At 63.1% G+C, this 57,154-nt stretch carries 52 protein-coding genes, 1 other RNA gene and 1 riboswitch (1 of these 54 running past the window's edge); of the genes, 31 read left to right on the plus strand and 22 right to left on the minus strand.

The genetic code is table 11. The features are described from left to right. Positions 1-322, minus strand: the start of a protein-coding gene (locus P9250_RS21690) for an ABC transporter substrate-binding protein (protein ID WP_250491905.1). 839 nt of this gene lie to the left of the window's left edge; only the first 322 of its 1,161 coding nucleotides appear in the window; it begins with the start codon at positions 320-322; its stop codon lies beyond the left edge, outside the window. Between the two features lie 63 nt (positions 323-385). Then, on the minus strand, positions 386-1,327 hold the full coding sequence (locus P9250_RS21695) for a CysB family HTH-type transcriptional regulator (protein ID WP_250463500.1): 942 nt from the start codon (positions 1,325-1,327) through the stop codon (positions 386-388). Positions 1,328-1,581: 254 nt separating this feature from the next. On the opposite strand from P9250_RS21695, the gene P9250_RS21700 reads away from it, so the two are divergent. From P9250_RS21700 to cobA, 6 genes are all read left to right on the plus strand, one after another. Continuing rightward, entirely contained in the window at positions 1,582-3,258 is a 1,677-nt protein-coding gene (locus P9250_RS21700; protein ID WP_250463503.1) for a nitrite/sulfite reductase, read from the plus strand. A gap of 27 nt (positions 3,259-3,285) precedes the next feature. Beyond that, positions 3,286-3,825, plus strand: coding sequence for a DUF934 domain-containing protein (locus P9250_RS21705; RefSeq protein WP_310395103.1), 540 nt, complete (start codon positions 3,286-3,288; stop codon positions 3,823-3,825). Between the two features lie 3 nt (positions 3,826-3,828). Then, positions 3,829-4,551 (plus strand): phosphoadenylyl-sulfate reductase, encoded by a 723-nt coding sequence (locus tag P9250_RS21710; protein ID WP_310395105.1) that lies wholly within the window; start codon positions 3,829-3,831, stop codon positions 4,549-4,551. 105 nt (positions 4,552-4,656) lie between these two features. Further along, positions 4,657-5,619 carry a sulfate adenylyltransferase subunit CysD gene (cysD, locus tag P9250_RS21715; protein WP_244827248.1) on the plus strand — a complete coding sequence of 321 codons (963 nt, stop codon included), beginning with the start codon at positions 4,657-4,659 and terminating at the stop codon, positions 5,617-5,619. A 26-nt stretch (positions 5,620-5,645) separates the two neighbouring features. After that, positions 5,646-6,971: a sulfate adenylyltransferase subunit 1 gene (locus tag P9250_RS21720; protein ID WP_244827249.1), complete on the plus strand. Its 1,326-nt coding sequence runs from the start codon at positions 5,646-5,648 to the stop codon at positions 6,969-6,971. Positions 6,972-6,981: 10 nt separating this feature from the next. Next, entirely contained in the window at positions 6,982-7,740 is a 759-nt protein-coding gene (gene cobA / locus P9250_RS21725) for a uroporphyrinogen-III C-methyltransferase (RefSeq protein WP_310395109.1), read from the plus strand. An 84-nt stretch (positions 7,741-7,824) separates the two neighbouring features. On the opposite strand, the gene P9250_RS21730 is transcribed toward cobA, so the two are convergent. Genes P9250_RS21730 through lptF form a run of 3 tightly spaced genes read right to left on the minus strand, consistent with a single transcriptional unit; the run spans position 7,825 to position 10,460 of the window. Further along, complete coding sequence (locus P9250_RS21730; RefSeq protein WP_310396834.1) at positions 7,825-8,190, minus strand: CbiX/SirB N-terminal domain-containing protein; 366 nt, start codon at positions 8,188-8,190, stop codon at positions 7,825-7,827. Between the two features lie 19 nt (positions 8,191-8,209). Continuing rightward, a complete protein-coding gene (gene lptG / locus P9250_RS21735; RefSeq protein ID WP_244827252.1) occupies positions 8,210-9,358 on the minus strand; it encodes an LPS export ABC transporter permease LptG in 1,149 nt (382 codons plus the stop codon). Between the two features lie 4 nt (positions 9,359-9,362). Beyond that, positions 9,363-10,460, minus strand: a complete 1,098-nt coding sequence (gene lptF / locus P9250_RS21740; RefSeq protein ID WP_244827253.1) for an LPS export ABC transporter permease LptF — start codon at positions 10,458-10,460, stop codon at positions 9,363-9,365. Between the two features lie 197 nt (positions 10,461-10,657). On the opposite strand from lptF, the gene P9250_RS21745 reads away from it, so the two are divergent. The 3 genes from P9250_RS21745 to P9250_RS21755 all read left to right on the plus strand — a co-directional run bounded on the left by P9250_RS21745 (position 10,658) and on the right by P9250_RS21755 (position 13,035). Further along, positions 10,658-12,193 (plus strand): leucyl aminopeptidase, encoded by a 1,536-nt coding sequence (locus P9250_RS21745; RefSeq protein ID WP_309841733.1) that lies wholly within the window; start codon positions 10,658-10,660, stop codon positions 12,191-12,193. A 10-nt stretch (positions 12,194-12,203) separates the two neighbouring features. Then, on the plus strand, positions 12,204-12,620 hold the full coding sequence (locus P9250_RS21750) for a DNA polymerase III subunit chi (protein ID WP_244827255.1): 417 nt from the start codon (positions 12,204-12,206) through the stop codon (positions 12,618-12,620). Positions 12,621-12,696: 76 nt separating this feature from the next. Next, on the plus strand, positions 12,697-13,035 hold the full coding sequence (locus P9250_RS21755; protein ID WP_310395112.1) for a DUF2486 family protein: 339 nt from the start codon (positions 12,697-12,699) through the stop codon (positions 13,033-13,035). 100 nt (positions 13,036-13,135) lie between these two features. On the opposite strand, the gene ilvD is transcribed toward P9250_RS21755, so the two are convergent. Beyond that, complete coding sequence (gene ilvD / locus P9250_RS21760; RefSeq protein WP_250508658.1) at positions 13,136-14,809, minus strand: dihydroxy-acid dehydratase; 1,674 nt, start codon at positions 14,807-14,809, stop codon at positions 13,136-13,138. 112 nt (positions 14,810-14,921) lie between these two features. On the opposite strand from ilvD, the gene P9250_RS21765 reads away from it, so the two are divergent. Next, the gene (locus P9250_RS21765) at positions 14,922-15,857 is read left to right on the plus strand and encodes a LysR family transcriptional regulator (protein WP_310395114.1); all 936 of its coding nucleotides are present in this window, start codon (positions 14,922-14,924) and stop codon (positions 15,855-15,857) included. A gap of 37 nt (positions 15,858-15,894) precedes the next feature. Beyond that, the gene (gene lgt, locus P9250_RS21770; protein WP_310396836.1) at positions 15,895-16,791 is read left to right on the plus strand and encodes a prolipoprotein diacylglyceryl transferase; all 897 of its coding nucleotides are present in this window, start codon (positions 15,895-15,897) and stop codon (positions 16,789-16,791) included. A 27-nt stretch (positions 16,792-16,818) separates the two neighbouring features. On the opposite strand, the gene P9250_RS21775 is transcribed toward lgt, so the two are convergent. The 5 genes from P9250_RS21775 to P9250_RS21795 form a co-directional block, all read right to left on the minus strand. Then, positions 16,819-17,550 (minus strand): SIMPL domain-containing protein, encoded by a 732-nt coding sequence (locus P9250_RS21775; RefSeq protein ID WP_244827260.1) that lies wholly within the window; start codon positions 17,548-17,550, stop codon positions 16,819-16,821. Positions 17,551-17,643: 93 nt separating this feature from the next. Continuing rightward, a complete protein-coding gene (locus P9250_RS21780) occupies positions 17,644-18,102 on the minus strand; it encodes an EVE domain-containing protein (RefSeq protein WP_250491911.1) in 459 nt (152 codons plus the stop codon). 77 nt (positions 18,103-18,179) lie between these two features. Then, positions 18,180-18,362: non-coding RNA, 6S RNA (ssrS, locus tag P9250_RS21785), on the minus strand. Positions 18,363-18,484: 122 nt separating this feature from the next. Next, positions 18,485-18,799, minus strand: coding sequence for a cell division protein ZapA (locus tag P9250_RS21790; RefSeq protein ID WP_244827262.1), 315 nt, complete (start codon positions 18,797-18,799; stop codon positions 18,485-18,487). Next, on the minus strand, positions 18,796-19,182 hold the full coding sequence (locus tag P9250_RS21795; RefSeq protein WP_310395116.1) for an ATPase: 387 nt from the start codon (positions 19,180-19,182) through the stop codon (positions 18,796-18,798). Before P9250_RS21795 ends, P9250_RS21790 begins: the two co-directional genes overlap by 4 nt. A gap of 236 nt (positions 19,183-19,418) precedes the next feature. Next, positions 19,419-19,744: riboswitch (cobalamin riboswitch) on the plus strand. 85 nt (positions 19,745-19,829) lie between these two features. On the opposite strand from P9250_RS21795, the gene P9250_RS21800 reads away from it, so the two are divergent. From P9250_RS21800 to P9250_RS21825, 6 genes are all read left to right on the plus strand, one after another. Next, complete coding sequence (locus P9250_RS21800; RefSeq protein ID WP_310395118.1) at positions 19,830-21,707, plus strand: TonB-dependent receptor domain-containing protein; 1,878 nt, start codon at positions 19,830-19,832, stop codon at positions 21,705-21,707. Positions 21,708-21,733: 26 nt separating this feature from the next. Then, positions 21,734-22,732, plus strand: a complete 999-nt coding sequence (locus tag P9250_RS21805; protein ID WP_250508746.1) for an iron ABC transporter permease — start codon at positions 21,734-21,736, stop codon at positions 22,730-22,732. Beyond that, positions 22,729-23,511 (plus strand): ABC transporter ATP-binding protein, encoded by a 783-nt coding sequence (locus P9250_RS21810; protein WP_310395120.1) that lies wholly within the window; start codon positions 22,729-22,731, stop codon positions 23,509-23,511. The genes P9250_RS21805 and P9250_RS21810 overlap by 4 nt, the downstream gene beginning before the upstream one ends. Positions 23,512-23,521: 10 nt before the next feature. Continuing rightward, positions 23,522-24,574, plus strand: coding sequence for a nicotinate-nucleotide--dimethylbenzimidazole phosphoribosyltransferase (gene cobT / locus P9250_RS21815; RefSeq protein ID WP_310395122.1), 1,053 nt, complete (start codon positions 23,522-23,524; stop codon positions 24,572-24,574). An 88-nt stretch (positions 24,575-24,662) separates the two neighbouring features. Beyond that, complete coding sequence (locus P9250_RS21820) at positions 24,663-25,424, plus strand: adenosylcobinamide-GDP ribazoletransferase (protein ID WP_310396839.1); 762 nt, start codon at positions 24,663-24,665, stop codon at positions 25,422-25,424. Further along, positions 25,409-25,984 carry a histidine phosphatase family protein gene (locus P9250_RS21825; RefSeq protein WP_310395124.1) on the plus strand — a complete coding sequence of 192 codons (576 nt, stop codon included), beginning with the start codon at positions 25,409-25,411 and terminating at the stop codon, positions 25,982-25,984. The genes P9250_RS21820 and P9250_RS21825 overlap by 16 nt, the downstream gene beginning before the upstream one ends. Before the next feature lie 17 nt (positions 25,985-26,001). On the opposite strand, the gene P9250_RS21830 is transcribed toward P9250_RS21825, so the two are convergent. The 4 genes from P9250_RS21830 to cobU all read right to left on the minus strand — a co-directional run bounded on the left by P9250_RS21830 (position 26,002) and on the right by cobU (position 29,676). After that, complete coding sequence (locus P9250_RS21830) at positions 26,002-26,868, minus strand: cobalamin-binding protein (protein WP_310395126.1); 867 nt, start codon at positions 26,866-26,868, stop codon at positions 26,002-26,004. 235 nt (positions 26,869-27,103) lie between these two features. Next, on the minus strand, positions 27,104-28,108 hold the full coding sequence (gene cobD / locus P9250_RS21835; protein ID WP_310395128.1) for a threonine-phosphate decarboxylase CobD: 1,005 nt from the start codon (positions 28,106-28,108) through the stop codon (positions 27,104-27,106). Positions 28,109-28,161: 53 nt separating this feature from the next. After that, positions 28,162-29,103 carry an adenosylcobinamide-phosphate synthase CbiB gene (gene cbiB / locus P9250_RS21840; RefSeq protein ID WP_310395130.1) on the minus strand — a complete coding sequence of 314 codons (942 nt, stop codon included), beginning with the start codon at positions 29,101-29,103 and terminating at the stop codon, positions 28,162-28,164. Positions 29,104-29,109: 6 nt separating this feature from the next. Beyond that, on the minus strand, positions 29,110-29,676 hold the full coding sequence (gene cobU / locus P9250_RS21845; RefSeq protein ID WP_250463546.1) for a bifunctional adenosylcobinamide kinase/adenosylcobinamide-phosphate guanylyltransferase: 567 nt from the start codon (positions 29,674-29,676) through the stop codon (positions 29,110-29,112). Positions 29,677-29,731: 55 nt separating this feature from the next. Between cobU and P9250_RS21850 the strand changes: the two genes are divergently transcribed. The 3 genes from P9250_RS21850 to P9250_RS21860 all read left to right on the plus strand — a co-directional run bounded on the left by P9250_RS21850 (position 29,732) and on the right by P9250_RS21860 (position 34,552). Then, entirely contained in the window at positions 29,732-31,204 is a 1,473-nt protein-coding gene (locus P9250_RS21850; protein ID WP_310395132.1) for a cobyric acid synthase, read from the plus strand. Between the two features lie 125 nt (positions 31,205-31,329). Next, positions 31,330-32,103 carry a hypothetical protein gene (locus P9250_RS21855; protein WP_310395134.1) on the plus strand — a complete coding sequence of 258 codons (774 nt, stop codon included), beginning with the start codon at positions 31,330-31,332 and terminating at the stop codon, positions 32,101-32,103. Positions 32,104-32,341: 238 nt separating this feature from the next. Next, positions 32,342-34,552 (plus strand): TonB-dependent siderophore receptor, encoded by a 2,211-nt coding sequence (locus tag P9250_RS21860; RefSeq protein ID WP_310395136.1) that lies wholly within the window; start codon positions 32,342-32,344, stop codon positions 34,550-34,552. A 48-nt stretch (positions 34,553-34,600) separates the two neighbouring features. On the opposite strand, the gene P9250_RS21865 is transcribed toward P9250_RS21860, so the two are convergent. Further along, positions 34,601-35,017: a PaaI family thioesterase gene (locus P9250_RS21865; RefSeq protein ID WP_244827275.1), complete on the minus strand. Its 417-nt coding sequence runs from the start codon at positions 35,015-35,017 to the stop codon at positions 34,601-34,603. 192 nt (positions 35,018-35,209) lie between these two features. Here P9250_RS21865 and P9250_RS21870 point away from each other — a divergent pair, with 192 nt between their 5' ends. Further along, a complete protein-coding gene (locus P9250_RS21870) occupies positions 35,210-35,836 on the plus strand; it encodes a ParA family protein (protein WP_244827276.1) in 627 nt (208 codons plus the stop codon). 51 nt (positions 35,837-35,887) lie between these two features. Here the strand turns inward: P9250_RS21870 and panD are convergent, their stop codons facing one another. The 4 genes from panD to P9250_RS21890 form a co-directional block, all read right to left on the minus strand. Continuing rightward, on the minus strand, positions 35,888-36,274 hold the full coding sequence (gene panD / locus P9250_RS21875) for an aspartate 1-decarboxylase (RefSeq protein WP_244827277.1): 387 nt from the start codon (positions 36,272-36,274) through the stop codon (positions 35,888-35,890). A 21-nt stretch (positions 36,275-36,295) separates the two neighbouring features. Next, positions 36,296-37,129, minus strand: a complete 834-nt coding sequence (panC, locus tag P9250_RS21880; RefSeq protein ID WP_310395139.1) for a pantoate--beta-alanine ligase — start codon at positions 37,127-37,129, stop codon at positions 36,296-36,298. 66 nt (positions 37,130-37,195) lie between these two features. Next, positions 37,196-37,981 (minus strand): ScpA family protein, encoded by a 786-nt coding sequence (locus P9250_RS21885; protein ID WP_244827977.1) that lies wholly within the window; start codon positions 37,979-37,981, stop codon positions 37,196-37,198. A 116-nt stretch (positions 37,982-38,097) separates the two neighbouring features. Continuing rightward, positions 38,098-38,286: a DUF3460 family protein gene (locus P9250_RS21890; protein WP_244827978.1), complete on the minus strand. Its 189-nt coding sequence runs from the start codon at positions 38,284-38,286 to the stop codon at positions 38,098-38,100. A gap of 487 nt (positions 38,287-38,773) precedes the next feature. Between P9250_RS21890 and P9250_RS21895 the strand changes: the two genes are divergently transcribed. The 7 genes from P9250_RS21895 (at position 38,774) to P9250_RS21925 (ending at position 51,102) form a co-directional block, all read left to right on the plus strand. Beyond that, positions 38,774-40,516 carry an autotransporter assembly complex protein TamA gene (locus P9250_RS21895; protein ID WP_409014971.1) on the plus strand — a complete coding sequence of 581 codons (1,743 nt, stop codon included), beginning with the start codon at positions 38,774-38,776 and terminating at the stop codon, positions 40,514-40,516. A gap of 15 nt (positions 40,517-40,531) precedes the next feature. Continuing rightward, on the plus strand, positions 40,532-44,722 hold the full coding sequence (locus P9250_RS21900) for a translocation/assembly module TamB domain-containing protein (protein WP_310395142.1): 4,191 nt from the start codon (positions 40,532-40,534) through the stop codon (positions 44,720-44,722). A 355-nt stretch (positions 44,723-45,077) separates the two neighbouring features. Next, a complete protein-coding gene (locus tag P9250_RS21905) occupies positions 45,078-45,626 on the plus strand; it encodes a fimbrial protein (protein WP_310395144.1) in 549 nt (182 codons plus the stop codon). Positions 45,627-45,725: 99 nt separating this feature from the next. Then, positions 45,726-46,469, plus strand: a complete 744-nt coding sequence (locus P9250_RS21910; protein WP_310395146.1) for a fimbria/pilus periplasmic chaperone — start codon at positions 45,726-45,728, stop codon at positions 46,467-46,469. Positions 46,470-46,685: 216 nt separating this feature from the next. After that, complete coding sequence (locus P9250_RS21915; RefSeq protein ID WP_310395148.1) at positions 46,686-49,382, plus strand: fimbria/pilus outer membrane usher protein; 2,697 nt, start codon at positions 46,686-46,688, stop codon at positions 49,380-49,382. A gap of 73 nt (positions 49,383-49,455) precedes the next feature. Beyond that, positions 49,456-49,992, plus strand: coding sequence for a fimbrial protein (locus P9250_RS21920; protein ID WP_310395150.1), 537 nt, complete (start codon positions 49,456-49,458; stop codon positions 49,990-49,992). 39 nt (positions 49,993-50,031) lie between these two features. After that, positions 50,032-51,102 carry a fimbrial protein gene (locus tag P9250_RS21925; RefSeq protein ID WP_250463572.1) on the plus strand — a complete coding sequence of 357 codons (1,071 nt, stop codon included), beginning with the start codon at positions 50,032-50,034 and terminating at the stop codon, positions 51,100-51,102. A gap of 102 nt (positions 51,103-51,204) precedes the next feature. On the opposite strand, the gene metG is transcribed toward P9250_RS21925, so the two are convergent. Then, positions 51,205-53,361 carry a methionine--tRNA ligase gene (gene metG / locus P9250_RS21930; protein ID WP_310395153.1) on the minus strand — a complete coding sequence of 719 codons (2,157 nt, stop codon included), beginning with the start codon at positions 53,359-53,361 and terminating at the stop codon, positions 51,205-51,207. 327 nt (positions 53,362-53,688) lie between these two features. Beyond that, positions 53,689-54,345, minus strand: a complete 657-nt coding sequence (locus tag P9250_RS21935; protein WP_244827286.1) for an OmpA family protein — start codon at positions 54,343-54,345, stop codon at positions 53,689-53,691. A gap of 266 nt (positions 54,346-54,611) precedes the next feature. On the opposite strand from P9250_RS21935, the gene apbC reads away from it, so the two are divergent. The 3 genes from apbC to dcd all read left to right on the plus strand — a co-directional run bounded on the left by apbC (position 54,612) and on the right by dcd (position 57,122). Next, a complete protein-coding gene (gene apbC / locus P9250_RS21940; RefSeq protein WP_244827287.1) occupies positions 54,612-55,700 on the plus strand; it encodes an iron-sulfur cluster carrier protein ApbC in 1,089 nt (362 codons plus the stop codon). Positions 55,701-55,820: 120 nt separating this feature from the next. After that, entirely contained in the window at positions 55,821-56,360 is a 540-nt protein-coding gene (locus tag P9250_RS21945) for a superoxide dismutase family protein (protein WP_310395155.1), read from the plus strand. Positions 56,361-56,552: 192 nt separating this feature from the next. Then, positions 56,553-57,122 carry a dCTP deaminase gene (gene dcd / locus P9250_RS21950; protein ID WP_086972352.1) on the plus strand — a complete coding sequence of 190 codons (570 nt, stop codon included), beginning with the start codon at positions 56,553-56,555 and terminating at the stop codon, positions 57,120-57,122. Positions 57,123-57,154: the final 32 nt, after the last annotated feature.

Below are 57,154 nucleotides of genomic sequence, written 5' to 3' on the forward strand. Positions count from 1 at the left end.
CGGGATCGAGCGCCGCGAGCGCGGCCGGCGTGATGTTCGGGCCGACGATCACATCGACACGATCCTCGGTGATGAGCTTGCGGATGTTGCGCACGGCCGCGCCCGGGTCCGAACCGTCATCGAGGATGATGTACTCCGCGTTCTGCCCGGCGATGGTTTTCGGCCACATCAACATCGCGTTCTTGCTGGTGATGCCGATGGTCGCGGCGGGGCCCGTGCTCGACAGGTCCACGCCTACTTTCAGTTGCGCGTGCGCGGCAGCGGCCAGCGCGGACAGGGCAACGCCGGCCATGAGCCGGCGCGTGAACATCGACAACTTCATCGAAAAGCTCTCCAGGAGGGTGATGGGTTCTTCTGCGTCTCTATTACTCAAGACGAGTGGCGATCAGAGTTCGTAGCTTTCGTGGTCGCCCGAAAGCGCCTGCTCGATCAGCTTGCGATTCATCGACGGCGACAACAGTTCGACGAGCGTATACACATAGCTGCGCAAGTACGCGCCCTGTTTGAGCGCAAGCCGCGTCACGTTCGTGCCGAACAAGTGGCCAACCGGCATCGCGCGCAAATGCTTGTCGCGCTCCGGATTGAACGCGATGTCCGCCATGATTCCCACGCCGAGCCCGAGTTCGACATAAGTCTTGATGACATCGGCGTCGATGGCTTCGAGCACGATATCCGGCGTGAGATTGCGCAACGCAAACGCCTGATTGATCTTGCTGCGGCCGGCAAACGCCGCTTCATAAGTGATGAGCGGGTACTGCACCAGATCGTCGAGCGTGAGAAGCTTGCGTTCCAGCAGCGGATGATCGGCCGGCATGACGGCCAGATGCTGCCACTGGAAGCAGGGCAGCGAAATCAGTTCTTTATAGTTGGCGATGGCTTCCGTCGCGATAGCCACATCCGCCTGATCGTGGATGACCATTTCCGCGACTTGCGTCGGGCTGCCTTGCAGAATCGAAAGATGCACCTTGGGAAAGCGCTTCTTGAATTCCGCGATAGCCGAGGGCAGCGAGTAGCGCGCCTGAGTGTGCGTGGCGGCAATGACGAGATTGCCCTGATCTTGCGCCGCGTAGTCCTTGCCGACGCGTTTCAGGCTTTCCACTTCCTGCAGAATCTTTTCGACCGATGCGAGAATGATGCGCCCCGGCTCGGTCAGCGATCTGACACGCTTTCCGTGGCGTGTGAAAATCTCGACGCCGAGTTCATCCTCGAGCTCGATGATCGCTTTTGACACGCCCGGCTGCGAGGTAAATAAAGCCTTTGCGGCCTCGGTCAGGTTGAAGTTCTGCCGCACGGCCTCGCGGACGAAGCGGAACTGGTGCAGATTCATGTAGTGCCTTCGTTTTTTGCCCTTTCGTTATTACCTGAGGGCATATCAAAGTAAGTTTTAAGTCGTTTGCAATATATAGCAGGTTTATTACTATCAGTCCAATTTTTCCAATATCCATATCTGTTTTTGTCATTAGCTAATGAATTAAGCGTCGGAACGGCGCTCGCGGTGACGAATCAATATGGAATGGCTGAATTCTCAACGCGCCGCGTAACCTAGGACGCAGGCGTTCGAACTAAAACTTGGGGCCCCGAATGTACCAATACGATCAGATCGACCAGCGCATCGTCGACGAACGTGTCGCGCAATACGCCGACCAGGTTCGCCGTCGCTTGTCGGGCGAGTTGAGCGAAGAGGAATTCCGTCCGCTGCGTCTGCAGAACGGCCTGTACATGCAGCGTCACGCCTACATGCACCGCATCGCGATTCCGTACGGCAATCTGCGCAGCGACCAGATGCGCATGCTCGCCACCATCGCGCGCGAGCACGATCGTGGGTACGGCCACTTTTCCACGCGCACCAACATCCAGTTCAATTGGGTCGAGTTGGAAGAGACGCCCGAGATTCTGCGCAAGCTGGCATCGGTGCAAATGCACGCCATTCAGACGTCGGGTAACTGCATCCGCAACATCACGGCGGATCAGTTTGCGGGCGTGGCGCCGGATGAACTCGTCGATCCGCGTCCGTGGGCCGAGATTCTGCGTCAATGGTCGACGTTCCACCCCGAGTTCGCATGGCTGCCGCGCAAGTTCAAGATCGCGGTGTGCGGTTCGGAAGAAGATCGCGCGGCCACGCAGGTGCACGATCTGGGCGTCTATCTGAAGAAGAACGAAGCGGGCGAAGTCGTCGCAAGCATTCTCGCGGGCGGCGGGCTCGGCCGCACGCCGATCGTCGGAGCGGTCATCAAGGAAGACTTGCCCTGGCAGCATCTCATTACGTATTGCGAAGCCGTGCTGCGCGTGTACAACCGCTATGGCCGCCGCGACAATATGTATAAGGCGCGTATCAAGATTCTCGTGAAGGCGCTGTCGCCGGAGAAGTTCGCGAAGCAGGTCGAGGAAGAGTGGCAGCATCTGAAGGACGGCCCTTCGACCATCACGGCGGAAGAAGTCGCACGCGTGTCGCAGTACTTCGCGCCGCCTGCCTACGAAAAGCTGCCGGATACCGACGCCTCGTATGAAAAGCATCTGATCGACAGCAAGCCGTTCGCGCGCTGGGTCGAGCGCAATGTGCGTCCGCATAAGGTGTCGGGCTACGCGTCCGTCACGCTGTCGCTCAAGCCCACCGGCATTGCGCCGGGCGACGCCACCGACCAGCAGATGGACGATGTCGCCGCTATCGCCGATGAATTCTCCTTCGGTGAGATTCGCGTATCGCACGAGCAGAATCTGATTCTCGCCAACGTCAGGAAGCACGATCTGTACGCCGTGTGGGAACGCGCCAAGGCGGTGGGTTTCGCGACCTCGAACGTCGGTTTGCTGACCGATATCATCGCGTGCCCGGGCGGCGATTTCTGCTCGCTCGCGAATGCGAAGTCCATTCCCATCGCGCAAGCCATTCAAGAGCGCTTCAGCAACGCCGACTACGTGTACGACCTGGGCGACCTGTCGCTCAACATCTCGGGCTGCATCAACGCGTGCGGTCACCACCACGTCGGCAACATCGGCGTGCTGGGCGTCGATAAGGACGGCTCGGAGTGGTATCAGGTGACGCTCGGCGGCGAGCAAAGCTCGGGCGCGACCGGCGCGCATCTCGGCAAGGTCATCGGCCCGTCGTTCTCGGCGCATGAAATGCCGGATGTCGTGTCGAGCGTGATCGACACCTTCGTCGACAACCGCATGGAAGGCGAGCGTTTCATCGAGACGTATAACCGCATCGGCATGACGCCGTTCAAGGAGCGCGTGTACGCATCGCGCCAGGCGCACGCTTAAACGTCGACGAGACCGAGGACTTTGCAGATGGCTTTGATTATCAAGAACCGCTCCGTCGTCAATGACGATTTCACCGTGGTCCGTCCCGCCGAAGATGGCGCGCTGCCCGCAGTCGATGCGCTGCCCGCCGGCAAGTTGCTCGTGCCGTTCGCGTTGTGGAAGGAGCATCGTGCGGCGCTCGTTGCGGCGCATTCGAAGGACGAACTCGGCGTGTGGCTCGCGCCCGACGACGAACCCGCCGATCTCGTCGCCGATTTCGGCGACATCGCCGTGATCGCCGTCGATTTTCCCGTGTTCCGCGATGGCCGCGGCTTCTCCATCGGCCGCTTACTGCGCGAGCGCTATCAGTGGACGGGTGAGTTGCGCGCAATCGGGGACGTGCTGCGCGATCAGTTGCTGTTCCACGCGCGCTGCGGCTTCGACGCATTCGCTGTGCGCGAAGACAAGGACATCAATGACGCGCTCAACGCGTTCAACGAGTTCACGGAGCGCTATCAAGGCGCGACCGACGATCTCGAACCGCTGTTTCGCCGTCGCAGCGCGGTTCTCGCGACGCTTGGAGCCTGAGGCATGACTCCCGAATTGCAAGCCAAGGTTGCACGCCTTGACGCGCTGCTCGATTCGATCGCAGCGCGCCATGAGCGCGTCAAGCTAGCCAGCAGCCTCGCCGCCGAAGACATGGTGCTCACGCACGCCATTCTGTCGCGCGAGGTGAATATCGGCATCTTTTCGCTGAACACGGGCCGTCTGCACGAAGAAACGCTCGGCATGCTGGACACGGTCAAGGCGCGTTATGGCTACGACATCGAGCAGTTTCATCCGCGCCAAGATGCCGTCGATGCCTACGTCCGCGATCACGGCCTCAACGCGTTCTACGAGAGCATTGATTTACGCAAAAGCTGCTGCCATATCCGCAAGGTGGAGCCGCTCAATCGCGCGCTGTCGGATGTGTCGGCGTGGGTGACGGGGCAGCGCCGCGAGCAGTCGGTGACGCGCACCGAACTCTACGAGGAAGAGCACGACGCGCCGCGCGGCATCGCCAAGTTCAATCCGCTCGCGGACTGGACCGAAAGCGATGTCTGGGACTACTTGAAGGCCTTCGACGTGCCGGTGAATCCGCTGCATGCGCGCGGTTATCCGAGCATAGGCTGCGAGCCATGCACGCGCGCCGTGCGCCCCGGCGAAGATAGCCGCGCCGGCCGCTGGTGGTGGGAATCGCGCGATACGAAAGAATGCGGCCTGCACATCACGAACATCAAGATCGTCGAAGAAGCACCGAGTTCGGCTATCTGAATCATCGAGGTGCTCAGAGAGAAGCGCCCGGTACGAACACTGTCACTGAACGCGGCGTCAAAGCGCCACAAACGCATGACGCAGCCAATAAAAGGATCGACGCATATGAGCACCACGCTCGACTCTACCGTCACCGCCCCGATTACCAATCAGGCGACCCGGATGGACCATCTCGACTGGCTCGAAGCCGAGTCGATCCACATCCTGCGCGAACTCGTCGCGGAGTGCAGCAAGCCCGCGCTTCTGTTCTCGGGCGGCAAGGACTCGGTCGTCGTGCTGCATCTGGCGCTTAAGGCATTCGGTCTCGGCGCGGGCCGCAAGACCGTGCTGCCGTTTCCGCTCGTCCATATCGACACCGGCCATAACTTCGGCGAAGTGATCGAGTTTCGTGACCGGCGCGCGGCTGAAATCGGCGCGGAACTGGTCGTCGGCCACGTCGAGGATTCGATCAAGAAGGGCACCGTGCGTCTGCGTCGCGAAACCGATTCGCGCAACGCCGCGCAAGCGGTGACACTGCTCGAAACCATCGAGCAATACGGCTATACGGCGCTGATCGGCGGCGCGCGCCGCGACGAAGAGAAGGCGCGTGCGAAGGAACGTATTTTTTCGTTCCGCGACGAATTCGGCCAGTGGGACCCGAAGGCGCAGCGTCCGGAACTCTGGAGCATCTATAACGCGCGTCTGCATCCGGGCGAACACTTGCGCGTGTTCCCCATCTCCAACTGGACCGAACTCGACGTGTGGCAATACATTGCGCGCGAGAAACTCGATCTGCCGTCCATCTATTACGCGCATGAGCGCGAGATCGTGCGCCGCAACGGCCTGCTCGTTCCCGTGACGCCGCTCACTCCGGTGCGCGACGGCGAAACCGCCGAGATGGCGCAAGTGCGCTTCCGGACGGTCGGCGACATCAGCTGCACGTGCCCGGTTTCGAGCGATGCCGACGACGTCGAAAAGATCATCGCCGAAACGGCCGTGACGGAAATCACCGAACGCGGCGCCACGCGCATGGACGATCAGGCTTCCGAAGCCGCGATGGAACAGCGCAAGAAGCAAGGTTATTTCTGAAGCCACGCCCCCAAGGAACGAACGAAATGAGCATCTATCAAGCTGAAGACCTGGGCGTGTTGCGCTTCATCACGGCGGGCAGTGTCGACGACGGCAAGAGCACGCTGATCGGCCGCCTGCTGTACGACAGCAAGGCCGTGCTGTCGGACCAGTTGTCCGCCATCTCGCGCGCCAAGAACAAGCGCACCGTGGGCGATGAGATCGACTTGTCGTTGCTGACCGACGGCCTCGAAGCCGAGCGCGAGCAGGGCATTACCATCGACGTTGCGTATCGTTATTTCGCGACCGCGAAGCGCAAGTTCATCATCGCGGATACGCCGGGTCACGAGCAGTACACGCGCAATATGGTGACGGGCGCATCGACGGCGCATGCGGCGATCATTCTCGTCGATGCGACGCGCGTCACCTTCGACAACGGCGACGCTCAACTCCTGCCGCAGACCAAGCGCCATAGCGCGATCGTCAAGTTGCTCGACTTGCAGCACGTGATTGTCGCGATCAACAAGATGGATCTGGTCGAGTACAGCGAAGCGCGCTTCAACGAAATTCGCGATGCGTACGTCGTGCTCGCGCGTCAGCTTGGAATCGCGGATGTGCGCTTCGTGCCGGTGTCGGCGTTGAAGGGCGACAACATCGTGTCCGCGAGCGAGCGCATGCCGTGGTATGCGGGCGAGCCGCTGCTCGACTTGCTCGAATCGCTGCCGGTCGCGCAGCCCGTCGATCAGGCGCTGCGTTTCCCGGTGCAATGGGTCGCGCGTCAGGACGGCTCTCAAGCCGACGATTTCCGCGGCTACATGGGCCGCGTCGAAGCGGGCGAAGTGCGTCTTGGTGACGCCATCACCGTGCTGCCGGCGAATCGCCAGGCGACGGTCGCCGAGATCATCGCGCCGGTGCCGGGCGGCGTTGCGCCGGTGGATCGCGCGTTTGCCGGCCAGACGGTGACCATTCGTCTCGCCGAGGATGTCGATGTCTCGCGTGGCGATACCTTCGTGCCGCGCGCGGAGAGCGAAGCGCAGACGGTCGAACCCGCGAAGAAGCTCGAAGCGGATCTGTGCTGGTTCGACGAAGAGCCGCTTTCGCAGCAGCGCAAGTATTTGTTGAAGCAGACGACGAACACCGTGTTCGCGCGGATCGGCGCGGTGAAGGAAGTGCTGGATGTGCATACGCTGTCGCATTCGGTCGATCGCAATACGCTCGCCATGAACGATATCGGCCGCGTGGCGTTGACCTTGCAGAAGCCGCTCGTCGCGGACTTGTACGAGACGCATCAGGGCACGGGCGCGTTCGTCTTGATCGACGAGGCGACGCATCACACGGTCGCAGCCGGTATGATTCGCGCAATCTCAGCCTGAGTGCATGCAAATGGGTAAGGTCTATCTGATCGGAGCAGGGCCGGGCGCGGCGGATCTCATCACCGTGCGCGGCATGCGTTTGCTCGAACAGGCCGACGTGGTGCTGCACGACGCGCTCGTCGAACCTGCGATGCTCGACTACGCGCCGAACGCACGCAAGATCGCGGTCGGCAAGCGTTGCGGGCAGCGTTCCACGGCGCAGCATTTCATCAGCAAGCAGATCGTCGATGCCGCTTTGGAACACGGTCTCGTCGTGCGTCTAAAGGGCGGCGATCCGATGCTTTTCGGCCGCGCGGATGAAGAGATGCGCGCGCTGGAGGCGGCGGGTATCGACTATGAAGTGGTACCGGGAATCACGGCGGCGCTCGCCAGCGCGGCGACGCTCAAGCGCTCGCTGACCTTGCGAGGCGTGGCGCGCAGTGTCGCGCTGGCGACGCATAGTCGCGCCGCCGACAGCGACGATATCCGCGAGCAGGCGCAGGCGGATTCGCTCGTGTTCTACATGGGCCGAGACAGCGCGCCGGACATTGCCCAACAGTTGATCGATGCGGGACGGCCGGGTTCGACGCCGGTGGCGATCGTCGAGGCGTGCAGCACGCCGCGCGAGCGCACGCTTACGCTGACGCTGGCGCGCATGGCGCTAGGCGAGGCGCAGGAATGGCTCGATGCATCGCAGCCGAGTTTGCTGATGATAGGCGAGGCGTTTCGGGATCGCGACGCGGTGGTGAAGCCGAAGGTGCATCTGAGGGGGATGCAGGCGGCGGCTTGAGTTGATACGTCGGTAACGCGTTCGGTTGCGCCACTCGTTTAATGCTTTGCGTGACTCGGCTAGATGACGGGCAGACACAACGACTCAAACCTGCCGCAAACAATACTCCGCGACCGCATCCAGCACCGCATCATCCTCGCCGACCGCCGTCGCGCAATGAATCGCGACAGAGGGATGCGCCGCGCGACACGTCTCGATTACCGCCGGCAAGTCACGCCTCACATGACCGCCTTGCCCGAAGAACACAGGCACCACGATAACGGCATCGCAACCTTCTTCAGCCAATTGCGTCACCGCCGAAGGCAGATCCGGCGTCATCAACTCCAGAAACGCAAGCGCAACCGGCTCGTCGCGCCCGGCACGCAGGCGTGTTGCAAGCCGTTCGAACGGCTCCGCCCAGCGTGGATCGCGTGCGCCGTGTCCGAACAGTACGATGCCGTGCTTGCCCATCATCTTCTCCCGAAGAAACTCAGTGCCGCTCGACCCACTTGAGCCCCAGTAAGCCAATCGCGAGATAGGCGAGGGCAGGCGCGGCCGCAGTAATCGGAGCCGGCCACGTATTCAAGGTCCCGATGTGCGAGAAGAGCGTATTGAATAGCTGAAAACTCATCCCGATCATGATGCCGCCGAACACCTTCACGCCGACCACGCCAGCCCGCGTGTGCAAATATGCGAACGGCAGCGACAGCACCAGCATGACGAACACCGCGAACGGATAAAGAATCTTGCGCCAGAACGCAATCTCGTAACGCTGCGTGTCCTGATGATTTTCCGTCAAATGCTGGATATAGCGAAACAGGTTGAACATCGACATGCGATCCGGCGACACCAGCAGCACCGACAGAATCTGCGGCGTAAGCTCGGAACGCAGCGAGTACTCCGGCAGCGTGGTTTGCTTCGCGTTGTAGATAGGATTGAGCGCGTCGTTGGGATTGATGGCCGCGAGCGGCGCATCGACCAGTTGAGTGTCCGTTACCCCCGTCAGCTTCCAGTGGCCCGGCGGCTCGAAGACGCCACTCTGCGCTATACGCACATTGGTGAGACGGAACTTCGAATCGAATTCATAGATACGCACGTTGGCGATCGTCGTATCCGGGTTCAACGTGCCCACGTTGACGAAGCGCGTGACTTGCTCGCCGTTCTCCTTCGCGGTCAGCGTGTCCTTTACCCACACGCCCGACTGGAAATTCGACGAGACCGACGACCCCAGCGCCTCCAGACGCACGCGCTCCGACAACTGATCCGCATAAGGCCCGACCACTTCGCCGATGATATACGTCACCAGCACGAGCGGAATCCCGATCTTCAAGAGCGAACGCAATGCCGTGCCCGTCGAGAGTCCCGACACGCGGAAGATGGTGAATTCGGACGCCGCCGCCATCTGCGCGAAGACATAAATGGCCGAGATGAGCGCAGCAACCGGAATGATTTCGTAGAAGCGCGAAGGCGTCTGCAAGGCCACGCGCAATATCGCGAGCGTGAACTTGTAGTTGCCATGCCCCACGGTGTTCAGTTCGTTGATCAGGTCGAAGAAAAAGAACAGGCCCGAGAACGCGAACAAAATGAAGATGAACGCCAGATAGATCTGGCGCGCGAAGTATCGTTCGTAGATGCGCATTGCGTCAGGCTCCCTTCGAACGCGTGAACGTCGAGAGCGTGAAAAGTGGCCGGTTGCGCACGCGCAGCCAGAAGATGAACGCCACGAGCGCCGCCACCAGCAAATGCAGGCCCACGAGTCCCACGCCGAACGACATCTTTCCCTGCTCGATCCATGACTGGACCACGTTCAGCAAATTCGAATAGGTCAGATAGATGAGCACGGCCATCACGAGATTGATGGTCCGGCTGCGGCGCGGGTTCTGATAAGACAGCGGAATGGCGAGCAGCATCAGGTTGATGGCGATGAGCGGCAGACCCAGGCGCCACGCGAATTCCGCGAGGTTGTCCTTGCTCGGATTGGCGAGCAGGTCGGGCGTGGATATGCCGGTGGTGGTCGGCGTGTTGACGACCTGATGACTCATTATCTTCACACCGTAGCGCTCGAACTCCGTGATGCGGAAATTCGGCTGGCCGGGCTCGCCATCGTAACGACGTCCGTTTTCCAGCACGATGAAGCGGTCGCCGTCGGGGCGCGTCTCCGTGTGTCCGTTCTTCGAGACGATGACGTTGACCTTGCCGCCTTCGGTGCTCGTGACGAACACGTTCTCCACTTGCGACTGATCGGGCGACATCTTCTCGATGAAGAACACGCGATGACTCGAAGGCGATTCGCGGAACTGGCCCGGCGCGAGCAGCGATACTTCATCGCGTTGCTGGAAGCGCGCCTTGATGAGTTTGCTCTGCTGATTCGACCACGGCCAGCCGACGAACGCGAAGAAGACGATAAGGATGATGATCGGCGTGGAAAACACCGCGATGGGCTTGATGAGCTGCGTCTGGCTCACGCCCGAGGCAAGCCATACGACCATCTCCGAGTCGCGATACCAACGCGTCAGCACGAAGAGGATGGAAACGAACAGCGTCACGATCAGCATGACCGCGAGATAGCCGATCACGGTGAGCCCGATCAACACGACGACATCGCGCGGGTCGACCTGGCCCGATGCCGCGAAGCCGACGATACGGATCATCATCGTCGTGAGCATGATCGTGAGCAGCACCATGAATACGGCGCCGGCCGTATACGCGAGTTCGCGCTGCAGGGAGCGTTCGAAGATCATTGAATTTAGCTGAATTTAGCTGAAGGCCGGCGGCGATGCGGCGTAACGAACATGCCCTGCAACAACAAGAAGTAGATGCAGTAGCAATGCAATCGTTCCCCGAGTCAGTCGGGCTTTGCCTGTGACCGCCGCGGAAAAAATAGCGGATAATTGCGGCTTTCATCCTTCAGCCCAGATTTTATCCGAGGATAAGCGCGATGGACTTTAGCATAAAAGCCTGTGATTGGAGCAAAGGCGAGGCAAATGGTTTCCTCACCGGGAAGTCAGATGTGATCGTGCTCGGCATCTTCGAAGCACAGACGTTGACAGGCGCCGCACGCGACATGGATGTCGCCACCAAAGGGCTCGTTTCGCGCGTCGTGAAGGCCGGCGACATGAACGGCCGCGCAGGCAGCACGCTCCTCATTCCCGAAGTCACCGGCATTGGCGCATCGCGCATCTTGCTCGTCGGACTCGGCAAGCAGGACGCCTTCAATCAGAAAGCATATGGCGAGGCAGTACGTGCCGCGTGGCGCGTGATTCTCGGCGCCAAGATCGTCCAGGCTACGTTTACGCTCGCGCAGTTGCCCATTCAGGAACGCAGCGGCGACTGGGGCGTGCGCGCCGCCATCCTCGCATTGCGCGAACTGACCTACAAGTTCACGCAGATGAAGAGCAAGCCCGACAACAGCGCGCGCTCGCTCAAGAAGATCGTCTTCAGTGTCGATCCCGCCGATGAAAAAGCCGCGAAGGCCGCAGCCAGGCAAGGCGTGGCGATCGCCAACGGCATGGACCTCACGCGCGATCTCGGCAACCTGCCACCGAATGTCTGCACGCCGACTTATCTCGGCCAGACCGCGAAGAAGCTCGGCCGCGACTGGAAGCTGAAAGTCGAAGTGCTCGGCCAGAAGCAAATCGAAGCGCTCAACATGGGCTCGTTCCTGTCGGTGGCGAAGGGTTCGGTGGAACCGCCGCAATTCATCGTCATCCATTATCAGGGCGCAGGCGGGACCGAGTCTGGCAAGGCGAAGGGCAAGAACGCGCCGGTCGTGCTGGTCGGCAAGGGCATCACGTTCGATACGGGCGGCATTTCCATCAAGCCCGGCGATTCCATGGACGAGATGAAGTACGACATGTGCGGCGCGGGCTCGGTATTCGGCACGCTGCGCGCGGTCGCCGAGATGGGGCTCAAGCTGAACGTCGTCGGCGTCATCCCGACCTGCGAGAACATGCCCGCGGGCAACGCGCTCAAGCCGGGCGATATCGTCACCGCGATGAACGGCACGACCATCGAAGTGCTCAACACCGACGCCGAAGGCCGTCTCATTCTGTGCGACGCGCTGACCTACGCGGAGCGCTTCAAGCCCGCCGCCGTCGTCGACATCGCGACACTTACCGGCGCTTGCGTCATCGCGCTCGGCCATCACAACACGGGCCTGTTCTCGAAGGACGACGCGCTCGCCGGCGAATTGCTCGATGCCTCGCGCGAAGCCGTCGATCCGGCGTGGCGTCTGCCGCTCGACGACGAGTATCAGGATCAGCTCAAGTCGAATTTCGCGGATGTCGCGAATATCGGCGGGCGTCCGGGCGGCAGCATCACGGCGGCGTGCTTCCTGTCGCGTTTCGCGCAGAGCTATCCGTGGGCGCATCTGGATATCGCCGGGACCGCGTGGAAGAGCGGCGCGGCGAAGGGCGCCACGGGCCGTCCCGTGCCGCTGCTCTCGCAGTTCCTGATCGATCGCGCGGGCCAGTGAGCGTAAGGCCGTGACGCGCATCGACTTTCATACCAACGTGGGCGATTCGCTCGCCTACGCCTGCCGCCTCGCGCGCAAGGCGTATGCGAGCGGGCGCGCGCTCGTCGTCCTTGCCGAGCCGCGCCGTCTCGCCGAATTCGACGAGCAGTTGTGGACCTTTGCGCCGCTCGAATTCGTGCCGCACTGCATGGCGAAAAGCCCGCTTGCGGCCGAGACGCCGGTCGTGCTCACGTCGAATCTGGATGACGCGCCGCATCATCAGGTGCTCGTCAATCTCGGCGCGCCGGTGTCCGCGCAATTCGCGCGCTTCGAGCGGCTCGTGGAGATCGTCGGCAACGAGGACGACGAACTCGCGTCCGGGCGCGAGCGCTTCCGGTTCTATCGGGATCGCGGTTACGCCATCGAAACGCACAAGCAAGGCGGTTGAGCGAACATAGCGCGCCGTCGCGGGGCATTACGATTGGCGCACAACACAGGCTCATCACGCGACGGACGGAGACACCATGACCAAAACACCTGAATCCTTCGATACGTCCATCCCCGTTCTCACCGATGTCGTCGTGCCCGGCAAGCCGGAATATGCGCGCGCGGCATCGGCGGAAGCGGCATTCGAATACGATGCCGCGCTGGTCGCCGAACGCCTGCGCGCGCGCGTCACGCAGTATCTGGACACCGATGCCCGCGCGCTGATCGCGGCGCGCTGCGAGGAAGTGCTGCGCGAACATACGCAGACGCTCGTCGAGGACATTACGCGCGAAGTGGCGGTGGCGCTGGATGGACGCTTGCGCGAGTGGGTGGGAGCGGCGGTGGCAGAGGAGTTGCGGCGGCAGCGGGAAGAGTGAGCGGGGCTTGCCAACGGCTCCGAACGAAAAAAGCCGCTACGAAGATCATTCGTAGCGGCTTTTTAACGCCGGGCGCTCGCCTTTCCTGGCTGGACCCACTTCAGCCCGTTACCGCCCCGCGATTGGCCGGCAAAGCCAACGCCGCATACTTTGCCAGCACGCCGCGCGTGTAACGCGGCGCCGGCTTCATCCACAGCGCGCGGCGGCGCGCGATCTCCGCGTCATCCACGTTCAATTGCAGCAGCAGCTTGTGCGCGTCGATGGTGATCGAATCGCCTTCCTGCACGAGCCCGATGGTCCCGCCCGCGAACGCTTCCGGCGCGACGTGGCCCACGACCATGCCCCACGTGCCACCAGAAAACCGCCCGTCGGTGATGAGGCCGACGGTTTCGCCCAACCCCTTGCCGATGATCGCCGACGTCGGCGCGAGCATTTCCGGCATGCCGGGGCCGCCTTGCGGGCCGAGATAGCGCAGCACGACGACATCGCCGGGTTTGATCTTGTCGGCGAGAATCGCGTCCATCGCGCTTTGCTCGTCTTCGAACACGCGCGCCGGCCCCGTGATGACCGGGTTCTTCAAGCCCGTGATCTTCGCCACCGCGCCGTCTTCCGCGAGATTGCCGCGCAGGATCGCAAGGTGGCCTTCCTTGTACAACGCCTGCTCGATCGGAAAAATCACCTTCTGATCCGCGCGCGGCTTGCTCGGCACGTCCTTCAGTTCCTCGGCGAGCGTGCGACCCGTGATCGTGATGCAGTCGCCGTGCAGCATGCCCGCATCGAGCAGGATCTTCATCACCTGCGGAATGCCGCCCGCCTTGTGCAAGTCGGTTGCGACATATTGGCCCGACGGCTTCAGGTCGCAGATCACCGGCACTTTTTTGCGCATGCGCTCGAAGTCGTCGATGCTCCATTCGACTTCCGCCGCATGCGCGATAGCCAGATAGTGCAGTACGGCATTGGTGGAACCGCCCGTCGCCATGATGAGCGCCACGGCGTTTTCAATCGACTTCTTGTTGATGATGTCGCGCGGCTTCAGATCTTTCTTCACGGCCTCGACGAGCACGCGCGCCGATTCGCCGGCGGAATCGACCTTCTCCTGATCCGGGTTCGCCATCGTCGAGGAATAGAGCAGCGACATGCCGAGCGCCTCGAACGAGGAGCTCATGGTGTTGGCCGTGTACATGCCGCCGCACGAACCGGTCGACGGACACGCGTTCTTCTCGACACCCTTGAAATCTTCCTCCGACATGCGCCCGGCCGTGAACTCGCCGACCGCCTCGAACGACGACACGATGGTCAGGTCCTTGCCCTTCCAGTTGCCCGGCCGAATGGTGCCGCCGTACACATAGATGCCCGGCACGTTCATGCGCGCGAGGCCGATCATGCCGCCCGGCATATTCTTGTCGCAGCCGCCGATCACGACCACGCCGTCCATCCACTGTCCCTGCACGGCCGTTTCGATACAGTCGGCGATGACTTCGCGCGAGACGAGCGAGTACTTCATGCCTTCGGTGCCCATCGACATGCCGTCCGAAATGGTCGGCGTCCCGAAGATTTGCGGATTCGCGTCGGACTTGCGAATGGATTCGACGGCGGCATCGGCGAGACGCTGCAGACCCGCGTTGCACGGCGTGATGGTGGAGTGACCGTTGGCGATACCGATCATCGGCTTGTCGAAGTCTTCCTCCTTGTAACCGAGGGCGTAGTACATCGAGCGGTTGGGCGAACGTGCGACGCCCTGCGTGATGTGTTTCGAGCGGCGATTGAAGGGCATGGCTGCCTCCTGAGGGGATCGTGGTTCTTGGTGTGGTGCAGGAAGAATGCAGTGTCGTCGATGTATCTGTCCAATATATTATTTAGGGTCTATTGAGTCGCAAAACATATCGATGCCAGTCGAACTCCGCCTGCTGCGCTACTTCGTGACCGTCGCCGAGGAGATGCACTTCGGCCGCGCCGCCGCGCGCCTCGCCATGACGCAGCCGCCGCTCTCGCAGGCCATCCGTGCGCTGGAAGACGCGCTCGGCGTCGTGCTGTTCGAACGCACGCGGCGCACGGTCGAACTGACGCCGGTTGGCCGCGATCTGTTGCCCGAGGTGCGCCGCCTGCTTGCCGCCGCCGACGCCTTGCGTCCGCTCGCGCAGTCGCTTTCGCGCGGCGAGGCGGGCGTGCTCTCGCTCGCGTTCGTCTCCACGGCGGATTACGGCCTTTTGCCAGCGTTACTGCGCGAATTCAATGCGCGTTATCCGGGCGTGCGTCTGCAACTCACGGAAGCCACCAGCGATGTTCAGATAGACGAACTCGTGGCCGGCCGTATCGATGCCGGTCTCGTGATTCCGCCGCTGCCGCCGCGTCACGCCATGACGCTTTCGTATCTGCCGATTGCGCGCGAGCCGCTCGTCATCGCCATGTCGACGGATGCCGCGCAGGAACTCGGGCAGGGCGCCGCCGAATGGACCGAGACGCCCGTCGATCTGCACGACTTGGCCAGCGCGCCGCTCGTCGTCTTTCCAAGGCGTCTCGCGCCGGGTTTGTATGACATCATTATGGGCTGCTACGGCGCGGCCGGTTTGACGCCGCGCATCGGACAAGAGGCGATACAGATGCAGACCATCGTGAGCCTCGTGTCCGCCGGCATGGGCGTCGCGCTCGTGCCGCAGTCGTTGCGGCATCTGCGGCGCACGGGCGTGGTGTATCGCCCGTTGCGGGAACCGGGGCCCGTGGTCGAAACCGGGCTCGTGTGGCGCGCGGCCGAAGTGAGTCCGGTGTTGAGCCGGCTCATCGAGATCGTGCGCGCGCAGGCTGCTGCCGTCGTTGCCGTATGATTCGCCTTTGAAGTTCGCCTGGCTCTTCCATTACACGATGCTCATACATCCCAATTTCGATCCCGTCGCGATCCATCTCGGACCGCTCGCCGTGCGCTGGTACGGCCTCATGTATCTCGTTGCGTTCATTTCGGCCATTGCCATCGGCAGATTGCGTCTGCGCTTGCCGCATGTCGCCGCGCAAGGCTGGACCGTCAAGGACATCGACGACATGCTGTTTTACGGCGTGCTCGGGACGATTCTCGGCGGCCGCATTGGCTATGTGGTGTTCTACAAGGCGAGTTATTACTTCGCGCATCCGCTCGATATCTTCAAGGTCTGGGAAGGCGGCATGTCGTTTCACGGCGGCTTTCTCGGCGTGACGCTCGCGATGGTTCTGTTCGCGTTTCAGCGCAAGCGCACGTGGCTGCAAGTGACGGATTTTGTCGCGCCGATGGTGCCGCTCGGACTGGCGGCGGGGCGTCTCGGCAACTTCATCAACGGTGAGTTGTGGGGCCGCGTGACCGACCCGGCCGCGCCCTGGGCCATGCTCTTCCAGAATTCCACCAACGACGACGCCATCTGGCTCGCGAAGCATCCGCAGCTCGATGCGCAATACAATCTCTCGGAGATTTTCTCGCGCTATCACATGCTGCCGCGCCATCCGTCGCAGTTGTATGAAATCGCGCTGGAAGGGCTCGTGCTGTTTGCGGTGATCTACCTCTTCGCGCGCAAACCGCGGCCGGTGGGCGCAGTGTCGGCGTTGTTTCTGATCGGTTATGGGCTTGCGCGCTTCACGGTGGAATTCGCGCGCGAGCCGGATGATTATCTCGGACTCCTCGCGCTCGGCTTTTCGATGGGCCAATGGCTCTCGCTGCCGATGATCGTCGCGGGCATCGTCATGATGGTGTGGGCGTACAAACGTCATAAACGCGTGTCCGGCAACGCGGCGTAAATCACGCCGCGTTCTCCGGTACAGCAGTTATCGCCCCATTTGCACCGAACCCGACACGTCGACGGTCACCGTCGTCGTGCCGGCTTCGAGCGCCATCGGCGCGCCGACCTTCGCGTCCGCGCCAAGCGAGCGGGCCTGCATCATCATCACCGGGCGCGGACCCGCGCCGCTGTGGCCCACGTTCACTTCGCGGATCGTGAAGTTGGCGTAACCGAACGCCTGACTCGCGGCCTGCGCTTCCTTGCGGAACGACTCGATGGCCTGAGTCGAGAGCTTCTGCTCGGCGGCGCGCTGCGCTTCGGGCGACAGCGAGAACGCGACGCTGCCGACTTGCATGGCGTTACTCATCTTGCCCGCGAGCTTGGACGCCGCCGCGAAGTCGTGCGATTCCAGCACGACCTCCGTGCGGCCGCGCCACGCGGAGATCTTGCCGTCGCGATCCGTGCTCGGATAAACCGTGAACGAGCCGCTTTTCGCGGTCACGTTGTCGACGCCTTTTGCTTCGCGCAATGCGGCTTCGGCGCGCTGATTGAGCGTGGTGGTGAGCGACGATGGATCGGCCGCTTCCTGCTCGTAGAACAGCGTGATGTTGACGACATCTTGCGGCACTTGCGCGCTGGCTTGCGCGGATAGCGAAAGCACGCCGGATGGCTGCGGATTGGTGATTACCGTCTGAGCGGCGGCCGAAAGCGGAAGCGTGAGCGCGGCGCTCGACATCGCGACGAAGGCGAGGGCGGCGGCGGTTTTCTTGTCGATCATCTAAGGACTCCGAGTGCAAGAGCATCGCGTGATTCGCGACCGCACTTAGGCGCTTCGTTCGTTCCCTTAGTTCCCTTGAACGATTCGCGCGCCCTAGACCAGACGCTCGGTTATGAAGCGCCACTGCGCCTCGGTCACGGGCGTGATCGACAGCCGATTACCGCGCGCCAGCACTTGCATGTCGGCGAGTTCCGCGTGTTCGCGCAATGTCGCGAGCGGAATCAACGGCGTCTTCTTGACGAAGCGCACATCGACGAGCATCCAGCGCGGCGTCTCCTGCGTGGACTTGGCGTCGAAGTACGGGCTTTTGGCGTCGAACTGAGTGGGATCGGGATAAGCCGTGGAACAGACTTTGGCGATGCCCGCAATGCCCGGCTCCGGGCAACTCGAATGATAGAAGAGCACGCCGTCGCCGACTTGCATCTGGTCGCGCATGAAGTTGCGCGCCTGATAGTTGCGCACGCCCGTCCACGGAAGGGTTTTCTTCGGCGCGTGCGCGAGATGATCGATGCTCGCTTCGTCCGGTTCGGACTTCATCAGCCAGTAGCGCATGATGGATTCGGCAACGGGGTTGTAAAACGGGCTCGACAAAAGCAAACGGCATCGGTATGAACCGATGCCGCTGGAGTAGGGTCCCCACCTCGGCCGCTAGGCCGGCATCCTGAACCTGGGTTCAAGATTGGTCGCAGTAAGCAACACTTCGGGTACATCAGACAGAGTGACGCGCGCGCCCGTGCTGCAAGTTTCCACAACCGTGCCAATGTAGCATTGGTTCAAGGAATATATGACCTTGGCGAACCAGGCAGGGAGTAGTCACTCTACACCAATCGAATGTCTAATGCAGCCTCTCGACACCAATTGCGCAGTTTCTTTTTTCGATTGACATCGCGCGACCGATTAGCGTTCGCCACGGAGCGGCGTCGCGGCACTTCGGTCACTGCACTTCATACTGCGCGATGACAGCACCAAGCTGTTCGTTCATGGAGTGCATCGTGCGGCGTATTTCCTCGGCGGGGAAGGCCTCGCCATGACGCACGCTTTCTTGCAGCCTCAGCAATTCGGAAGCGAGTGAAAGCGCGGCCATCACCGCGATGCGGTCTTGCCCGCGCACGTTGCTTGCATTGCGCACCTTGTTCATCTCGGCGTCGACCCGTGCCACCGCTTCACGCAGCGCGCCTTCGGTTTCCGGCGAACAGGCGAGGCGATATTGCTGGCCGAGAATGGATACTTCGATCTGCGTGGTCGTCATGCCTTCTCTCCGTGATGATGCTCGCTGTGCTCTTCCGCGTGCGCATGCTCGTGCGCGGCTTGCACATCGTGAGAGCGGGCATCGAGGAGATCGAGCTGATTTTCCGTCTCGGCATGATTCGCGGACTTGCCGCGCGGCAACTTTTCGAGGATCGCGTTCAGGCGGACCTGCGCGTCGTCGATCTTGGCCGAGAGGGAATCTCGTTCGGCTTGCAGCGTGTCGCGCTCTTCGCGCATTTGCACGAGCTCTGCCTGCACGTTCGCGTAGTCGCTACGCAGTTGTTCGATTTGTGCTTCAAGCGCGAGACGCGCCTGATTGTGCCGCTCGCTGATCTGGATCAGCCGGCCGATATTTCCTGACAGTGATTCGAGTTCGTTGAGCATGTGCTGCGTCCTCTAAAGACCTCGCATTCTAGCGCGGTTCAACGGAGCTTCCGATAATTGTCTCGTTTCGAGACGTAACAGCACGCGATCATGCGTGCATCGCGATGCATTCGTGTGTGGAAAGCGCGGGCGCTGCCGATGTGTTGCGACGGCGGGTTCTAGTTGGGTTCGTCGTGAGCCGTGTGTCTTGCGATGATCGGCCAGGATCGTTTCTTGACGGTCCTGAATCGCGCTCCTACACTTGCCGCACTTTTGGTGCTCGCGTCCGCATTTCTTTTGCGGGCGCAGTCAAACGGGAAACAGGAAGCGGCGCCGCCAAGGCCACGCCAACCTGTGCTGCCCCCGCAACGGTAAGCGACCGCAACGCAAGTTGCAAGTCGTCCCTTGCGCGTTTTTCGCCGCGCCGTCGTGTGAGTTTGCTTGCGAGTCTGTTTGATTCGCAAGAATCCGCCGCTCGACGCAGGCCAGGCGAAGAACGTGTCGATGCCACTGCGCTTCATGCGTGGGAAGGCGGGACGGTGTGTCGCCAGCCCGGATACCGGCCAACTGTTCAGCGCGTTCGTCTGTTCGCATTCGAGCGCGCTCGTCGCGCATTGGCCTTGCGGGGAGCGAGGTCGCGCTAGCCTACGCATGGGAACATTTCACGCATGGTATCGCCACTTGCCCGACACGCGGGCAGACGCAAAACGATCGAACGCGCCGCGCTCGTCGCCCTCAACACATGGTTGCTCGCTCATGAAGCGCTCGCGGACGAAGCCTCGCAACCGCCGCTCGCACCCGTCGTCGTGACCGCGACGCGCACCGCGCAACCCCTCGCCGATACGATCGCGCAGACTTCGCTCTTCGACGCCCAGGATATCGCCGACAGCAATGCCTACGACGCGCTCGGCGTCATCGGTCTTGCGCCCGGAGTGCAGGTGACGCGCAATGGCGGCCCGGGAGCGAATGCAAGCGTGTTCATACGCGGCGCGTCCTCGACGCAATCGCTCGTTTTGATCGACGGCGTGCGTGTGGAGTCCGCATCGCTCGGCTCGGCGCAGCTTGCGCAGATCATGCCGGATCAGATCGACCGCATCGAAGTCGTGAACGGCAACGTGTCGGCGCTGTACGGCTCGGGCGCGATCGGCGGCGTCGTGCAGATCTTCACGAAAGACGGCGAGGCGCATCCGCCGCGCTTCTACTTCGAGACGGAATACGGCAGCTATCACACGCAGCGGCAAGCGGCGGGCGTTTCCGGCGCGTTCGATAGCGAAGGCCGCACGACCTTCAGCTTCAACGTATCGCGCGAGAAGACCGATGGTTTCTCGTCGATCGATCCCGCGCTCGCGCCCAACGCCAATCCGAACGCGAACGGTTATCTGAACGAAAGCGTCGCGGCCACGCTGCGCCACAAGTTCGGCGACAAATGGGACGCGGGCGTGCGCTTCTATCAGTCGAACGGCATCGACAGTTTCGACGATGCCTACGGCTTGCCCGGCGATCTCAACGATTCGCACAGTCGCGTGCGGTCGACATCGGTGTTTGCGAACGGCCGTATCACGGACCAGTGGACCACGCATTTCACGGTCGCGCAGGGACAGGACCGCGCGAACAACGAGCAGAACGGCATCTATACGAGCCGCTTCAATTCAGAGGATCGCCAGTATCTGTGGCAGAACGACTTTCGCCTGACGGAGGCGCACAAGCTCCTGTTCGGTTACGAGCATCTCGACCAGACGCTCGATTCGGATCAGTTCAGCGCGCCGGATCGTCACGTGAATTCGGTGTACGCGGGCTATGTGGGACGCTTCGGTCCGAGCGAAGTGCAGGCCAATCTGCGCCACGACCAGTATTCCGATTTCGGCGGCGCGAACAGCTACTATCTGGGCTATGCGTACAACATCGACACGCACTGGCGCGCGAGCGCGAGTTACGCGGCGTCGTTCCGCGCGCCGAGCTTCGACGATCTCTACTATCCGTTCAGCGGCAATCCGTCCATTCAGCCCGAGCGCAGTCATTCGGTGGAAGCGGCGCTGCAGTACGCATCGGACCAAGTGGGCGTGCTGCGCGTGACGGCGTTTCAGACGCGCTATTCGAATCTGATCGATTACGTATCGGACGGCAGCGGCTTATATATCGCGCAGAACGTCGGACGCGCGAAGGTGCAGGGCGTCGAGGGATCGTGGGCAGGGCATGTCGGCGCCACTGATTTGCGCGCGGGCGTGACGTTCCAGAATCCCGTCGATGAAACCGGCAATCAGGACCTGACGCGCCATGCGCGGCGTTTCGCGAGTTTCAGCGCGCATCGCTCGATAGGAAGCTGGCGCGTGGGCGGCGAGTGGATCGTGAGCGGTGCGCGCAGCGATTACGATTCGACGCTCGCGGGCTATGGCGTCGTGAATCTGTCGGCGCGCTATGACATCACGAAGTCGTGGTACGTGAGCGCGCGTGTCGACAACCTCTTCGACCGGAACTATGAACTGGCTTATTCGTACAACACGCCGAGGCGCGGCGCTTATGTCACGCTCGGCTGGCGCCCGTCGTGAGCGACACCGTTGACCTGCGCCGCGCGATGAACGCTAAACGCGCGTTAGGCATCTGGGCTGCGCTCGGGCTTGCCGCGTTGCTTGTGTTTGCGGCGTCGCTCGCGCTCGGCAGCGTCGCGTTGCCCTTGCCGCGCGCCATCGCGGCGTTGTTGCACGCGCATGCGGCCGCGCCCGATATCGCCGATGACATCGTGCTCACCTTGCGTTTGCCGCGCGCGCTTGCGGGTTTCGCTTCGGGCGCCTTGCTCGCGCTTTCCGGCGCGCTGCTGCAAGTGCTGTTGCGCAATCCACTGGCCGAGCCGTACGTGCTCGGCGTATCCGGCGGCGCGGCGACCTTCGCGCTCACGGCGATGCTCGCGTCGCTGCCGTGGTGGGGCATCGATCTGGCGGCGTGCGCGGGCGCGTTCGCATCCATCGTGCTGGTGCTTGGACTCGCGCGACGCGACCTGTGGCACGGCGATCGCGATGCCTCGCCGCGTCTTCTGCTGACAGGCGTCGTGATAGCGGCGGGCTGGGGCGCGCTCATCACGTTGATCCTCAGCATTGCGCCGGAGAATCGCTTGCGCGGGATGATCTTCTGGCTGACGGGCGACCTGAACGGCGCAGCGACGCCGTGGCCTGCGCTGATCGCGCTCGTCGTCGCGATGATCGTCGTCGTGCCGCTCGCGCCGCAACTCAACGTGCTGTTGCGTGGCGATACGGCCGCGCGTTCGCTCGGCGTGCCTGTCTCGCGCGTGCGGCTGTCGGTGTATCTCGTCGCATCGCTTGCGGCAGCGGCGGCTGTCACGACGGCGGGCACCATCGGCTTCGTTGGGCTCGTCGTGCCGCATTTATTGCGGCTCGCGTTCGGCAACGATCAGCGCATGCTCGTGCCGGCGTCGGCGCTGGCAGGCGGCCTCGCGGTGATGAGCGCCGATCTCGTCGCGCGCACGGCGATCGCGCCCGCGCAATTGCCGGTGGGCGTGGTGACCGCGCTCGTCGGCGTGCCGATGTTCCTGTGGATGCTGCTGGCGAGACCGCGATGACCCTGCATATCGAACACGTCAGCTTGCGCGCGGGCGCACGCACGCTCGTGGAAGACCTCACGCAAAGTATCGGCGCGGGCGAGATGTGGTGCATAGCCGGGCCGAACGGCGCGGGCAAGACCACGCTCATTGGCGTGCTCGCGGGTTTGACAAAGCCGGCCGAAGGCGCGATATCGCTCGATGGCCGCGCGCTCGCATCCTGGCGCGCGGCGGATCTCGCACGCGCGCGCTCGCTGATGCCGCAAAGCTCGCACGATGCCTTCAGCGCGACCGTACTCGACACCGTGCTGCTGAACCGCTTTCCGTATGTCACGGGCTGGGGCTGGGAAAGCGCCGAAGACCGCGCTGCCGCGCATGCCGCGCTCGATGCGCTCGGTCTTCTATCGTTCGCCTCGCGCGATGTCCTGACATTGTCGGGCGGCGAACGGCAACGCGTGACGCTCGCCGCCGTGCTGTGCCAAAACACACCGCTCTTGCTGCTCGACGAACCGCTCGCGCATCTGGACCTGCATCATCAAATCGATTGTCTGCACGTACTGGCCGACGCCGCGCGCAAGTCCGGCCGCACGGTGATTTTCTCGTGTCACGATCTCAATCTCGCGCGGCGCTTTTCGACGCACGCGCTTTTGCTCGATGGCAGGGGCGGCGCGCACGCCGGTCTCGTCGCGGACGTGCTCACGCCTGAACGCGCGAGCGCCGCGTTCGGCTATCCGCTAGCCTTGATTCGCGATGGCGAGCACGAAGCGCTCGTGCCGTCCATTCCCGTTGCACGCACCTGAAGGATTGCCGATGTCAAACGCCCACGACTTGCCCACGCCCCGCGCGCCAGACCGTTCGCGCGAAGCCGAACTGCAACGCATCATCGATACGAAAACGAAGCCGCCGGGCAGCCTCGGTCGGCTCGAAACGCTCGCGCTGCAAATGGGCGTGATTCAGCGCACGACGAAGCCGCGCATCGAGCGCCCGGCGATGATCGTGTTTGCGGGCGATCACGGTATCGCGGCCGAGGGCGTGAGTCCGTATCCGCAAGAAGTGACCGCGCAGATGGTCGCGAATTTTCTGGCGGGCGGCGCGGCGATCAACGCGCTGTCGCGTTCGGTCGGCATGACGCTCGAAGTGGTCGATGCGGGCGTGGCGACACCGATTCCCATCGATAGCGGCTACGAGCGTCTGTCGCTCGGCCTCGGCACGCGCAACTTCGCGAAGGAAGCGGCGATGTCGCGCGAGACCGCGCTCGAAGGCATCGCGCGCGGCGCGGCGCGTGTGCGGCATCATGCGGCGCTCGGCACGAACGTGATCGGCTTCGGCGAGATGGGGATTGCGAACACGTCGGCGGCGGCGTGCCTGATGAGCCGTCTGTGCGGTGTGCCCATTGGCGAATGCGTCGGACGCGGCACGGGTCTCGACGATCGCGGCCTTGCGCACAAGCGCGATGTGCTCGGCCGGGCGCTCGCGTTGCATGCGGCCGAGGGCGATGCAATCGACACACTCGCGACGTTCGGCGGCTTCGAAATCGCGATGATCGCGGGTGCGTGTCTCGCTGCGGCGGACGCGGGCATGACGATTCTCGTCGATGGCTTCATCGCGACTTCCGGCCTGCTCGTCGCGGCGAAGATCGCACCCGAGGTGCTCGACTACTGCGTGTTCGCGCATGCGTCGAACGAGGCGGGGCATCGGGGCATGCTCGCGCATCTGCATGCGGAGCCGCTGTTGCAACTCGACATGCGGCTTGGCGAAGGCACGGGCGCGGCGCTCGCGTTGCCGATCCTGCGCGCGGCCGTGGCGTTCGTCGATGAGATGACGAGCTTCGAGGCGGCGGGTGTCACGGACAAGCGAGAGTGACGGCGATGAGCATCATCCGCAAGCGCTGCGCGAGGTCGGGGCGCGTCACTGCGTTCAGGCGCGCGGGCGTCTCGACCCGCTTGCCGCAATGACCCGTCCGCTCGACGAACTGCGCTACTTCTTCACCGCGCTCGGCTACTTCACGCGCGTGCCGGTGCCGCGGTGGGTTGGCTTCGAGCGCGCTTATCTGAACGCGGCGGCGCGTTATTTTCCGCTCGTCGGCGTGATGGTCGGCGGTATTGCCGCGCTCGTCCTGCTCGCGGCGTTGCGCGTGCTTCCGTTGGGGGTTGCCGTGTTGCTGTCGATGGCCGCCACGCTCGTGCTGACCGGCGCGTTCCACGAAGACGGTCTTGCTGATTGCGCCGATGCCTTCGGCGGCGGCTATACGCGCGATGACGTGTTGCGCATCATGCATGACTCGCGCATCGGGGCGTTCGGCGCGATTGCGCTCGTCATTGCACTGGCGCTCAAGTGGCAGACGCTTGCGAGCACGCCGCCGCTTATTGCCGCATGGTTGCTGATCGCCGCGCACGCCGCGAGCCGCGTTTTCGCCATCAGCTATCTCGTCACGCTCGACTATGTGCGCGCCGAGGGCAAAGCGAAGCCGGTCGCACAGCGCATGAGCGCGGGCTCGTTTCTGATTGCGATGACCTTCGGCGTGCCGTGGCTCTTTGTCATCGACTGGAAATTCGCCTGCCTGACGATCGCGTTGCTCACGGTGCTGCGCTGGGCGATGGGACGTTACTTCGTGAAGCGCATCGGCGGTTATACGGGGGATTGTCTCGGCTTCGCGCAACAGGCGTTCGAACTGGCCATTTATCTCATCGGGCTCGCATGGATCTCGTACTGATCCGGCATCCAGCCGTGTGCGTCGATGCAGGCGTGTGCTACGGCCAGAGCGATGTTCCCTTGCTGCGCGATGTGAATGCATCGGCTTGCGCTCTGAAGGCGCGCATGCTGTCGCTGAACGTGCCCGCGTGTGTCGATGGCTGGCATTCGAGCGGACTCGTGCGATGTGCATCGCTGGCCTCGGCGTTGAGCGATGGCATCGCGCCTCACGTCGATGCGCGCCTCGCCGAGATGAACTTCGGCGCATGGGAAGGGCGCGCGTGGGATGCGATCGATCGCGCGCTGATCGATGCCTGGGCCGCGGATATCGAACACGCGAGGCCGCATGGCGGGGAGAGTCTCGTGCAGTTCGCCGGGCGCGTGGAGGACTGGTTGCGTGATATCGAGCGTGCCGAACGGCCGGTGCATGTGATCGCGCATGCTGGCGTCATGCGCGTGCTGACAGCGCATATGCTCGGGATGGAGCGCGCGAGCGTGTTGCAATGGCCGATCGAATTCGGCGCGATCGTGCAGTTCAGGCGCGTGAGAGGGAAGTGGCTGCTGGTGCGGTGGAATGCCTGAGGGCAGGGCCGCTTCGGTCACTTTCCGCGACGCCCGCGCGCTTGCTCCAGATCCCTGCAAAGCTCGGCCGCGCCCAGCGCGATGCGCGGCGTAGGCCGATTGATCAGATCGCCATCGATACCGAAGAGGTTGCCGCGCGCCACCGCGGTGAGCGAACCCCATCGCTTCCATCGATCGAGTGCGGGCAATGCGCGATTCGGCGTCGTCGCGCCGGGCGTCGCGGTGACGATGGCTTCCGGGTTCGCCGCGAGCACGGCTTCGGTCGAGATGGTCGGCACGCGCGTGTCGTTCGCGGCGAAGACGTTGACGCCGCCGCACAACGCGATCACTTCGCTGAACACGTTGTCGCGGTTGAGCGTCATGAGCGGGTCGTCCCACACCTGATAAAACACGCCGACCGGCGGACGTTGCGCATAACGCGTCCGCAGACTGCCGATATCGCGCGTGAATGCAGCCGACGCCGCGCGTGCGTTCGCTTCCGTGCCGAGCAACGCGCCGAGCCGGTCGATGTTGCTCGCGATATCGTCGAGATGGCGCGGTTCGCTGAAGAAGATCGGAATGCCGAGCGCTTGCAGCCGATCCATCTGCCGCGCCGCATTGCCATGCCGCCATACGACGATCAAGTCCGGATGCAATGCGACGATGCGCTCCAGATCGAGCGCCTTGTTGTCGCCGACGCGCGGGATAGCCTGCGCTTCCTTCGGATAATCGCTATACGTCACCGCGCCGACGATACGCGACCCGCCGCCCGCCGCGAACAGCAATTCGGTGACATGCGGCGCGAGACTCACGACCCGCGTGGCGGGTGTCGCGAGCGTAATGCTGGCGCCGCTGTCGTCGGTGACGGTGATAGCGGCGAAAGAGGGCGATGCGCTCAGCGTCATTATCGTTGCGAGAAGGACATGCGGAACGGCGTGTCGAAGCGAATGCGCGGCGAACGCGCGCAGACCTCGGTTGCTTGCGCGCCGGAACAAGCCGATTTGCGCAGCCAAGGTGCGCAAGACGAGTTCTAAGCCCACGCGCAAACCTCCGGGAGCGAGCGTTCAAGCTGCGCCCGATTGACTTCACCGCCAAGCAAGCCGATCCGCGCAGCCAAGGTGCGCCAGAAAGATTTCGACGTCACGCGCAAACCTCCGCCATCGCTCGTTCAAGCCGCGCCCATTCTCCTTCGCTGCCTGGCAAGCCGATGCGCAAACTCGGCGTCATCCCAGCCGGATCGAAGAGCCGCGTCCAGATACCGCGCGTGGCAAGCGCATGCTGCAAGCCGCTCGCATCCAATGTCTGGAACGACGTAAAAAGCGGCGTCGCACGCGCGTCGAACCCATGATGCGCGATAAGCGCCGCGAGCCGTGCGCCATCGCGCTGCAAGCGTTCGCGGGTTTCCCGTTGCCACGCGCGATCCTCGAACGCCGCCCGCACCGCGTGACGCGCGGGGCCGCTGACGGTCCATGAACCCAGCGCATCGGTGAGCATGGCGATCACATCGGGTGCGGCCAGCACGAAGCCCGCGCGAATTCCCGCGAGCCCGAAGAACTTGCCGACCGAGCGCAGGACGACAAGCCCCGCATCCGCGCTGCGATCGGCAAGAGACTCGGCCGGATCGACATCGGCGAATGCTTCATCGACGATCAACGTACCGCCGCGCGATGCCAGCCTCGCATGCCAATGCAGCAAGACGTGGCGCGGGAGACGCTCGGCGGTCGGGTTGTTCGGATTGGCGACGATCACGTGATCGACGGCATTCGGCAACGTGTCGGCATTCATATCGAGCGGCACGACCGAATGGCCCGCGCGCACGAACGCCGGCGCGTACTCGCCATACGTCAACGGTGCGATGGCCGCCGTGCCCTTCTTCAAGAGCCACGGCAAGGCGCGAATCGCGGCCTGCGAACCCGCGACGGGCAGCGCGAGCGGCGCGCCGTAATGAGTCGCGGCGAGTTCGGCGAGACCATCGGCGTCTTCGGGCAAACGGCGCCAGGCATCGGGCGGAATGGGCGGGACCGGATAGCCTAAAGGGTTGATGCCCGTCGAAAGATCGAGCCAGTCGTCGAGCGCGATGCCGTATCGACGCGCGGCTTCGCGCAGATTGCCGCCGTGACGGATGGGACGCAGTGGATCAGACATGATGGCGTGTGGAAGGCGCGAAGTGATGGACGCGTCGAATCGAAACAGAGGAATCACCCATGTCCGGACGCGCTCATCAAGGCAAAGACGAGCAGGATGGCAAGCCACAGCAAGATCGAACGCTCGACGAGCCGCAACGCCGCGACCACGTGCCTCGGCGTGGCCTCATGCCCCGCGCCGAGCGTCGGACGCGCTTCGAGCACGCCGTGATAAACCGCCGCGCCGCCAATCAGCACATTGAGGCTGCCCGCGCCCGAGGCCATCACCGGCCCTGCGTTCGGACTGTCCCACGCACGCGCCTGCGTGCGCCAGCAATGCCAGGCCATGCGCGTGTCGCCCGCGAGCGCGTAGCTCGCCGCCGTGAGGCGCGCGGGAATGAAGTTGAGCACATCGTCGATGCGCGCCGCCGCCCAGCCGAAGCGCAAGTAACGCGGCGTGCGATAACCCCACATCGCGTCGAGCGTATTGGCGAGGCGAAACGCGAGCGCGCCCGGCCCGCCCGCGATCACGAACCAGAAGAGCGCCCCGAAGATCGCATCGTTGCCATTTTCGAGCGCGGATTCGACGGCCGCGCGCGAAAGGGCGTTCTCGTCGGCTTGCGAGGTATCGCGCGACACGATCCGCGAGGTGAGCTTGCGCGCGCTTTCGAGGTCGCCGAGCGAGAGGGCGCGGGCAATCGGCGCAATGTGCTGACGCAAGCTCTTGGCGCCGAGCGCGAACCACAGCAAGATCACATGCACGGCCGCGGCATACGCGGGCGGCAGCACGCTCACGAGCGCCCACGCGACCAACACCGGCGGCACGACGGCCGCAAGCCACGCAAGCATGCCCGCCGGCCGCGCCCGATGCCCCGTGTTCATGCGCGCTTCGAGCTTCGTCGCATATCGCCCGAAGACGATGAGCGGATGCCGCGTGCGCGGCTCGCCGAACATGCGATCGACGATCACGCCGAGCACCGCGAGCAAGGACATCGAGTAAAAGGAAAGCAGGAGCATCGCCGGTCAGCCTTTCAGCGCGATCGGCAGACCCGCGACCATCAGCGTCGTGCGCGTGCTTGCGGCGGCGACGCGTTGATTCAATCGGCCGAGTTCATCGACATAAAGGCGCGTGACGGAACCGAGCGGCACCACGCCCAAGCCGATTTCGTTCGATACCACGATGACCGTGCCGCGCACGGCGGCGAGCGCGCGGTCGAAGGCATCGAAGGCATCGGTGGCCTCGCGCGGCAGTGACGCGTTCTGCGCGTCGGCGTTATCGGTTGTGAAGAGCAGATTGGCGAGCCAGAGCGTCAGGCAGTCGATGAGCACGCACGCGCCCGGCCTGTCCGCGTCGCGCACGGCATCGGCAAGACTGAGCGGCGCTTCGACGAGCGTCCAGTGCGCGGGCCGTCTTTCGCGATGATGCCGCACGCGCTCGGCGAACTCGGCGTCGCTGCCGACGCGCGCAGTCGCGATGTATGTCACGGGCAAACCGCTCTCGTTGGCAAGGCGTTCGGCGTGCGCGCTTTTGCCCGAACGAGCGCCGCCGAGAACGAAGATGAGGTTGCGTGGAGAGTGGGTCGTGGTCATCGCAATATTGTACCGGCGGGCTAAGATGCAGGCTTTCACCCGAGGACCGCATTCCATGTCTTTCGCGCCGCGCGGCACGCTGATGATTCAGGGCACGACTTCCGATGCCGGCAAGAGCACGCTCGTCGCGGGCCTGTGCCGGCTCGCGCGGCGCGGCGGCGTGAAGGTCGCGCCGTTCAAGCCGCAGAACATGGCGCTCAACAGCGCGGTCACCGTGGATGGCGGCGAGATCGGCCGGGCGCAGGCGCTGCAGGCAATCGCGGCGGGCGTGCCCGCGCGCATCGACTTCAATCCGGTGCTGCTCAAGCCGACGAGCGATCGAGGCGCGCAAGTGATCATCCACGGTCACGCGCAAGCGAATCTGGACGCGCGGGCGTATCACGAATACAAGCGCACCGCGTTCGATGCCGTGCTCGCGTCCTACGCGCGGCTCACGGCCGAATTCGACGCGGTGATCGTCGAAGGCGCGGGCAGTCCCGCCGAAATCAATCTGCGCGATCGCGATATCGCCAACATGGGGTTCGCGGAACGAGTCGATTGTCCGGTCGTGCTGGTGGCGGACATCGATCGCGGCGGCGTGTTCGCGCATCTCGTCGGCACGCTCGCGTGTCTTTCGGAAAGTGAGCGGGCACGAGTGCGCGGCTTCGTCATCAACCGGTTTCGCGGCGATATCGGCTTGCTGACACCGGGGCTCCAATGGCTCGAAACGCAGACCGGCAAGCCGGTTCTCGGCGTCTTGCCGTATCTGCATGGCCTCACGCTCGATGCCGAGGACATGCTGCCGTCGCAGGCGCGGTCGCGCGGCGCGGAATCGACGCTGAAGGTGATCGTGCCGGCGTTGCCGCGCATCAGCAATCACACGGACTTCGATGCGCTGCGGGCGCATCCGCAAGTCGATTTCGAGTACGTTCGGCCGGGCATGGCGCCGCCGCCCGCCGACTTGATCGTGTTGCCTGGGTCGAAAAGCGTGCAGCGCGATCTGGCGTGGCTGCGTTCGAACGGCTGGGAGCGGGCGATCGAGCGGCATCTGCGCTACGGCGGCAAGGTGCTGGGCATCTGCGGCGGCATGCAGATGCTGGGGCGCACGGTCGACGATCCTTCGGGCGTCGAAGGCGCGGCGGGTTGTGTCGATGGCCTGGGGCTGCTCGATCTCGCCACCGTGCTCACGCCCGACAAGCAACTCGAAAACGTGACGGGGCGGCTTGTCATCGACGGCAAGGAGGCGCCCGTGCGCGGCTACGAGATTCATATGGGACGCACGAGCGGCGCGGCGCTCGCGCGGCCGGCGGTGGCGCTCGACGACGGCCGCTTCGACGGCGCGGTGTCGCAAGACGGGCAGATCGCGGCGACGTATCTGCATGGCCTCTTCGATACACCCGAAGCCTGTGCCGCGTTGCTCGCATGGGCCGGCGTGAACGATGCCGCGCCGCTCGACTATCCGGCGTTGCGGGAGGCGTCGCTCGACCGGCTCGCGGATTCGTTCGAGCAGGCGCTGGATCTGAAGGCGGTGCTGGCGGCGTTCGCTTAAGGACGAGCTGCCGCGGGACGTGCTATTCCGCATTCAAGTTTTGCGGCAGCGGTCCGTTATCTGATTGTCGGCACGCCGTGACGAGCGGCGGCCTGTGCTCAATCCGATACCAAGAACACGCTCTCATGAAACTGCGCTCCAAGCTTATGCTGCTCGTATTGCCCGTCCTCGCTGCTTGCAGCGGCGGCGGCGGCGACGACAAGACCTGCACGACCGACCTCGGTAATCTGCAGAAATCGTGCGTAACGAATCCGTCGCATACGCTTCCTGAAGGCTTCTGGTACGGCTCGGTGAATTCCGGGCAGTCGTTCGCGGCGCAGACCATCGTCCTCGAATCGGGTCAGTACTTCAGCATCTATTCGCGAGATGGCTCGTTCGTCTGGCTGATCGAAGGCATCATGACGGCGACCGATGGCGCGTTCAGCGACGCGTCGACGGTAGGTTTCCACGAAGCAGGCGCGATCCGTGCCGGCTCGCTCAGCGGCAACTTCACGCAGAAGAGCACGCTCACCGCGACCACCTCGCTCTATGTTTCGCCCGATACCGCCGCCACCGCGTACAACGGCAACTACAACGCGACGTACGACACGCCGATCGCCATCAACGACGTGGCGCGCACTTGGACGAGCGCATCGGGTGTCTCGCCGATCTCTTCGATCACCTTCGCGGCAGACGGCACGGCCAAGGGCACGCAGAACGCCTGCACGTTCACGGGCAGCTTCAAGCCACGCTCGACCGGCAAGCATCTGCTCGATGGCACCTTGAACTTCGCGGGCGGCGCGTCTTGCACGCTCAATAACGTGTCGATGCCCGTGGAGGCCACGGTCGTCAACGGACAGCTCACCGTCGTCGGCGTCACGACGCAGCGGGATCAGGCGTTCTATCTGTCGGGACAGTGAGCCTGTTGCTGGTTTCCTAAAATCCCGGTTCTTTGCTTAGGATTTAGCCCGCCGCGCGCGGGCTTTTTCTCGTCCAGTGTGCCGTGACGCCTCGTACACGTCGCAGCACGACAACAGTTTCTGATACGACAAATACAATTTTTGTACCGTCCGTTTAATAGACACTTTACAATTGTTAACGATTCGCATTTACGCGCTCAGACGGCTCAATTCACCTTTTTTCGAATATCCACGCCTTATGTCACGATCGGTCACCCAGCAAGAAGTCAGTCGCCGCACTGCGGTATCGAAGGCGGTAGAACGTCTTTTCGTGGGACTGGTCGCCGCCGCCGCAATGCAGGCGAGCGCTTACGCGCAAGGCGCGTCGGCGGCGGACGGCACCTCGGCCGATAGCGCCGGTGCTGCTCAATCGACGACCTTGCCCACCGTGATGGTCAAGGGATCGGCGGCGCCCGGCGATCTGCCCGCGCCCTATGCGGGCGGACAAGTGGCGCGCGGCGGCAGCATCGGCGTGCTTGGAACGGCGAACGTGATGGACCAGCCTTTCAGCACGACGAATTACACCGAGCAGATGATCCAGGACACGCAGGCGCGTACCATTGGCGACCTCGTCGTCAACAACGCGTCGGTGCGCACGGAGCAAAGCGGCGGCGGTTTCGGCGACGTGTTCCAGATTCGCGGCTTCGACGTCCAGCCGACCGATGTCGCGCTCAACGGCCTCTACGGCATGGTCTCGGCGGCGCGCGTGCCGGTAAACCTGCTCGAACGCGTCGAAGTGCTGCAAGGCCCGGGATCGCTCATGTACGGCATGGGACCGGGCGGCAGCGTCGGCGGCGCGATCAACATCGTCACCAAGCGCGCCGACGATACCCCGCTCACGCGGCTCACCGCGCTGTATCAATCGAAGAGCCAGTTCGGATTTGCCGCCGATATCGGCCGCCGCTTCGGCGATGAAGGCCAGTGGGGCGTGCGCTTCAACGGCCAGATCAAGGACGGGCAGACCGGCATTGCGCACGGCAACCAATTGCAGGGCGACAGCGCGATCGGCCTCGACTATCGCGGCAAACAGTTGCGTTGGTCGTTCGACGCCTACAACGTCTCCGAGAACACCGACGAGTACCGCTCGCAGATCGGTTTCGGCACCGCTACCGCCGTGCCCGCCGTGCCTTCGGCATACAACAATCTCTATCCCGGCTCGAAGCTCAAGCTGCGCGATTCGGCCGTCATGACGCGCGCCGAGTACGACATCAACCAGTACGTGACCGTGTACGGCGCGGCGGGAGAGCATTACGGCACGTCGCAGCAGAACTTCCCGTATGCGGCGGGCATGACGGCGGCGGGCGAGTTCAGCGCCTATAACGGCTATTACGACCAGTACACGCGCACCAAGACCGTCGATGCGGGCCTGCGCTTTCACTTCGATACCTTCGGCGTCAAGCACACGCTGGTCACGGGCGTGACGAGCCTGAATCAGGAGATCGGCTACTTCTACGCGCTGGGATCGACCGCGGTGGCGTCCAATCTCTATTCGCCGTCGCCCCTTGCACCCGTCGATACCCCGCGCGGCGACATGCAGCGCAGCAGCCAGACGCGTCTGAACAGTCAACAGGTCATCGATACGATGTCGTTCTTCAACGACCGCGTGCTGCTGACGGGCGGTTTCCGTCGTCAGACGATCGGCCAGGACAATTACGATCCGACCACGGGCGCGCAGCAAAGCTCGCTCGACCAGCAGGCGATCTCGCCGCTCGCGGGCATCGTAATCAAGCCGCTTTCGAATGTTTCCGTGTACGGCAACTTCACGTCGGGTCTTTCGAATGGCGGCACGGCGCCGGCGGGCACCGCGAACGCGGGCCAGGCGTTTGCGCCGTACAAGTCGAACCAATACGAAGCGGGCGTGAAGGCGGATTGGGGCCGCGTGCTGACATCGGTTTCGGTGTTTCAGATCTCGCAGCCCAACGCCGTAACCGATCCCACCACGAATTTCTACGGCTACAACGGCAAGACGCGCGTGCGCGGTCTCGAACTGGCTGCCTACGGCGAAGTGTTCCGCAGTCTGCGCCTGATGGCGAGCGCGACGTTCTACGATCCGAAGGTTTCGGGCACGGCGGGCGGCACGCAGGACGGCAACGATCCGGGCGGCGTGCCCAAGTTCGCCTTCAACCTCGGCGCGGATTACGACTTGCCGTGGGTGCCGGGCCTGAGCGTCAACGGGCGGATCATCCATACGGGTGCGCAGTACTACGATTCCAGCGATACCTTGCGCTTGCCGTCGTGGACGCGTTACGACGTCGGCGTGCGTTACGGAATGCGCATCGCGAAGAAGGACGTCGTGTTTCGCGCCAACGTTGAGAATCTGTTCGGCAGCCGGTACTGGATGCAGCAGGGCACCTACGTGACCAACGCCGCGCCGCGGACCTTGCTGATTTCCGCGCAAGTCGATTTCTGATCGCGACTTGAAAAGCCGGGACAGTCGCGCCGCTGTCCGGCTTTTCCGTCAATAAAGAATCATCTGCGTACACCGGAACATGGCGATCAGCTTTCCTTCGCCATTGGTGACGCTTGCATCCCACACCTGCGTGCTTCGTCCGGCATGCACGGCCGTCGCCCGCGCGATGATCTTCCCTTCACGCGCCGTCGACACGTGATTGCTCTTCAATTCGAGCGTCGTGAAATTCTGCGCGTTCTCCGGTAAATGAGCGATGCATGCGTATCCGCAACAGGTATCCGCCAGGCCGACGACCGTTGCCGCATGCAGAAAGCCATTGGGCGCGAGTAACTCCGGCCGGATGACGAGTTCGCCCGTCAACGCGCCTTCTTCGAGTGAAATCAGTTGCACGCCGAGCAACTCGGGCAGACGGCCCTTCTGACGGTTGCGAAGAAAGTCGAGCGTCACATCGGAACGAAGGGGCATGGCGGTCGTTTAGAAGAGAGGGAAGAAAAGGAAAGGGTAGTCCGTTCGGCCAGCGCTTCGCGTGAGCGCCATTTTGCCGATAATATCAACGGCTCGAAATCATGTATCGGTTCCTAAAACGAAACCGCGCGCAGGGGTATACCGGCGAAGGGCGTCGAACTCAAGCGCGTCGAACAATCTTCTGGACAATTCATGACCGTGATCGTGGTGGCAAATCCGAAGGGCGGCGTCGGGAAAAGCACGCTCGCAACCAATCTAGCCGGGTGTTTCGCGGCAAACGGCGAGTGGGTCGCGCTCGCCGATCTGGACAAGCAGCGCTCCTCGCACGCGTGGCTTTCGCTGCGCCCGGACACGCTGCCAAGAATCGAAGAATGGAATCTCGATGTCGACGCGCCCGCCAAGCCGCCCAAGGGCCTGGAAAAAGCCGTCGTCGATACGCCCGCCGGAGTCCACGGCAACCGGCTCGCGCTCGCGCTGGATATTGCCGACAAGGTGATCGTGCCGCTGCAACCGTCGATGTTCGACATCCTCGCCACGCAAGACTTTCTGTCGAAACTCGCGAAGGAAAAGGCGGTGCGAAAGGGCGCGATTCAGGTCGGCGTCGTCGGCATGCGGGTGGACGCGCGTACGCGCTCGGCGGAACAACTGCATCGTTTCGTGGAAAGTCTCGACTTGCCCGTGCTCGGCTTTTTACGCGACACGCAAAACTACGTGCAACTCGCCGCGCACGGACTCACGATCTGGGACGTCGCCAAAAGCCGCGTGGAGAAGGACCTGGAGCAGTGGCAACCCATCATCGAATGGGTCAGCAAAAAATAAGGCCGGCGGTCCTTGCGGAGCGCCGGCCAAGTCGCGGATGAACTCGGACGATCAGGTCCAGTTCTGCGTCGGCACGTGATCGCGGTTGCCCTTGATGCGGTTCGCTTCATCGACGAAGACGAGGTCCGGCTTCCAGCCCGCCGCGATCTCTTTTTCGTCGACAGCCGCGAAAGCCGCAATGATCACGAGGTCGCCCAACTGCGCGCGCCGCGCCGCCGAGCCGTTCAGCGAGATCATGCCGCTGCCGCGCTCGCCCTTGATGGCATAGGTGGTCAGGCGCTCGCCGTTGTTCACGTTCCAGATGTCGATCTGCTCGTTCTCCAGCAGATTCGCCGCTTCGAGCAGATCCTCGTCGATTGCGCACGAGCCTTCGTAGTGAAGCTCGCAATGCGTGACCGTCGCGCGGTGAATCTTCGATTTGAGCATGGTGCGCTGCATGATGCGTGTGGTTCCTTTACTTCAGATTTCCAGATTGTCGATGAGACGGGTGTTGCCGAGCTTCGCCGCCGCCAGCACGACGAGCGGCGCGCTCGCATCCGCTTCGCCCGGCGCGAGCAGGTCGACGCGCTTGCGCACGCTGATGTAGTCGGGCTTCCAGCCGCGTTCGGCGAGCGCACTCATGGCCGTGCGTTCGAGCGCGGCCAGATCTTTCTCGCCCGAAAGCACGGCTTCGCGCACGCGATTCAACTGCAGCGCGAGTTGCGGCGCTTCGGCGTGCTCGGCAGCCGACAGAAAGCGATTGCGCGATGACAGCGCGAGACCGTTTTCCTCGCGCACCGTTTCGGCGGCGATGATCTCGGTGGGCAGCGCGAACTGGTGGCACATCTGCCGCACGATCATCAGTTGCTGATAATCCTTCTTGCCGAACACCGCGACGCGCGGCTGCACGCACGACATCAGCTTCATCACGACCGTGCACACGCCCGTGAAGAAGCCGGGACGGAATTCGCCTTCGAGAATGTCGCCGAGGTTATGCGGCGGATGCACGCGATACTGCTGCGGCTCCGGATACATATCCACTTCGGTCGGCGCGAACAGCACGTAGACGTTTTCCGACTGCAGCTTTTCGATGTCGTCCAGCAGCGTGCGCGGATATTTGTCGAAGTCTTCGTTCGGCCCGAATTGCAGTCGGTTCACGAAGATGCTCGCGACCACCGGATCGCCATGCTGGCGCGCAAGCCGCATGAGCGATAGATGGCCTTCGTGGAGGTTGCCCATCGTCGGGACGAAGGCGGTGCGGTTCTGACCGCGCAACTGATCGCGCAGTTCGTGAATTGAGCTGATGACTTTCATCGAGCGGGTGTCTCCTGGCGGGCGGCAGCAACAGGCCGCACCGAGGCAAGGGTAGAGAAAATGCTTTTAAGCGGGAGAGTACGCGAGTCTCACGTAAATGGGCGCAAAAGGCTCGGCCTGAGTGATTTCGATCAGCGATTCGCGCGACAACTCCAGCATGGCGATGAAGTTCACCACGACTACCGGTACGCCGCGCGTGGGATCGAATAGCTCGGAGAACTCCATGAAGCGCGCATGCTGCAGGCGCCGCAGGATCACGCTCATATGCTCGCGCACCGAGAGTTCTTCCCGCGAAATCCGGTGATGCTGAACGAGCTTCGCGCGCTTGATGACATCGGCCCAGGCGGAGCGCAGGTCGTTCATGTCGACGTCGGGGAAGCGTTGCGTCGACGCCTGCTCGATATAGACGTCCGCGCGCAGGAAGTCGCGGCCGAGTTGCGGCAACTGGTCGATACGTTGCGCGGCGAGCTTCATCTGCTCGTATTCCAGCAAGCGGCGCACGAGTTCGGCGCGCGGGTCTTCGGCGTCCTCGCCGGTGTCGGCCTTCTTGACCGGCAGCAGCATGCGCGACTTGATCTCGATGAGCATGGCCGCCATCAGCAGATATTCCGACGCGAGTTCGAGATTCGACTCGCGAATCTGATCGACATAGCCGAGATATTGCGCGGTGACATCCGCCATCGGAATGTCGAGCACGTTGAAATTTTGCTTGCGGATGAGGTAGAGCAGCAGGTCGAGCGGGCCTTCGAACGCTTCGAGAAAGATTTCGAGCGCGTCCGGCGGAATGTATAGATCCGTTGGCAGCTTCCAGAGCGGCTCGCCGTAGAGATGCGCGAAAGCGACGCCGTCGATGGTGTCGGGCGTCGAGTCGGTCGCAGGCTTGGCGAGCGCGGCGGCCCGTTCATCTCGCGAGTCGTCCGGGGCCTGACGGCGGGGCGACTGCGGCTCGCGGCCGGCTGTGCTCACGTTCAGAAGTTCTGGTAGTAGACGTATGGCGTCTGGTTCACGCGCGCCTTTTGCTGGCGTTCGCGTTCGTCGAGGTCGACCGGCTGCTTGTCCCACAGGAGCGCGCGGCCGCGACGCTGTTCGTCTTCGAGCGTCGGCTTTTGGCTTTTCAACTGATTGATGAACTGGGTGATGTCCGACTGGTACATGATCGGTTTTCCGTTGGCTCGATGCGGTGAGTAGGGACGACGCGCCCGGCAGCCTTTGCTGGCGCCGATGCCGCGCGGCACTGGGTTCGATCTCCGGGATTTTACAGCAAGCGTGAAGCGGTAACGCATGGACTTGGGGCTGCCACGTAAGCGATTATTGGAACCCGCGGAACCCCGCGAGCGTCTGACCGTCCAAAGCCGCACGACAGCGCGCCCGGCAGCGGTCCGCGGACGGCGCGCGGCAAACCACACCGCCGCAAGCCGCCGTTGCACATCCGTGCTCGGTTCCCATGCGAAGCTGTGGTGAAATAGCGCCTGCGCGCCGTGACCGGCTCATCGCATTGCAGCCGCGCGTTCGAGGTTCATCTTTCAGTCTCATTCATCCAGATGCCGGAGGTCACGTTTGGCGGGGCGTTCGTTTGATCCGCTGCGCGCGTTGCGCGCCTGTCCGCCGAAACGGCCGCACATGGCGATGTCCACGTCGCCCGGAATGAAGCGCTTGCCGGCTGCACTGCGCAGCTTCCTGGCATGTGCGCTCCTGGCGGCCGCTTGGCCTGCGTTCGCCAAGTACGACATCGACATCGACGCGCCGCGCAGCGTCAAGAAGTTGCTGAAGGACCATCTCGATCTGTCGCGCTTCGCCAAGCGCGACGACGTCAGCGACGACCAATTCCAGTTCCTCGTCACCGCCGCGCCGAAGGACGTGCGCGACCTCGTCGCGACCGAAGGCTATTTCACGCCGGTCGTGCGCACCGACGTGACGACCGATGGCGACAAGCGCAAGGTGACCGTCAGCGTCGATCCAGGTCCGCAAACGAAGATCGCCTCCGTGCAACTGCATTTCACGGGCGCGGTGACGACCGAAGACCGCAATCAGGAGAACGCCGCGCGTTTCGCGTTTTCAGTGAACGAAGGCGATCCGTTCTCGCAAGGCGCGTGGGACGACGCCAAGAACGCCGCGTTGCGAGCGCTCCAGTCGCGGCGCTATCTCGGCGCGAAAATCGTGCGCTCGCAGGCGCGCATCAATCCGCGCGCGCACCTCGCCGATCTCTCCGTGACCTTCGACAGCGGTCCGACCTTCACATTCGGCAAGCTCGATATCAGCGGCACGAAGCGCTATCCGGAAAAGATCATCGACAACGTGAACCCGATTCATCCGGGCGAGATCTACGACGTCTCGCGCGTGAACGAACTGCAACGCCAGGTGCAGAACACGCCGTATTACGCGAGCGTGGCCATCGACGCCGACAACGACGTCAACAAGCCGCTCGAAACGCCGGTGCATCTGAAGGTGAGCGAATATCCGTACAACAGCATCCGCTACGGCGTGGGTTATGCGACCGATACCGGCTTTCACGTGCAGGGCGCCTACAGTTATCTGAATACGTTCAACGCGGCCTATCCGTTCACCATTTCCGGCCGGCTCGATCAGACGCAGCAGTACGGCCGCGTGCAACTCGCGATGCCGCCCGATTCGCGCGGCTGGGTCAACGCGGTGTTCGGCTCCTACACCATCACCGACGTATCGAGCACGAAGATTTATAGCGGACGCGTGGGCGTGCAGCGCTCGCGTTCGACGCAGAACATCGACACGACGTATTCGCTCGCTTTCTACGACGACCGCATCACGCAGAACGAGCCGAATCCGTCGACGGCGCGCGCGCTCGTGCCCGCGTGGACGTGGGTGCGCCGCGATGTCGACGATCCGCTGTTCCCGCGTCGCGGCAACATCATTCGCGCGGAAGCAAGCTTCGCGGTGAAAGGCTTGATGACCGATCAGACCTTTGCGCGTCTCTACACCAACGCGCTGCAGTATCTGCCGATCACGAAGAACGATCTCTTCGTGTTTCGCGCGGAATTCGGCGGCGTGTTCACGAGCGGGCCGTCGAGCGGCGTGCCGGCGTCCCTGCTGTTTCGCGCGGGCGGCGCGAATTCGGTGCGCGGGTATAGCTATCTGAGTATCGGCAACAATGTGGCGGGATCGATCTTGCCGACCAAGTACATGGTGACGGGCAGCAGCGAGTATCAGCACTGGTTCACGCACGATTGGGGCGGCGCGGTGTTCTTCGACATCGGCACGGCGACGGATACCTGGAGCGAGCGCGTCTTCCAGCCGGGCGTGGGCGTCGGCGCGCGCTGGCGCAGTCCGGTCGGGCCGGTCAACGTGGACGTGGCCTACGGGCTCAAGAACAAGAGCATCAAGCCGTATCTGACGCTCGGCATTGCGTTCTGAACGGGCGCACGAGCGATGGTGGATATCAAGGGCATGACGGAATCGAGCGCACAAGGAAGCAAGGACGAGCCGCGTTGGGATGAAGCGGGCGGCGTCGTTGCGTCCGATGCTGACGCGGGCGGCGGCAATAACGGCGGCAGCGGCGGTTCCGGCGACGATAAAAAGCCGCGCCGCGGCGGCTTCAGGCGTTTCATGCGCTGGTTGGGCGTGCTCGCACTGGTCATCGTTCTGATCGTCGTGCTTGCCATCGGCACCGTGTTGTTCGTGCTCAACACCGAGCGCGGCACGCGTTACGCGTGGCAGGCGGCGACATCGCTGCTCAAGGGTCAGCTGACCGGCAAGCTCGATGGCGGTGCTATCGCCACCGGCGTGAGTCTGCGCGATGTCCACTGGAAGAGTCCCGACGGCAAGGGCACGGACATAGCGGTCGACAGCGTTTCGGGACGCTGGGCGCTCACGCGCGAGCCGCTGCGCTTTACCATCGATTATCTGCATGTCGGCACCATCGACGCGCGCATCGCGCCTTCGCAAGAAAAGTCGACGAAAACGGAACTGCCGAAGGATTTGCGCCTGCCAATCCAGCTTGCCATCCGCGACCTGAGCGTGGAAAAGCTGCGGTTGCATCAGGGTGCGACGACCACCGAATTCTCGCGCCTGCTCTTTAACGGCGGCAGCGACGGGCAGCATCATCAGGCGACGGTGCAGCGGCTCGACACGCCGTTCGGCGCGGTGACGGCATCCGCGAAACTCGACGGCGGCGCGCGTCCGTTCCCGCTTTCCGGCGATGCCGGCTACACGGGCAAGCTAAACGGCGAAGCGGTGCAGGTGGGCGCGCGGTTATCGGGCTCGCTGGAAGACCTCATTGCCGATATCGACGCCAGCGGCATGAAGCTCAACGGCCGCGCACATGTCGAAGCGCTGCCGTTCGGCGACGTGCCGCTCAAGCTTGCCATCGTCAATGTCGATCACGTCAATCCGCAAGCGTTCAGCCCGGGCGCGCCGTTCGCCGACCTCGCCGTGAGCGCCGAAGTGAAGCCGGTCGAGAACGCGCCGGGCTTCGTGGTGAGCGGGCCGGTGTCGATCGTCAACGCGAAGCCGGGCGCCATCGACAAGAAGCTGCTGCCGCTCATCGACGCGCACGCCAACGTGCGGCTCGATGCCTCCGCGCAAAGCATCACCGATCTCAACGTGCGTCTCGTGAAAGACGCGACCGTGACGGGTGGCGGCTCGCTCAAGGGCGGCGACGGCAAGTTCGACCTCAAGGTGGCGAAGCTCGACCTCAACGCAATCGAAGCGAGCGTGCGTCCGACCGATTTCTCCGGGCCGATCAGCGTCGTGCTCGCGGGCGATACGCAAACCGTCACCGCCGACCTGAACGATCCGAAAGCGGCGATCCGCGCGCAAGCCAAGGTGAAGCTCGACCCGAAGCAGACCGCGCTCGACGAAGTCAAGCTGACCGTCGGCAAGGGTCGCGTCGAAGCGAACGGTGTGCTCAAGAAAGATACGAATTCGAGCTATGACCTGAAGGCGAAATTCATCGACTTCAATCCGCTTCTGCTCACGCAGCAGTTGCTTCAGCCGAAGCCCGCGCCCGTCAGGAAAGGCGCGCAGAAGAAGCCCGCCGCGCCCGCGCGCGTGATCGAGGCGCGCGTGAACGGCACGCTGGCCGCATCCGGCAGACTCGCGCCCGAACTCACCACCAAGGCGACCTTCAAACTCGCCGACAGCATGTACGACAACTTGCCGCTCACCGGCGAAGGCACGGTGCAACTGGCGGGCATGCGGCTCTTGCCAAGCGCGGCCAAGTTGTCTGTCGCGGGCAACGATGTCGATCTGAACGGCAGTTTCGGCGCGCCCGGCGCCCGGCTGCGTTTTCGCGTCGATGCGCCGCAACTCGAGCGCCTCGGCTTCGGTCTCGCGGGGACGGTGAAGGCGGACGGCGATCTGACCGGCTCGATTGCGCATCCGAACGTGGCTGCGAATTATCAGGCCGATGGCGTCGTGTTCGGCGCGAACCGCCTCGGTCATGCGGAAGGTCGCGCGGATATTCGCGATGGCTCGAACGGCGCGCTCGTCTTCACGCTGAAAGCGCGCGATGCGAGCACCTCGGGCATCGAAGTCGCCACGCTCGATGCGAACCTCAACGGCACACGCATGCATCACACGCTCGACGTGACCGCGACCGGCAAGGTTCAGGGGCAGCCGGTGAATCTCGCGCTCGGCGCGAACGGCAAGTTCACCGATGCCGCCGACGGCCCGCATTGGGACGGCACGATCACGAAGCTCACCAACAAGGGCACGCCGTCGGTCAACCTCGAACAGCCGCTTACCGTGAGCTACGGTCCGGCCAGGCTCGTGCTCGGCGCGACGCGGCTCGTCGCGGAAGGCGCGGCGCTCAATCTCAAGTCGTTCGCGCTCGATCACGGCCGCATCCAGTCGGCCGGCACGTTGACGAATCTCTCGGTGCCGCGGCTTCTGGCCGTGCGTCAGGAAATGACGGGCGAGGAGCCGCCGATCCGCACCGACCTCGTCTTCGATGGCGACTGGAACTTCTCGCTCGGCGCCACGGCGACGGGTTATGCGCAGCTCAAGCGCCGCAGCGGCGATGTGACCGTGGAAGGCACCCGTGGCGTCTCGGCGCTCGGCATCAACGACATCTCGGCGCGCGCCGATTTCTCCAACGGCAATACGCTCAACGCGACGCTGCGCGCGCAGGCGACGCGCATCGGCGTGATCGAAGCCAACGCGCACACGCCGCTCGCCAATCGCGACGGCATGCTGACCGTGGTCGACGAAGCGCCGCTCTCCGGCGCGATCAACGCGAATATCCCCGAACTGCGCACCACCGGCGGGCTGCTCGGCCCGAGCTATCTGCTGGGCGGCAAGCTTGCGCTCAAGTTGAGCATCGCGGGGATCGTCGCCAAGCCGAATCTGTCGGGGTCGCTGACGGGCGACAATCTTTCGGCGACGGTCGTCGATCAGGGCGTTCAGTTGAAGGACGGCATCATTCGCATTGCGCTGTCGGAGAATCTGGTGGACTTCCAGCAGGTGGAGTTCCACGGCGCGAGCGGCACGTTGCGCGCGACGGGCAAGGTGCGGCTCGATCAGGCACAGCCGGACCTCACCGCGAGCATCATCGCCGACAAGCTGGAACTGTTCGCCTCGCCCGACCGGCAATTGTCGCTTTCGGGCAGCGCGAGTATCGCGAACGCGGGATTGCAGGGCGGCATGGCGATCAACGGCAAGTTCACCGTCGATCACGCGCTGTTCGACTTGCCGGAATCCGGCGCGCCATCGCTCGGCGACGACGTGGTCATCGAACGTCCCGATGGCACCATCAAGGGCGAAAACACGACGAAGCAGACGGTCGCCGCAACGGAAAAACCGGTTGGACCGTTCACGCCGCGCGCGAATATCGACATCGACCTGGGGCAGCGCTTTCGCTTCAAGGGCGCCGGCGCGGATCTCGGGCTTGCCGGCGTCATCAGTGTGACGAGCGCGCCGAACATGCCGCTGCGCGCGGTCGGCAATGTGCGCGTAACGACGCCGGGTTCGAGTTACACGGCGTTCGGGCGCAAGCTCAACATCGAGAATGGCTTCTTCACGTTCAACGGACCGGTGGCGAACCCCGGCATCAATGTCCTCGCGATGCGGCGCAATCAGGAAGTCGAGGCGGGCGTGCAGGTGACGGGCACGGTGCAGGCGCCCGTGGCCAAACTCATTTCCGAACCGAGCGTGCCTGACAACGAAAAGCTCTCGTGGCTCTTGTTCGGTCATGGCACGGATCAGGGCAATAACGTCGGCCAGCAGAGCGCAATGACGAGCGCACTCGCGTTGCTCGGCAGCACGGGCGGCAAGCGTATTGCGCAGACCTTCGGGCTGGATGAATTCACCATCGGTTCGAGCGAAGTGGGCCTGACCGATCCGCAAGTGGTGATGATCGCCAAGGCCATCAACGAGCGGCTGGTGATTGGCTACGAGCAGGGTCTGCAATCCGCCAGCAACGCGATCAAGGCGACACTGAGCCTGTCGCGATTCTGGTCGGTGACGGCGTATGGCGGGACGTTCCAGGGCGTCGATCTGTCTTACACACGGCGCTTCAATTCGTGGATGCGGCTCTTTTCGTCGACGACGCCCACGCGGCCGGAGCGGGCGGCGGCTTCGTCAGCCGCGGCGGCATCCGAGGTGGAGTCGACCACGGAGTAGATCGCTTTGAAGACGTAAGGGGACAGGGGCATGCGAGTCGATCGCGTGCCCCTTTTTGCTTTTGCGCCGCGCCCGTAACCAATTTCTTTCTCTGGTCCCGAGACTTGCCTCCGATCTAAGTCGTTCTCAAGGCGCGCAAAAACCCGCAAGAACATTCTCAATATGGATGCGCTACATCAACGAAATGTGTCGGAAACTTGTAGTTTTAAGCGTGTTCCTAATCGTTCGCATGGCCCTAGTCAGCATACTCAGCCTCTCGTCAGGAAGCGAGTATGCATACGCTTGTTCACGACTCGACCTGACGAATTTTCAAATCGGGCTCAGTCACTCAGGTGACGACTAAGGAATACTTATTATGAAGAAGATCATTCTTCCGCTGGTCGCGGTGTCCATGTCTCTGGCAGGCGCTGCCGCGCACGCCGCACCGGCAGGTAACGGTGGCACGCTGACTATCAACGGAGAGCTGACGGCCAACACGTGCACGGTAAGCGGCAATGCCCAGGGCAACAACTTCACCGTGACGCTGCCGGCGCTTGCCGCAGCGGAACTGACGGACGCCGGCTCTTCCGCGGGCGCCACCGGTTTCAACATTGCGCTGTCCAACTGCACGCCGGCTACGGGCAACGTGCACACGTTCTGGGAATACGGCGCGAACACGCTGGCCGACGGCAACCTGAAGAACAACGGCACGGCGACCAACGTCGAAGTCCAGTTGCTGGACTACAACGGCTCGGCACAAGCCATCGACGTGAGCAAGGCCGACGGCGCACAGCAGTCGCAAGACGTTGCGATCACGAGCGGCAGCGCAAGCCTGCAATACGCAGCGCAGTACAGCTCGCCGATGGGCGCCGCAACCGCGGGCACGGTGACGAGCCAGGTGACCTACTCGATGGTCTATCAGTAAATCGATTCGCAAACGAGGACGCCCTCGCGGCGTCTTCGTTCAACCCTTGCACGGCGCGCGGGTCGAGTCATCGCGTCACCGCAAATTTTGTTGAATGTCATGAGTCTCCGAAAAGTCGTTTTTAGCGCAGTGACAGCGGGTGTGCTCGCTCTCGTTGCGATCCTGCCGTTTGCAGCCAATGCGTCCGTCGTCGTCGCGGGCACGCGCGTGGTGTACAACGCCACGGATAGTGAAGTGACGCTTAAGCTGTCCAACGCGGGAAAATCGCCGGCCTTGACGCAGGTGTGGCTCGACAAGGGCGATCCCAAGGTCGATCCGGCTCAGATCGATCTTCCATTTGTGCTCACGCCGCCGTTTGCGCGTATCGATCCGGGCAAGGCGCAGACCGTCCGTATCGCGTATACCGGCGAAGCGCTGCCGAAAGATCGCGAAACCCTGCTCTGGTTCAACATGCTGGAAGTGCCGCCGAAGCCAACCGAAGCTCAGGCCGGCGCGAACTACGTCCAGCTCGCGTTCCGCTCGCGCCTGAAGTTTTTCTTTCGCCCGCAAGGTCTGCCGGGCAGCGCCGACGACGCACCGGGCAAGCTCACATGGCGGCTGTCGTCGCAAGGTGGCAAGTCCGCGCTCGTGGTTTCGAATCCGACGCCTTATCACGTGACGATCATCGACGCTCATGTGGGCGAAGGCGAACATGCCGCCCGATTCGATGAAGGCGGCATGGTGCCACCGGGTGGCGAGCTCACGCTGCCACTGTCCGGTAAGGCGACCGCGAACGGCCAGGTCTCGTTCACGACCTTGAACGACTACGGCGGTCCCACGAAGCACGAGGCAGCGATCCACTGAGACGCGCTGCATGCGGGCTATCTGACCGATTCACGAGCGACGCGAAGGATGTCGATTCCTTCGCCATCGGTCGGCCACACGCCGGGCGCGAATAGCCTGGCGTTCACGTACACCAAGACTTAATCGTCGCGAGGCAGCGAGCCCCGGATGCCGATGTTTCCCATCGGTGGGGAGCGGTGTTGCCCGCGAATCCGGCTCGATATGAATGAACGCTGCATGGAATCGAATTCGAGGTTCGCTCTCTCGCTGAGTCGGACCAGCGTCGCCGTGATGCTCGCCTTCGCCGCGGCGCATGCCAGGGCCGATGCGAACACGCTGGCTCGCATGGACACTTCGTCATCGTCCGGGGTGCGGCCGGATCAGGCTCAGACCTCGTCCGATGTCAAGGCTGCATCGAGTGGTGCGGTTGCATCGACGGCATCGACGGCATCGACCTCGACGGCATCGGCCGCATCGGCCGCGCCCGAGTCCGTGGAGTTCGACCCGGGCTTCCTGCGCTTCGCGGGCGCGGCGGTCATGGACGTCAGCCGCTTCGACAAGGGCAACATCGCACTGGCCGGCAATTACCGCGCCGCACTGTACGTGAACGGCGTGTGGCTCGGTATGACCGCCATCACATTGCGCAATGTCGGCGCGCCGGACCATCGCGCGGTCCCGGTCTTTGATCGCGATCTGCTCGCGCGCGCGGGCGTCGATACCATGCGCCTGCCCGATTCCGCGTTAGCGCAACTCGACGCCGCGAACGGCACGGGCGGCGTGGCGCTGCCGGACCTGATCCCGCAGGCGACGGCCACCTTCGACATGGGCGAACAGCGCCTCGACGTGAGCGTGCCGCAAGCGATGATGAGCCGCAACGCGCGCGGCTGGGTCGATCCGAAGCTGTGGGACGAAGGCGTGCCAGCCGCGACCTTGCAGTACAACGCCAACGTGTATCGCTCGAATGGCGGCGGCGTGTCGAACACTCAGGGTTATCTGGGCGTGACGGCGGGTCTCAACTTCGACGCCTGGCGTTTTCGCTACAACGGCAACGTCACGACATCGTCGTTTGGCGGCACGCATGCACAGAGCCTGCAGACGAATGTGCAGCGCTCGCTGATTCCGCTCAAGAGCCAGTTGACGCTCGGCGACTCCTACACCGACGGCTCGATCTTCGATTCGTTCGGCGTGCGCGGCGTGCAGCTCGCAACCGACGACCGCATGTACCCCGAATCGCAGCGCGGCTATGCGCCGATCGTGCGGGGAATCGCCAATACCAACGCGAACGTTCAGGTCAAGCAAAACGGCAATCTCATCTACGAGACGACGGTCGCGCCGGGTCCTTTCGAGATCAACGATCTCTACCCGACCGGCTACGGCGGCGACCTGCAGGTGATCGTCACCGAAGCGGACGGCAGCCAGCACGTTGCATCCGTGCCGTATGCCGCGCCCGTGAATTCGCTGCGCGAGGGGCGTTGGCGCTTGAACGTGGCAGCGGGCCAGTATCGCAATTCGAGCGAATCGGGCCATCCGTATGTCGTGCAGGCCGGTGTGCAGCACGGCGTGAACAACCTGGTCACGCTGTATGGCGGCTCGATCGTCGCCGAAGACTACATTTCGGCGGCGCTCGGCGCGTCGCTCAACACGTCGGTCGGTGCATTCGCCTTCGACGCGACGCAAGCCAATGCGAATCTGCCGAAATCCGGCAGCCGGAGCGGACAGAGTCTTCGCCTTTCGTTCTCGCGCAGCTTCACGCCGACGAACACCGACGTCACGCTCGCGGCGTACCGCTATTCGACGAGCGGCTTCCTCGGGTTCCGCGACGCCATGAACCTGCGCGACCTCGAATCGAAGGGCACCGCGTTCATGAGCAACGGCATCCAGAAAGGTCGCTTGCAGCTCACGCTCAACCAGAACCTCGACAAGTGGGGCTCCATTTACGCATCGGGCTACACGCAGAACTACTGGAACAAGCATGGCAACGATACCGCGTTCCAGGTCGGCTACAACACGAACGTCGGGCGCGTCGGCGTGGGGGTTTCGGCTTCGCGCGAACTCGACACGTCAACCGCGAACTGGGACAACCGCGTGATGCTCACGCTGAGCGTTCCCCTCGATCTGGGCACGAACATCGCCAATTCGACGACGAGCTTCTCGCACGACTCGCGCGACAACACGAACCAGATTCAGGAAACCTTCACGGGCACGCTCGGCAAGGACTATGAGATGAACTACGGCGTGAGCGCGGGCCACACATCGGGTGATTCCGGCAGCCACAGCGACAGCCTTAGCGCCAACGTCGGCTATTTCTCGCCTGTGGCGCAGTTGCGCGCGAATGTTGGCCGCGCCAACGGATACACGCAGGCAGGCGCGGGTGCGTCCGGTTCCGTGGTCGCGTACGGGGGCGGTCTGGTGTTGTCACCGCAAAGCGGCGACACGTTGGCGATAGTCGAGGCGAACGATGCCGCCGGAGCGCGCATTGCCAGTTCGCCCGGCGTGCGTCTGAACGGCGCCGGCCGCGCGGCCGTGGCGGGCATGCAGCCGTATTCGCAGAACGCGGTGGAGATCGACACCAAGGGCTTGCCGATGGGCGTGCAGCTCAAGACCACCGAGCAGTACTTTGCACCAACGGCCGGCGCGGTGTCGCTCGTGAAGTTCGATACCGAAGACCGAGGCCGCGCAATCGTCATGCGCTTGCGTCGTCTGAACGGCGAGCCGGTGCCGTTCGGCGCGGACGTGCTGGATGCGAGCGGCGAATCCGTTGGCGCCGTGACGCAGGGCAGCCGCGCGATGTTGTATAGCAAGGCCGCGAGTGGCGATCTGATCGCCCGTTGGGGCTCGGCGGCCGATCAGAGTTGCAAGGTGCATTACGCGTTGCCCGAAGCCGACGGGAGCCGGGCGGCATCGACTGCCTTCGCGGATGCAGCCTGCAACTAAGCCGATATCTCCACGACATGAATCTGCAATCGACAAAGACCCGCACGAGCGGCGGCAACACGAACACGTTTGAATGACTATGCGCACACTTGGATCACTTCTGGCTAATCTCGCCGTCACCATCGCCGTCACCGCGACAGGTTCGGCATTCGGAGCGGATGCCACGCTCAACTTCACCGGCACCATCGTGCCCCCGTCCTGCACGGTGGACACCGCTTCGGCGAATCAGACGATCAATCTGGGCAGCGCCAATATCCTCGACTTTCCGAGCGTGGGATCGACGATGAATCCCACGGCGTTCATCCTGAAGCTGACCAACTGCACGCCGGGCACCACGGTATCGATGGCCGTATCGGGCCAGTCCGACACCGTTCCGAGTGTGCTCAAGAACACCGGCACCGCGACGCAGACCGGCGTGCAACTGCTGCAGGCGAGCAGTGCGGGCGGGACCGCCGGTACGGTCGTCACGCTTGGCAACACCTCCAATCGGGGCCAAGTGGACGCGACCAACGCCATGACCATTCCGATGGTGGCGCAGTTCTATCGTCTTGGAACGATGACAGCGGGCACGGTGACGACCTCGGCGACGGTCAACTTCACCTACAACTGACGCGCGCGTGACTTCGACACCCTTTGACGGAATAGCGATATGAAAGGCATCGGATTTGCCCGGCTGCGACGATATGCTTGGATCATATTGTCGAGCGCGCTGGTTTTGACAGGCGGCATGCAGGACGCATGGGCCGACGCTTGCACGGGCGGAGGTCAGAGTGTGCAGGCCATTCTCCCCGCGACGATTTCGGTGCCGCGCGACTTGCCGGTGGGCGCCATTCTGGCGCCCTGGAGCATCACGTCGATGGTCAACTACGTGTGCACCATGTCGACGACATCCGGTTCCGGCATGTATTCGAAGTTGAATGTCGCATGGCCGAAAAGCAGCGTGACGATTGCGAGCACACCGGGTCCAGGTCTCGCGTCCTATACGGTCTTGCAGACCAATGTGCCCGGAGTTGGCATGGCCATCGCGTTCGACGGCGAGCCGAGTTCGTGTGGCGGCGCGGATTGGCTCGACGAGGTGTCGCCCTCCGTGCGGCCGCCCTACGTGGGCTGGACCTGTACCGCCACTGGTTCCAACCTCAAAAACTATGGGCGTTGGGCAGTTGCGCTCGTGAAGACAGGCGTTGTGAGCGCGGCGGGTGTGCTGGGCGCGCAGACGCTGGCGAGCTCAAGCTCCATGATCAATTTTGTCCCGGACAGCCCGGGCACCACGCCTTTTTATCTGATCGTCCCGGCGGTGACGGTCGTCCCGCTTACCTGCCAGACCCCCGATGTGCCGGTGCCGCTCGGCACCCATTTTCCGGTGGAGATGGCGTCTGTCGGTGCGACTACCGCGGCGGTCCCGTTCAACATCAGCCTCAACAATTGTCCCTCGGGGATGAATGGCGTCCTGTATGAAATCGATCCCACGACCAGTGTGCTTAACAGTTCGCAATCCGTCGTGGCGCTCAATGGCTCGTCGTCGGCCACGGGCGTGGGCGTGCAGCTACTGGATGGCTCCGGCGCGGTGTTTCCGCTGAGCACGACGAAAGCATTCTCCGGCTATAACAGTTCCACGGGTGGCAGCTATGTCATCCCGATGAAGGCGCGTTACTATCGAACCGGTACCGTGACGCCCGGACCGGCGAACACGTCGATGATCCTCACCATGACCTATCAATAGGCATCGCCGGACAGCGCTGCTCAGGTTGCTTGCCACGGACAGACGTCCGAAAAAAACGCCCCTCAAGAGGGGCGTTCCTGTTTCGAGCGTCGCGGTTGTCGTTCAGCGCACCCGCATTCCCGGCGTGGCCCCGCCATGCGGTTCGAGAATATAGAGCCCCGGCTCCTTCTTCTCGTCGGCGGCGGACGCCGCCAGCACCATGCCTTCCGACAGGCCGAACTTCATCTTGCGCGGCGCGAGATTGGCGACCATCACGGTCAGCTTGCCGATCAGATCCTGCGGCTGATAAGCCGAACGAATACCCGAGAACACATTGCGCGTTTTCTCTTCGCCGATATCGAGCGTCAGTTGCAAGAGCTTGTCGGAGCCTTCGACCGTTTTGCAATCGACGATCTTCGCGATACGCAGATCGATTTTCGAGAAGTCGTCGATGGAGATGACGCCTGGCGTCTCTTCGTTCGCTTGCTTCTTGGCGGGCGCCGCGCTCTTAGCCGCACTCGCACTTGTAGCAGCGGCAGAAGCAGCGGCCGCTTCCGGCGCCGCCTGCAACGACTCGCGATTCGCCGCGAGCAAGGCCTCGATCTGCTTCGGGTCGACGCGCGTGGTCAGATGCTTGTACGCGTTCACGGCATTGGCCGACGACAGCGGCATGTCCGCATCCGCCCAGACGAGCGGCGCGATGCCGAGGAACGCCTCGACCGCTTCGATCAGCTTCGGCAACACCGGCTTCAGCGCAAGCGACAACAGGCGGAACGCCTCCAGACTCACGCTGCAAGTCTCGTGCAACGCGACCGAGTTGGCCGGGTCCTTCGCCTGTTCCCAGGGCTTCGCGGTATCGACGTAGCCGTTGACGGTATCGGCGAGATCCATGGTCGTGCGCAGCGCGCGGCCGTATTCGCGCGACTCGTAGAAGCCGGCAATCTGCGGAATCGCGGCGCGCAGTTGCGCAAGCAGCGGATGCTGCATCGCGCTGTCCTGCACGCGGCCGTCGAAGCGCTTCAGAAGAAAGCCCGCCGCGCGGCTCGCGATATTCACGTATTTGCCGACGAGATCGCTGTTCACGCGCGCCTGGAAGTCTTCCAGGTTGAGGTCGATGTCTTCCATCGTGCTGTTCAGCTTGGCCGCGAAGTAGTAGCGCAGCCATTCCGGATTGATGCCGGTATCGATCACGCTTTGCGCCGTGATGAACGTGCCACGCGACTTCGACATCTTCGCGCCGTCGACGGTCAGAAAGCCGTGCGCGAACACGTTCGTCGGCGTGCGATGACCGGAGTATTCGAGCATCGCGGGCCAGAAGAGTGTGTGGAAATACAGAATGTCCTTGCCGATGAAGTGGTACTGCTCGGTCTTCGAACCGGGCTTCACCCATTCATCGAAATCCAGGCCGATACGGTCCGCGAGATTCTTGAAGCTCGCGTAATAGCCGACCGGGGCGTCGACCCAGACGTAGAAGTACTTGCCCGGCGCACCGGGGATTTCAAAGCCGAAGTAGGGCGCGTCGCGCGAGATGTCCCAGTCGGCGAGCTTGGCCTCGCCCTTGTCGCCGAGCCATTCGCGCATCTTGTTCGTGGCTTCGGGCTGCGCGAGTCCGCCGACCCAGCCGCGCAGAAAGTCTTCGCAACGCGGGTCCGACAGGCGGAAGAAATAATGCGTGGAAATCTTGCGGATGGGCGTCGCACCCGACACCACCGAATACGGGTTGATGAGTTCGGTGGGCTGATAAGTCGAGCCGCAAACCTCGCAATTGTCGCCGTACTGGTCCTTCGCGCCGCACTTCGGGCACTGGCCCTTGATGAAGCGGTCCGGCAGGAACATTTCCTTGACCGGATCGTAGGCCTGCTCGATGTCGCGCGCGTCGATCAATCCCGCTTCCTGGAGCGCGGCGTAGATGGTGTTGCAAAGGACGCGGTTTTCCTCGGCATCGGTCGAATAATAGTTGTCGAAGGAAATGCCGAAGCTGTCGAAGTCGCGCTTGTGCTCTTTCCAAACGCGTTCGATCAGCGCTTTCGGCGTGATGCCTTCTTTTTCGGCGCGCAGCATGATGGGCGTGCCGTGGGTATCGTCGGCGCCGACGTAGTAGACCTCGTGGCCATGCATGCGCAGCGTCCGAACCCAGATGTCCGTCTGAATGTATTCGACCATATGGCCGATATGAATCTGACCGTTCGCATACGGCAACGCGGACGTGACGAGGATCTGGCGAGCGCCGTTCTTGACGGCGGGCGCGGCGGTGGCGATGGCTGGAATCGGTGCTGACATAAGGCGCGGCCCGGAGGAAATGCAGAAGTTGATCGAAGAACGCAAAAAAAGCGATTTTCGATTTTAGCAGGGAGGGGAAGGAAGACGGAGAGGCGGGGAGACTTGGGCGCGGCAGCCGAAAACCATCGCACCAAAAAAAACCGGGGTCCAAAACCGGGCCCCGGAGCAACAACGACAAGAGGAGAATGGCAGGTGGCGGCCTCGCCGCGCGCCTACCGTAAAGACAGACACGCGCCGTGCGCCCAAGTTTCAAATTTTTTTCAGGCGGCTTCGCGCGCTTTGCCACGCTGCGCCGGCATCTGCCGATTCTCCTTATAAATCAGAAATTTATTGCACTTGGCCCGGCTGTGCCGTCGCGCGCAGGTAAATTTCCACGCGACGATTTTGCGCGCGGCCTGCTTCGGTCGAGTTGTCGGCGATCGGCTGGTTCTGTCCCATGCCCTGCGACGAGAGACGCTGACCGGCGACACCGTGCGTGGCGATATAGGAAGCCACGCTTTGCGCGCGATTCTGCGACAGCGTCTGGTTGTAAGCCGCCGTGCCGGTGTTATCCGTATGGCCGATCACGTTGGCGATCAACTCCGGATGCTGCTGCAACGTTTGCGTGACGGAGTTCAGAACCGGATCGAACGTCGGCTTGATCGCGTAGCTGTTGGTGTCGAAAGAAATCGAGTTCGGGATGTTAACCTTGAGCGATCCGTCTTGCTGCTCGGTCACCTGCGTGCCGGTGCCCTTCGAGTCGCCGGAAATCTTGTTGCGAATGGCTTGCCAGTTATAGCCGGTCACGCCGCCGACAGCCGCGCCTGCAGCCGCGCCGATTGCCGCGCCCTTGCCGCCGCCGAAAATCGCACCGAGGCCAGCGCCGGTCGCGGCGCCGACGCCCGTGCCGACCGCCGCATTGTTACCCTGCTCCGTCGCGCAGCCCGCGACCAGTGCGCCAGCAACGACGAAAACCGACAAACGGGTCATCAACTTCAACTTCATGTTTGATCTCCTTGAATCAACGAGCGATTCGGCGCGCCGCGCCGACAGTACGTAAGGGTCTTCGGACGTGCGTCCGGACGAACCTCTACAATTATGAGAAATGAGAGCGCGTCAGTCGCCAGTGGCGATGCATCCCGGAAACAATTACCGCGCGCAATAGTGCAATGCGCGGGGACGCGGCGCAACGGCTCTAACAATTACTTTCACTTTCCTCAGTTTGTTGCAATGCGCCGTCGCATCAGCACAAACCATTCCATGGAGTTGCAATGAGTATCGACCGCGCGAAGATCGACGCCGCACTAGCCACACTGACCGATCCGAACACCAGCCGCAAGTTCGTCGATACCAAAAGTATCCGCAACGTTTCGCTACAAAACGGCACGGTCTCGGTGAGCGTCGTACTGGGTTATCCGGCGCGTACGCAGTTCGCGGCCACAGCCAAACTGGTCGAGGATGCGTTGCGTGCGGTTCCCGGCGTGGAAGACGTCGTCGTCGATGTGTCCTCGCAAGTCGTCGCGCACGCGGTACAGCGCGGCGTAAAGCTGCTGCCGAACGTCAAGAACATTATCGCGGTGGCGTCGGGCAAGGGCGGCGTCGGCAAGAGCACGACAGCCGCGAACCTCGCGCTCGCACTGGCGGCGGAAGGCGCCAATGTCGGCATGCTCGACGCGGACATCTACGGCCCGTCCTTGCCGATGATGCTCGGCATCTCCGGCCGGCCCGAGTCGCCCGACAACCAGTCGATGAATCCGCTGATCGGTCATGGCATTCAGGCGAATTCCATCGGCTTTCTGATCGAGCAGGACAACCCGATGGTCTGGCGCGGCCCGATGGTCACCTCCGCGCTCGAACAACTGCTGCGTCAGACCAACTGGAAAGACCTGGATTATCTCGTCGTCGACATGCCGCCGGGCACGGGCGACATTCAGTTGACGCTCTCGCAGAAAGTGCCGGTGACGGGCGCGGTGATCGTCACCACGCCGCAGGACATCGCGCTGCTCGACGCCAAGAAGGGCCTCAAGATGTTCGAGAAGGTCGGCATTCCCATTCTCGGTATCGTCGAAAACATGAGCACGCATATCTGCTCGAATTGCGGGCACGAGGAGCATATCTTCGGCGCGGGCGGCGGCGAGCGCATGGCGAAGGAATACGGCGTCGAGATTCTCGGCCAGTTGCCGCTCGATATCGCGATTCGAGAACGCACCGATGCCGGTCAGCCGACAGTCGTTTCGCAGCCGGAAAGCCGGATTGCCGAGACGTATCGCGCGATTGCGCGGCGCGTGGCGATTGCCATTGCCGATCGTCAGCGCGACATGACGTCGAAGTTTCCGAGCATCGTCGTGCAGAACACTTGATGTGGCGCGCTTGGACGCGTTTCGCCGAAGCCTTGTGCGGTGCGGCTCGCGGTATCATGTCGCCTGCTATGGGCGGCCGCGCGGATGCACCGGGTGTCGGCGGGCCGCCGAGAGGATCGCATGAGACATAGATTCGACGGAAGGGCGGCGCACGCCGGACTTGCTTCGGCGCTCGTCGCCTGTAGTGTTCTCGTGAGCGGCTGCGGCATCATCTTCCAGAATCACGAGAAACGCGCCGACGCGATGCTTCAGCCGACGCCTGGCAACGCGGCGCGCGGCACCATCACGCTGATCGAGCGCGCGGACGGCGTTCAGGTGTCGTATAGCCTGATCGACATGCCGCCCGACAGCGATCACGCGCTGCAGGTTCACGAGCGCGGCGACTGCATCGCCATGGACGATCAGGACGCAAGCCCGGTCTTCGCGCTGCCGGCGGAGCGCAAGCGCGCCACCGCGCGTCTCGAAGGCGAACTCGGCAACATTCACGCAGATTCCACCGGATCGGCCACGGGCTTTTTCGTGGCGACGGACGTGTCGCTCGACGGCGTGCGCTCGGTCATCTCGCGCGCGATCGTGCTGCATCGCGAAGCCACCGATCCCTACGCCGCCAGTCCGCACAACGTGGGACCGGCGCTCGCATGCGGCGTCATCCGGCGCTGATCGATGAAGACGCCGCGAGTATCATTCGAATGGTCGATCACGGTCGAGCGTCGCCGATACGACGCGTCGTTCGCGTAAAATACGCGCTTTCCGTTTGGCCGCAGCGCGCGACAAAATCGCTGCCGCCATGCCCCGTTTCACCGCAGGCGTCCGGTCGCATGACCGCGAGCCGCAACGCTGGGTAGCGTCCCTATGAGCATCAAGTCCGACAAGTGGATCCGGCGCATGGCCGAAGAGCACAAGATGATCGAGCCGTTCGTGCGCGATCAGGTGCGCGTGACCGAAGACGGCCGCAAGATCGTGTCGTACGGAACGTCGAGCTACGGCTACGACATCCGCGTGGCCGACGAATTCAAGATCTTCACGAACATCAATTCCACCATCGTCGATCCGAAAAACTTCGACGAGAAATCGTTCGTCGACTTCAAGGGCGATGTCTGCATCATCCCGCCGAATTCCTTCGCGCTTGCCCGCACGGTCGAATATTTCCGTATTCCGCGCTCGTGCCTGACCGTGTGTCTCGGCAAGTCCACCTACGCGCGTTGCGGGATCATCGTGAACGTGACGCCGTTCGAGCCGGAATGGGAAGGCTACGTCACGCTCGAATTCTCGAATACGACACCTTTGCCTGCCAAAATCTACGCGAACGAAGGCGTCGCGCAGGTTCTGTTTTTCGAAAGCGACGAGATTTGCGAGACGTCGTATGCGGATCGCGGCGGCAAGTATCAGGGGCAGCACGGCGTTACCCTGCCGAAAACCTGATTCCTTCGCTTCTCAAAGAAACGCACACCGCA

This window comes from Caballeronia sp. LP006 (assembly GCF_031450995.1).
GTDB lineage: Bacteria > Pseudomonadota > Gammaproteobacteria > Burkholderiales > Burkholderiaceae > Caballeronia.

Bases quoted from the DNA above. Each gene is read 5' to 3' on its own strand.
- P9250_RS21775 (WP_244827260.1), bottom strand. From the start codon at position 17,550: ATGATCGACAAGAAAACCGCCGCCGCCCTCGCCTTCGTCGCGATGTCG.
- P9250_RS21820 (WP_310396839.1), top strand. From the start codon at position 24,663: ATGACCCGTCCGCTCGACGAACTGCGCTACTTCTTCACCGCGCTCGGC.
- P9250_RS21765 (WP_310395114.1), top strand. From the start codon at position 14,922: ATGCCAGTCGAACTCCGCCTGCTGCGCTACTTCGTGACCGTCGCCGAG.
- cobA (WP_310395109.1), top strand. From the start codon at position 6,982: ATGGGTAAGGTCTATCTGATCGGAGCAGGGCCGGGCGCGGCGGATCTC.
- P9250_RS21800 (WP_310395118.1), top strand. From the start codon at position 19,830: ATGGTATCGCCACTTGCCCGACACGCGGGCAGACGCAAAACGATCGAA.
- cbiB (WP_310395130.1), bottom strand. From the start codon at position 29,103: ATGCTCCTGCTTTCCTTTTACTCGATGTCCTTGCTCGCGGTGCTCGGC.
- P9250_RS21865 (WP_244827275.1), bottom strand. From the start codon at position 35,017: ATGCCCCTTCGTTCCGATGTGACGCTCGACTTTCTTCGCAACCGTCAG.
- P9250_RS21895 (WP_409014971.1), top strand. From the start codon at position 38,774: ATGAAGCGCTTGCCGGCTGCACTGCGCAGCTTCCTGGCATGTGCGCTC.
- P9250_RS21945 (WP_310395155.1), top strand. From the start codon at position 55,821: ATGAGACATAGATTCGACGGAAGGGCGGCGCACGCCGGACTTGCTTCG.
- P9250_RS21700 (WP_250463503.1), top strand. From the start codon at position 1,582: ATGTACCAATACGATCAGATCGACCAGCGCATCGTCGACGAACGTGTC.
- P9250_RS21850 (WP_310395132.1), top strand. From the start codon at position 29,732: ATGTCTTTCGCGCCGCGCGGCACGCTGATGATTCAGGGCACGACTTCC.
- P9250_RS21720 (WP_244827249.1), top strand. From the start codon at position 5,646: ATGAGCATCTATCAAGCTGAAGACCTGGGCGTGTTGCGCTTCATCACG.
- metG (WP_310395153.1), bottom strand. From the start codon at position 53,361: ATGTCAGCACCGATTCCAGCCATCGCCACCGCCGCGCCCGCCGTCAAG.
- cobT (WP_310395122.1), top strand. From the start codon at position 23,522: ATGTCAAACGCCCACGACTTGCCCACGCCCCGCGCGCCAGACCGTTCG.
- P9250_RS21935 (WP_244827286.1), bottom strand. From the start codon at position 54,345: ATGAAGTTGAAGTTGATGACCCGTTTGTCGGTTTTCGTCGTTGCTGGC.
- P9250_RS21745 (WP_309841733.1), top strand. From the start codon at position 10,658: ATGGACTTTAGCATAAAAGCCTGTGATTGGAGCAAAGGCGAGGCAAAT.
- P9250_RS21705 (WP_310395103.1), top strand. From the start codon at position 3,286: ATGGCTTTGATTATCAAGAACCGCTCCGTCGTCAATGACGATTTCACC.
- lptF (WP_244827253.1), bottom strand. From the start codon at position 10,460: ATGATCTTCGAACGCTCCCTGCAGCGCGAACTCGCGTATACGGCCGGC.
- cysD (WP_244827248.1), top strand. From the start codon at position 4,657: ATGAGCACCACGCTCGACTCTACCGTCACCGCCCCGATTACCAATCAG.
- P9250_RS21920 (WP_310395150.1), top strand. From the start codon at position 49,456: ATGACTATGCGCACACTTGGATCACTTCTGGCTAATCTCGCCGTCACC.
- P9250_RS21915 (WP_310395148.1), top strand. From the start codon at position 46,686: ATGGAATCGAATTCGAGGTTCGCTCTCTCGCTGAGTCGGACCAGCGTC.
- P9250_RS21905 (WP_310395144.1), top strand. From the start codon at position 45,078: ATGAAGAAGATCATTCTTCCGCTGGTCGCGGTGTCCATGTCTCTGGCA.
- P9250_RS21825 (WP_310395124.1), top strand. From the start codon at position 25,409: ATGGATCTCGTACTGATCCGGCATCCAGCCGTGTGCGTCGATGCAGGC.
- P9250_RS21830 (WP_310395126.1), bottom strand. From the start codon at position 26,868: ATGACGCTGAGCGCATCGCCCTCTTTCGCCGCTATCACCGTCACCGAC.
- P9250_RS21870 (WP_244827276.1), top strand. From the start codon at position 35,210: ATGACCGTGATCGTGGTGGCAAATCCGAAGGGCGGCGTCGGGAAAAGC.
- P9250_RS21810 (WP_310395120.1), top strand. From the start codon at position 22,729: ATGACCCTGCATATCGAACACGTCAGCTTGCGCGCGGGCGCACGCACG.
- panC (WP_310395139.1), bottom strand. From the start codon at position 37,129: ATGAAAGTCATCAGCTCAATTCACGAACTGCGCGATCAGTTGCGCGGT.
- P9250_RS21755 (WP_310395112.1), top strand. From the start codon at position 12,697: ATGACCAAAACACCTGAATCCTTCGATACGTCCATCCCCGTTCTCACC.
- P9250_RS21780 (WP_250491911.1), bottom strand. From the start codon at position 18,102: ATGCGCTACTGGCTGATGAAGTCCGAACCGGACGAAGCGAGCATCGAT.
- P9250_RS21910 (WP_310395146.1), top strand. From the start codon at position 45,726: ATGAGTCTCCGAAAAGTCGTTTTTAGCGCAGTGACAGCGGGTGTGCTC.
- cobU (WP_250463546.1), bottom strand. From the start codon at position 29,676: ATGACCACGACCCACTCTCCACGCAACCTCATCTTCGTTCTCGGCGGC.
- cobD (WP_310395128.1), bottom strand. From the start codon at position 28,108: ATGTCTGATCCACTGCGTCCCATCCGTCACGGCGGCAATCTGCGCGAA.
- P9250_RS21730 (WP_310396834.1), bottom strand. From the start codon at position 8,190: ATGGGCAAGCACGGCATCGTACTGTTCGGACACGGCGCACGCGATCCA.
- P9250_RS21710 (WP_310395105.1), top strand. From the start codon at position 3,829: ATGACTCCCGAATTGCAAGCCAAGGTTGCACGCCTTGACGCGCTGCTC.
- P9250_RS21900 (WP_310395142.1), top strand. From the start codon at position 40,532: ATGGTGGATATCAAGGGCATGACGGAATCGAGCGCACAAGGAAGCAAG.
- P9250_RS21925 (WP_250463572.1), top strand. From the start codon at position 50,032: ATGAAAGGCATCGGATTTGCCCGGCTGCGACGATATGCTTGGATCATA.
- P9250_RS21790 (WP_244827262.1), bottom strand. From the start codon at position 18,799: ATGACGACCACGCAGATCGAAGTATCCATTCTCGGCCAGCAATATCGC.
- lgt (WP_310396836.1), top strand. From the start codon at position 15,895: ATGCTCATACATCCCAATTTCGATCCCGTCGCGATCCATCTCGGACCG.
- panD (WP_244827277.1), bottom strand. From the start codon at position 36,274: ATGCAGCGCACCATGCTCAAATCGAAGATTCACCGCGCGACGGTCACG.
- lptG (WP_244827252.1), bottom strand. From the start codon at position 9,358: ATGCGCATCTACGAACGATACTTCGCGCGCCAGATCTATCTGGCGTTC.
- apbC (WP_244827287.1), top strand. From the start codon at position 54,612: ATGAGTATCGACCGCGCGAAGATCGACGCCGCACTAGCCACACTGACC.
- P9250_RS21695 (WP_250463500.1), bottom strand. From the start codon at position 1,327: ATGAATCTGCACCAGTTCCGCTTCGTCCGCGAGGCCGTGCGGCAGAAC.
- dcd (WP_086972352.1), top strand. From the start codon at position 56,553: ATGAGCATCAAGTCCGACAAGTGGATCCGGCGCATGGCCGAAGAGCAC.
- ilvD (WP_250508658.1), bottom strand. From the start codon at position 14,809: ATGCCCTTCAATCGCCGCTCGAAACACATCACGCAGGGCGTCGCACGT.
- P9250_RS21855 (WP_310395134.1), top strand. From the start codon at position 31,330: ATGAAACTGCGCTCCAAGCTTATGCTGCTCGTATTGCCCGTCCTCGCT.
- P9250_RS21795 (WP_310395116.1), bottom strand. From the start codon at position 19,182: ATGCTCAACGAACTCGAATCACTGTCAGGAAATATCGGCCGGCTGATC.
- P9250_RS21860 (WP_310395136.1), top strand. From the start codon at position 32,342: ATGTCACGATCGGTCACCCAGCAAGAAGTCAGTCGCCGCACTGCGGTA.
- P9250_RS21805 (WP_250508746.1), top strand. From the start codon at position 21,734: ATGAACGCTAAACGCGCGTTAGGCATCTGGGCTGCGCTCGGGCTTGCC.